The organism is Bacillus sp. FSL M8-0049, assembly GCF_038593355.1.
Lineage (GTDB): Bacteria > Bacillota > Bacilli > Bacillales > Bacillaceae > Bacillus > Bacillus safensis.
The window spans coordinates 115343-170770 of record NZ_CP151986.1; the positions used below are offsets into that span (position 1 = coordinate 115343).

Consider the following 55428-nt stretch of genomic DNA (forward strand, 5'->3'; position numbering starts at 1 on the left):
CAATTAAGCTACGGAGCAGAAATTGTTGAGTTGACAGAGTTGTTCTTTAAGGAGCAAATTGAGTATAATCAAGAGGCAAAGGAAGTTCTAGCAGAGGAGCAAGTACCAGAAGTGATGGCATCTTTTGCAGGTCAGCTTGAACAGCTTGAGTCTTTCACACCTGATGAAATCAAGGCTGCCATTAAAGCGGTACAAAAAGAAACAGGGCATAAAGGCAAGAAACTATTCATGCCGATTCGTGTGGCTGTCACAGGACAAACGCATGGCCCAGAACTTCCGCAAAGTATTGAATTACTAGGTAAAGAAACGGTATTAAACCGCATTAAACAAATATAAAGAAATCGTTGCGAGGGAGAAGTACAATGTACTCGTCCATCACAGAAAGAGTCTCCACCGGCTGAAAGAGACTTATGGGCAGACATTGGAAATGCACCCTCAAGACCCTTGAGGAACACGTACGTTAGTATGCAAGGGCGGTACCCTCCGTTATGGGATTAAGTTGAGAAGGCCTCAAGATAAGTGGCTTTCTAAACAGAGTGGAACCGCGTTTTCAAAACGTCTCTGTCATATGGCAGAGGCGTTTTTTATTTGTCCAAAAAAAGAGAGCAAGTCCTAAGAGAGATTGATGGGGAAGAACGGGGGGAGCATGTGTTTTTCAAAATGCTGAAAGAAGATATTGATACTGTGTTTGATCAAGATCCTGCTGCTAGAAGCTATATTGAAGTAGTGCTAACCTATTCAGGGCTTCATGCGATTTGGGCTCACCGTATTGCGCACGCATTTTATAAGCGGAAGCTGTATTTTATTGCGCGGATCATTTCTCAGGTCAGCCGTTTTTTCACAGGGGTGGAAATTCATCCGGCGGCAACCATTGGCAGGCGGTTCTTCATTGATCACGGCATGGGCGTCGTGATCGGGGAAACATGTGAAATTGGAGACAACGTCACTGTTTTCCAAGGCGTGACATTAGGGGGAACAGGGAAAGAAAAGGGAAAGCGGCATCCGACCATTTTAGACGATGCCCTCATTGCGACAGGTGCCAAGGTGCTAGGTTCCATTACAGTTGGAAAAGGAGCCAAGATTGGAGCAGGGTCAGTCGTGTTAAAGGACGTACCCGACCATTCCACCGTTGTCGGTATACCTGGGCGAGTCGTCGTTCAAAATGGAAAGAAAATCAATCGTGATCTCAATCATCAAGATTTGCCAGATCCAATTTCCGATCGTTTCAAAGAATTGGAACGAGAAATGGAAAAGCTAAAAGGTGAGCTGGCTTCATTGAGCAGAAAGGAAGAACAATCATGACAATCAATATTTATAATACATTGACACGTAAGAAGGAAGAATTTGTCCCGCTTGAGCCAGGAAAGGTCAAGATGTATGTGTGCGGACCAACCGTTTATAACTACATTCATATCGGGAATGCTAGACCTGCTATTGTTTATGACACTGTACGTAAGTATTTAGAATACAGCGGTTACGATGTGAACTTTGTATCAAACTTTACAGATGTGGATGATAAACTCATCAAAGCAGCCAACGAACTCGGAGAAGATGTGCCGACAATTGCTGACCGGTTTATCCAGGCCTACTTCGAAGACGTCAGTGCACTCGGCTGCAAAAAAGCAGACCTTCACCCGCGAGTGACGGAAAACATGGATGATATCATTGCGTTTATTGTGACATTGATTGAAAAAGGCTACGCCTATGAAGCAGATGGTGACGTGTATTACAGCACACGCTCATTTGAAGGTTATGGAAAGCTTTCTCACCAATCAATTGATGAACTGAAGACAGGTGCCCGTATTCGTGTAGGTGAAAAGAAACGAGATGCACTGGACTTTGCTCTTTGGAAGGCTGCAAAGGATCAGGAAATCTCTTGGGATAGCCCGTGGGGCGAAGGACGCCCAGGCTGGCACATTGAATGCTCGGCAATGGTCAAAAAATATTTAGGTGATACGATCGATATTCATGCTGGCGGACAGGATTTAACATTCCCTCACCATGAGAATGAAATTGCCCAATCTGAGGCTTTGACAGGGAAGCCTTTTGCGAAGTATTGGATGCATAACGGGTATATTAATATCGATAATGAAAAAATGTCAAAATCACTTGGCAACTTTGTGCTGGTGCATGACATTGTGAAAGAACAAGATCCTGATGTGCTTCGCTTCTTTATGTTGTCGGTTCACTATCGCCACCCAATTAATTACTCAATGGATTTATTAGAAAGTACAAAGAGTGCGTTTAACCGACTCAAAACATCGTATGCGAATTTACATCACCGTCTAGAGAGCAGCACAAATATCACGGAAGACAATGCTGAATGGCTGGCAAAAATTGAAGAGCAGCGTGCAACATTTATTTCCGAAATGAATGATGACTTCAATACGGCAAATGCGATCTCTGTTTTATTCGAATTAGCGAAACAGGCGAATTATTATATGGAAAATGATCATACTTCGGAGGAAGTGATCAAGGCATTTATCGGCTTGTTCCAAGAAATTACGTCTGTTCTCGGCTTCTCATTAGAAGAAAAGCACACGCTTGACGAAGAGGTAGAAGCGTTAATTGAAAAACGCAATGAAGCTAGAAGAAATCGTGACTTTGCCCTATCTGATCAAATTCGTGATCAATTAAAGAACATGAATATTGTGTTGGAGGACACTCCTCAAGGTACTCGCTGGAAAAGAGGAGAATAGGCAATGTTGAATTTTGAAAAGCTGAAAGACGGTAAACAGCTGAACGGACTTGCGCTGGCTTATATGGGTGATGCCATTTTTGAAGTATATGTGAGGCATCACCTCCTCCAAACGGGGGCGACAAAACCAAATGAGCTGCACAAACGAGCAAGCAACATTGTTTCAGCTAAATCACAGGCTGCTATTTTATTTACGCTTCAGCAGCAAGGCTTTTTCACTGAAGCAGAAGAAGCGGTGCTGAAAAGAGGAAGAAACGCAAAATCAGGCACAGTGCCTAAAAACACAGACGTTCAAACGTATCGTTATAGTACAGCGTTTGAAGCGCTCATGGGTTATTTATTTATCGAAAAGCAGGACGAACGCTTAGAAGAGCTGATTGGTCAGGCGATTGAAATCGGAACGTCAGGGAGGAAGACAAATGAGTCAGCAACATGATTATGTCATTGGGAAAAATGCAGTGATTGAGACACTGAAGTCAGATCGGGAGTTATACAAGCTCTGGATGGCAGAAAACACTGTAAAAGGACAAGCCCAGCAGGTCATTGAACTCGCTAAAAAGCAAAATATCACCATTCAGTATGTTCCGAGGAAAAAGCTTGATCAAATGGTTACAGGTCAGCACCAGGGAATCGTTGCACAAGTAGCAGCATATGAATATGCAGAATTGGACGACCTGTATCAAATCGCTGAAAAGCGGAATGAACAGCCTTTCTTTCTGATTTTAGATGAGATTGAAGACCCGCATAATTTAGGATCTATTATGAGAACGGCAGATGCTGTAGGTGCACACGGGATTGTCATTCCGAAAAGGAGAGCGGTCGGTCTAACAACAACAGTTGCTAAGGCATCCACTGGAGCAATTGAGCATATTCCTGTCGCAAAAGTGACTAATCTTTCAAGAGCTCTTGATGAAATGAAAGAAAGAGGAATCTGGGTTGCGGGAACAGATGCGTCTGCTAAACAGGATTACAGACAATTTGATGGCACGATGCCGCTGGCTCTTGTGATTGGCAGCGAGGGAAAAGGAATTGGCCGATTGATTAAGGAAAAGTGTGATTTTCTGATTAAACTGCCTATGGCCGGGAAGGTTACTTCGTTAAACGCATCAGTTGCCGCTGGTTTATTGATGTATGAAGTGTATCGAAAACGTTATCCGTTAGGAGAATAGAGATGGATATCCTCTTAGTCGATGGATACAACATGATAGGTGCATGGCCTCAGCTGCAGCACTTAAAGGAAAACAGCTTTGAAGAAGCCAGAGACGTACTGATTCAACATTTAGCAGAATATCAAGCATACACAGGGTATCGAGTCATTGTCGTATTCGATGCCCATATGGTCAAAGGAATTGAAAAGAAGCGGACCAACCACCGAGTAGAGGTCATCTTTACGAGAGAGAATGAAACGGCGGATGAGCGGATTGAAAAGCTGGCGCAGGATTTAAATAATATACGGACGCAAATTCATGTGGCAACCTCAGATTTTACGGAACAATGGGCTATTTTTGGACAAGGAGCTCTTCGGAAGTCGGCTCGTGAGCTTTTAAGAGAGATTGAAGTGATAGAACGAAAGATTGAAACGAGGGTCAAAAAGATTACTTCTGATAAACCAGCATCTAAGATTGAATTGTCAGAAGATGTATTGAAAACGTTTGAAAAATGGCGGCGCGGGAATCTGGAATAGCTTGACGATATTTCAACCATTAATGTATAATATTTCTATCTAGGTGCGGTCGGGGGGATCGAAGTGAATCTAAACAACAGCAAGGGTAAGTCCATCAGAGAGCAATTTTGCCAGTTGGAAGATGAACAAGTCATTGAAAGGGTTCATGTCGGAGATAGTGATGCGCTAGATTATTTAATAACGAAATACCGCAATTTTGTACGTGCGAAAGCAAGATCTTATTTCTTGATAGGAGCGGATCGAGAGGACATTGTCCAAGAGGGAATGATCGGACTTTATAAGTCTATCCGCGATTTCAGAGAGGACAAGCTTACTTCATTTAAGGCTTTTGCAGAATTATGTATTACCCGCCAAATTATCACCGCAATTAAAACAGCTACTCGCCAAAAACATATCCCGTTAAATTCCTATGTATCATTAGACAAGCCGATCTACGATGAAGAATCGGACAGAACATTATTGGATGTCATTTCCGGTGCTAAAGCGCTTAACCCAGAAGACTTAATTATTAGCAAAGAAGAATTTGATGATATCGAAATGAAGATGGGTGAACTGCTAAGCGAGCTGGAAAGAAAGGTACTTGTGCTTTATCTTGATGGCAGATCCTATCAAGAGATTTCTGAAGATTTAAATCGTCATGTGAAATCAATTGATAACGCACTCCAAAGAGTAAAGAGAAAATTAGAGAAATATTTAGAGCTTCGCGAGATTAGTCTCTAATCAAACCTATATTGACAGCTTTTTCGACACTGTGATAAGGTACTAATGAAATGATGTCGAGAAAATAGGTGTAAATATGAGGAAAAAGATTACTCTAGCCTGTAAAGACTGCGGAAGCCGCAATTATACGACAATGAAAAGTGTTGCTTCAGCAGCTGAAAGATTAGAAGTTAAGAAATATTGCAAGACTTGTAATTCACATAAAACACATTTAGAAACGAAGTAAGATTTGCGTTCTTTAATCTGTGGAGGTCTTTTACATGCGTATTATCAGTTTCTTAAAAAGTGTCGGAAAAGAAATGAAAAAGGTCAGCTGGCCAAAGAAGAACGAAATGGTCCGCTACACAATCACTGTTATTTTAACAGTCGTATTCTTTGCCATCTTTTTCTCTTTTCTTGATATAGGAATCTCACAATTAATCGAATTAATTCATTAATACTTGAATAATGGTCTGCTGAACGTGCTATAATAGATCATAATATGACTTGCCAAAAAACCCGTTTTACGGGTTTTTTCAATTGCTTGAAAATATTTACCGTTACTCGAGATTCGTCAAATAGACATTATGAAATGTGGGGAGGGAAGGACTAAATAGTCCTGAACGAAAATGGAAAAGAATTGGTATGTTGTGCATACGTACTCTGGCTATGAAAACAAAGTAAAAGCGAATTTGGAAAAGCGTGTTGAATCAATGGGCATGCAGGATAAAATCTTCCGCGTCGTCGTACCAGAAGAAGAAGAAACGGATATTAAAAATGGTAAGAAAAAAGTCGTCAAAAAGAAAGTATTCCCTGGCTATGTCCTAGTGGAAATCGTGATGACTGACGACTCTTGGTATGTTGTTCGTAATACACCAGGTGTCACTGGATTCGTTGGATCAGCTGGTTCAGGATCAAAGCCGACTGCGCTGCTGCCAGGCGAAGCTGAAACCATTCTGAAGAGAATGGGTCTTGAAGAACGCAAAACAGAAATCGACTTTGAACTGAAAGAAACAGTTAAGGTCATCGATGGACCATTTGCTAACTTCACTGGCTCTATTGAAGAAATTGACTACGATAAAAGCAAAGTCAAAGTATTCGTTAATATGTTTGGTAGAGAAACACCTGTTGAACTTGAGTTCACGCAGATCGATAAATTGTAATTTAAAAGAGCTTGAAATGAGTGTATAGAAGTGGTAATATAGCAAAGGTACGTCTTGAGTTCACTCAAGATCGCTAGCTAGTTATTTCGTCATTCATATAAAGAATGAAGTTGTTGAGTGGGAGGGGGATTCCCCTATTACCACATCACGGACTTTAAGGAGGTGTGTCTCGTGGCTAAAAAAGTAGTTAAAGTTGTTAAATTGCAAATTCCTGCTGGAAAAGCTAACCCAGCTCCACCAGTTGGACCTGCACTAGGTCAAGCCGGTGTTAATATCATGGGATTCTGTAAGGAGTTTAACGCTCGTACAGCTGACCAAGCTGGTCTTATCATTCCTGTTGAAATTTCGGTTTTTGAAGACCGTTCATTTACATTTATTACTAAAACTCCACCTGCTGCAGTTTTACTTAAAAAAGCAGCTGGTATTGAGTCTGGTTCTGGTGAACCTAACCGTAATAAAGTGGCAACTGTTAAGCGTGATAAAGTACGCGAAATCGCGGAAACAAAAATGCCTGACTTAAACGCTGCTAGCGTTGAATCAGCTATGCGCATGGTTGAAGGTACTGCACGCAGTATGGGTATTGTCATCGAAGATTAATTTTTTGTCTTGTTGGGTTGCGAGTTTGGTTTTGACAAGTTCGCAACCCTTATTCGTGGGAGGTTATTCCGCTAAAACCACATAAGGAGGATTTTTATAATGGCTAAAAAAGGTAAAAAGTATGTAGAAGCTGCTAAGCTGATCGATCGTACTAAAGCGTATGATGTAGCTGAAGCTGTTTCTCTTACAAAAAAAGCAAATACAGCTAAATTTGATGCGACTGTAGAAGTTGCTTTTCGTTTGGGCGTAGACCCTCGTAAAAACGATCAACAAATCCGCGGTGCAGTTGTACTTCCTAACGGAACTGGTAAAACTCAACGCGTTCTTGTGTTCGCTAAAGGCGAAAAAGCAAAAGAAGCAGAAGCTGCTGGAGCAGACTACGTTGGAGATTCTGATTACATCACTAAAATCCAACAAGGCTGGTTCGAATTCGATGTAATCGTTGCGACACCTGACATGATGGGTGAAGTTGGTAAGATCGGTCGTGTACTTGGACCAAAAGGTCTTATGCCAAACCCTAAAACAGGAACTGTAACGTTCGAAGTTGAAAAAGCAATCAATGAAATCAAAGCTGGTAAAGTAGAATACCGCGTTGATAAAGCTGGTAACATCCACGCGCCAATCGGAAAGGTTTCTTTCGAGGACGAAAAGCTTGTTGAGAACTTTGCAACAATCTATGACACAATCCTTAAAGCAAAACCTGCAGCGGCTAAAGGTGTATACGTGAAAAACGTTTCTGTTACATCTACTATGGGGCCTGGCGTGAAAGTGGATCCATCTTCTTTCTCTGCAAAATAATTCTTGACTTATGACAACCATTTTGATAATATCAAAATGTTGTAAAATAGAATAATGTCCATTTATACCGTAGACAGCAGGGGCCTTATGGCTTAATTAACCCGCCGAGGTGTATATGTCACAGTCTTACGTTAACGTATGCTTGTATATACAGCCTCCATGTCTTAGTGGAGGCTTTTTATATGGAGAACCGTTCGTTAGGAACGTGATGGCCTGATCGGTATAAGTGTTACACAAAGAATGTACAGGAGGTGTAACCATGAGCAATGCAATCGATACTAAAAAAGTTGTCGTTGATGAAATTACTTCTAAATTTAAAGATAGTATGTCTACTGTCATTGTAGATTACCGCGGTCTTTCAGTTTCTGAAGTGACTGAACTTCGTAAACAGCTTCGTGAAGCTGGCGTAGAATTCAAAGTTTACAAAAACACTTTGACTCGCCGTGCAGTTGAACAAGTTGAACTAACGGGTTTAAACGATTTCTTAACAGGTCCAAACGCTATCGCATTCAGTAACGAAGATGTTATCGCACCTGCGAAAATCATCAACGAATTTGCGAAAAGCCACGAAGCTTTAGAAATCAAAGCTGGTGTCATCGAAGGAAACGTAGCGACTGTAGAAGAAGTGAAGGCTCTTGCGGAACTTCCGTCTCGCGAAGGCTTACTTTCTATGTTGCTTAGCGTTCTTCAAGCTCCAGTTCGTAATCTTGCTCTTGCTACTAAAGCAGTTGCAGATCAAAAAGAAGAACAAGGCGCTTAATGCGTACTTTACGTTTACGTAAAAAAACTTAAAATGGAGGAATTACAAATGGCTTTAAATATCGAAGAAATCATTGCTTCAGTTAAAGAAGCAACTGTACTTGAGTTAAACGACTTAGTAAAAGCAATCGAAGAAGAATTCGGCGTAACTGCTGCTGCTCCTGTAGCTGTAGCTGCTGGTGGCGGTGCTGCTGCTGAAGAAAAAACTGATTTTGATCTAGTACTTGCTGGTGCTGGAGACCAAAAAATCAAAGTTATCAAAGTGGTTCGTGAAATCACTGGTCTTGGCTTGAAAGAAGCTAAAGAACTTGTTGACAACACTCCAAAACCACTTAAAGAAGGTATTGCTAAAGAAGAAGCTGAAGAACTTAAAGCTAAGCTTGAAGAAGTTGGCGCTTCTGTAGAAGTTAAGTAATCTTCGCCTAATCTTTTGGGAAAGCTCGCTTTTACTGGCGGGCTTTTTCTTTTCTAATCTCCTGAAACGATTGAATCCAGAGGAGGTCCATTCACCATGAGTGACCACTATTATACGGAAAAGCCATCAGTGAAAAGCAATAAACAGACATGGGACTTCACCTTGAGAAACCGTACCTTTACTTTTACAAGTGACAGTGGAGTGTTTTCTAAGAAAGAAGTCGACTTTGGTTCAAGGCTTTTAATTGAAGCTTTCGAAGAACCTGACTTGGATGGCGATGTCTTAGATGTCGGTTGCGGTTATGGACCGATCGGCTTATCGTTAGCAAACGAAATGACTAGCCGTACCATTCATATGATTGATGTGAACGAAAGAGCAGTCGAACTTTCAAAGGAAAACGCTAAACATAATCGCATTGATAATGTTCGCATCTATCAAAGTGATTTGTTCTCGAATGTTCATTCCTCAGCTGCTTTTGCCTCTATACTGACCAATCCCCCAATACGGGCAGGGAAGAAAGTTGTACATGCGATCTTTGAAAAAAGTGCTGATCATTTATTGCCGGAAGGTGAGTTGTGGGTGGTTATTCAGAAAAAGCAAGGTGGACCATCTGCGATTGAAAAATTAGAGCAGCTCTTTGGAGAAGTCGAGGTTGTGCTGAAAAAAAAGGGCTACTATATCATCAAAGCTAAAAAAGTTTGACGCAGTTTCCTAGCTGTGTTAACATTATAAAATGCCAATGTGTATATTTTGCTTGATAGGCTTAAAAAACAACTATTTTGTATAAATTATGCATACTTGGGAAAACTAATAAAATCGGTATTTGTTTTTGGATGTGGTTTTCTTATTTTAGAAACCCTTTTTTCTTTTGTCTTGTAAAAGTATTTCTTTACTGACATTTGAAAGACAGAAATACTTTTTACACATATAATACGCATGATTTGAGGGGTGAATCAGTTGACAGGTCAACTAGTTCAGTATGGACGACACCGCCAGCGCAGAAGCTACGCACGCATAAGCGAAGTGTTAGAATTACCAAATCTCATTGAAATTCAAACCTCTTCTTATCAGTGGTTTCTTGATGAGGGTCTTAGAGAGATGTTTCAAGATATATCCCCAATTGAGGATTTTACTGGTAACCTTTCTCTTGAATTCATTGATTACAGCCTAGGGGATCCTAAGTATCCTGTAGCAGAATCAAAAGAACGTGATGTAACTTACTCTGCTCCACTAAGAGTAAAAGTTCGTTTAATTAACAAAGAAACTGGAGAAGTAAAAGACCAAGATGTGTTCATGGGTGATTTCCCAATCATGACAGACACAGGTACTTTTATCATTAATGGTGCGGAACGTGTAATCGTTTCTCAGTTAGTGCGTTCTCCAAGTGTATATTTCAGTGGTAAAGTAGACAAAAACGGTAAAAAAGGTTTTACTGCGACTGTCATTCCAAACCGTGGCGCATGGTTAGAATACGAAACTGATGCGAAGGATGTAGTCTATGTACGCATCGATCGCACACGTAAGTTGCCGGTTACGGTTCTTTTGCGTGCTCTCGGCTTCAGCTCTGATCAAGAGATTCTTGACCTCATTGGCGAGAATGAATACTTACGCAACACACTGGAAAAAGACAATACAGAGAATGCGGATAAAGCACTTCTCGAAATCTACGAGCGCCTCCGTCCTGGAGAACCGCCAACTGTTGAAAATGCGAAAAGCTTGCTAGACTCTCGCTTCTTCGATCCGAAGAGATATGACCTAGCAAATGTTGGACGCTACAAGATTAATAAGAAGCTTCATATTAAAAATAGACTGTTCAATCAAAAATTGGCTGAAACGCTAGTTGATCCTGAAACAGGTGAAATTCTAGCAGAAAAAGGTCAAATTTTAGACAGAAGAGTTCTTGATAAAGTTCTTCCATACTTAGAAAACGGCATCGGATTTAGAAAGCTTTATCCTAATGGTGGCGTAGTAGAAGATGAAGTAGAACTTCAATCTATTAAGATTTATGCACCGACTGATCAAGAAGGCGAGCAAGTGATTAACGTGATTGGAAATGCATATGTAGAGGAAGCTGTGAAAAACATCACGCCTTCTGACATCATTGCATCAATCAGTTACTTCTTCAATCTTCTTCATGGTGTAGGTGACACAGATGATATCGACCACCTTGGTAACCGTCGTCTGCGTTCTGTAGGTGAACTTCTGCAAAACCAATTCCGTATTGGTTTAAGCAGAATGGAGCGTGTTGTTCGTGAAAGAATGTCGATTCAAGACACAAACACGATCACACCTCAACAGCTGATCAACATTCGTCCTGTGATCGCTTCTATCAAAGAGTTCTTTGGTAGCTCTCAGCTTTCTCAGTTCATGGATCAAACAAACCCGCTTGCTGAATTGACGCACAAACGTCGTCTGTCAGCGCTTGGACCGGGTGGTTTGACACGTGAGCGTGCAGGAATGGAAGTTCGTGACGTTCACTACTCTCACTATGGACGTATGTGTCCGATCGAAACACCAGAGGGTCCAAACATTGGTTTGATCAACTCTCTATCTTCATTTGCAAAAGTGAATCGCTTCGGATTTATCGAAACACCTTACCGCCGGGTTGATCCTGAGACTGGTAAAGTAACACCGAGAATCGATTATTTAACTGCTGATGAAGAGGATAACTACGTAGTAGCACAAGCGAACGCTCAGTTAGCTGATGATGGTTCGTTTATCGATGATAATATCATTGCTCGTTTCAGAGGGGAAAACACCGTTGTTCCTCGAAACCGCGTTGACTACATGGACGTTTCGCCAAAGCAGGTTGTTTCTGCAGCGACAGCATGTATCCCATTCTTAGAAAACGATGACTCTAACCGTGCTCTAATGGGAGCGAACATGCAGCGTCAGGCTGTGCCTTTGATGCAGCCAGAATCACCGATTGTTGGTACAGGGATGGAGTACGTATCAGGTAAAGACTCTGGTGCTGCTGTCATCTGCCGCTACCCAGGTGTTGTAGAACGTGTAGAAGCAAAAAATATTTGGGTTCGCCGTTATGAAGACGTTGACGGACAACAAGTCAAAGGAAACCTTGACAAATACAGCCTGCTGAAATTTGTCCGCTCTAACCAAGGGACTTGCTACAACCAGCGTCCTATCGTAAGTGTTGGAGATGAAGTCGTTAAAGGGGAAATCCTTGCAGACGGTCCTTCTATGGAAAAAGGTGAATTGGCTCTAGGACGTAACGTCATGGTCGGCTTCATGACTTGGGACGGTTACAACTACGAGGATGCGATCATCATGAGTGAGCGCCTTGTAAAAGATGACGTCTACACGTCTATTCATATTGAAGAATATGAATCAGAAGCTCGTGATACAAAGCTTGGACCTGAAGAAATCACTCGTGATATTCCAAACGTTGGGGAAGATGCTTTACGCAACCTTGACGAGCGCGGAATTATCCGTATTGGTGCAGAAGTAAAAGACGGAGACCTTCTTGTAGGTAAAGTAACGCCTAAAGGTGTAACTGAACTAACAGCTGAAGAACGTCTATTACATGCAATCTTCGGTGAAAAGGCTCGTGAAGTTCGTGATACGTCACTACGTGTTCCACACGGCGGCGGCGGAATTATCCACGATGTAAAAGTCTTCAACCGTGAAGATGGAGATGAATTACCTCCAGGTGTAAACCAATTAGTCCGCGTATACATCGTTCAGAAGCGTAAGATTTCTGAAGGTGACAAAATGGCCGGACGACATGGTAACAAAGGGGTTATCTCTAAAATCCTTCCAGAAGAAGATATGCCTTATCTTCCAGACGGAACACCGATCGATATCATGTTGAACCCTCTAGGGGTACCATCTCGTATGAACATCGGTCAGGTACTTGAGCTTCATATGGGTATGGCTGCACGTTACCTCGGCATCCACATTGCGTCACCAGTATTTGATGGTGCGCGCGAGGAAGATGTTTGGGAAACGCTTGAAGAAGCAGGTATGTCCCGTGATGCGAAAACAGTCCTTTATGACGGTCGAACTGGTGAACCATTCGACAACCGTGTATCTGTCGGAATCATGTACATGATCAAACTGGCTCACATGGTTGACGATAAACTTCACGCTCGTTCAACTGGACCATACTCACTTGTTACGCAGCAGCCACTTGGCGGTAAAGCACAGTTTGGTGGTCAGCGTTTCGGAGAGATGGAAGTATGGGCACTTGAAGCTTACGGTGCAGCATATACACTTCAAGAGATCTTAACAGTTAAATCGGATGACGTTGTGGGTCGTGTGAAAACATACGAAGCCATCGTCAAAGGGGATAACGTACCTGAACCAGGTGTCCCTGAATCATTCAAAGTGTTAATCAAAGAACTTCAAAGTTTAGGTATGGATGTGAAAATCCTATCTGGCGATGAAGAAGAGATAGAAATGAGAGATTTAGAAGACGATGAGGAAACGAAGAAAGCAGACGGATTAGCGTTATCTAATGACGAAGAAGCTGCAGACCTCGCACCTGTCGATCTTGAACGTGACGCAGTCACAAAAGAATAGCAGAAACGATTAGAGCAAGTGACTAGGGTATAACCCGAAGATTAAAAGGGAGGTAGGCCCCTTGCTAGATGTGAACAATTTTGAGTATATGAACATCGGTCTCGCATCACCTGATAAAATCCGTTCTTGGTCTTTTGGTGAAGTGAAAAAGCCTGAAACGATTAACTATCGTACACTGAAACCTGAAAAAGATGGTCTCTTTTGTGAACGTATCTTCGGACCGCAAAAAGACTGGGAATGTCATTGTGGGAAGTATAAACGCGTTCGGTATAAGGGTGTTGTATGTGACCGTTGTGGTGTAGAAGTAACACGGGCAAAAGTCCGTCGTGAGAGAATGGGGCATATCGAACTGGCTGCCCCAGTTTCCCACATTTGGTATTTCAAAGGTATCCCAAGCCGTATGGGTCTTGTTCTTGATATGTCACCACGTGCGTTAGAAGAAGTGATCTACTTCGCTTCTTACGTCGTGACAGATCCGGGCAACACACCGCTTGAGAAGAAACAACTTCTTTCTGAGAAAGAATTCCGTGCTTATTTAGATAAATACGGTAATACATTCCAAGCAGCTATGGGTGCAGAAGCAATCAACAAACTTCTTCAAGATATCGATCTTGTAAAAGAAGTAGATACACTGAAAGAAGAGCTGAAAACTGCTCAAGGACAGCGCCGTACACGTGCGATCAAACGCCTTGAAGTGTTAGAAGCCTTCCGTAACTCAGGAAATAAACCATCTTGGATGATTCTTGATGTACTTCCGGTTATTCCGCCAGAATTACGTCCAATGGTTCAGCTTGATGGTGGACGTTTTGCTACTTCTGACTTGAACGACCTTTATCGTCGTGTCATCAACCGTAACAATCGTCTGAAGCGTTTATTAGATCTTGGCGCGCCAAGCATCATCGTTCAGAACGAGAAGCGTATGCTTCAAGAAGCTGTCGATGCCTTGATTGATAATGGACGTAGAGGCCGACCAGTAACAGGACCAGGAAATCGACCATTGAAATCTCTTTCTCACATGCTGAAAGGGAAACAAGGACGTTTCCGTCAAAACTTGCTTGGTAAACGTGTTGACTATTCTGGACGTTCCGTTATCGTCGTAGGACCACATTTGAAAATGTATCAGTGTGGACTTCCGAAAGAAATGGCTCTTGAATTATTCAAACCATTCGTGATGAAGGAGCTTGTTGAAAAAGGATTAGCTCACAACATCAAGAGTGCGAAGCGTAAAATTGAACGCGTGCAGCCGGAAGTATGGGATGTTTTAGAATCAGTTATTCGTGAGCATCCAGTCTTACTAAACCGTGCACCGACTCTTCACAGACTTGGTATTCAAGCGTTTGAACCTACACTTGTGGAAGGACGCGCAATTCGTCTGCATCCACTTGTATGTACAGCCTACAACGCTGACTTTGACGGTGACCAAATGGCGGTTCACGTACCATTGTCTGCTGAAGCTCAAGCTGAAGCTCGTATCTTAATGCTTGCTGCTCAAAACATTTTGAACCCGAAAGATGGAAAACCAGTTGTTACGCCATCTCAGGATATGGTGCTTGGTAACTACTACCTTACACTTGAGCGCAAAGGTGCTATCGGAGAAGGTATGGTCTTCAAAGATACTGACGAAGCCCTTCTAGCTTATCAAAATGGTTATGTGCATCTTCATACACGTGTAGCTGTTGCAGCTAGCTCGTTGAAGAATGTGACATTCACTGATGAACAGCGTTCTAAATTGTTGATTACAACAGTTGGAAAACTGATCTTTAACGAAATCTTACCGGAATCATTCCCATACATGAATGAGCCGACAAAGAGCAATATTGAAGAAAAAACACCTGATCGTTTCTTCCTTGAAAAAGGTGAGGATGTAAAAGCTGCGATCGAGAAACAAGAAATCAATGCGCCGTTCAAAAAAGGTATTTTAGGTAAAATCATTGCAGAAATCTTTAAGAGATTCCATATCACTGAGACATCTAAAATGCTTGACCGCATGAAAAACCTTGGTTTCAGATATTCTACTAAAGCCGGTATTACGGTTGGTGTGTCTGATATCGTCGTATTAGATGATAAGCAGCAAATTCTTGAAGAAGCACAAGCAAAAGTAGATAACGTCATGAAGCAATTCAGACGTGGTTTGATTACTGAAGAAGAGCGTTATGAGAGAGTTATTTCAATCTGGAGTTCTTCTAAAGATGTGATCCAAGGTAAACTGATGAAGTCCCTTGATGAAGTCAACCCAATCTACATGATGAGTGACTCTGGAGCGCGTGGTAACGCATCTAACTTCACTCAGCTGGCTGGTATGCGTGGTCTGATGGCCAACCCGGCTGGACGTATCATCGAACTACCGATTAAATCTAGTTTCCGTGAAGGTTTAACCGTATTGGAATACTTTATTTCCACTCACGGTGCGCGTAAAGGTCTTGCCGATACAGCCCTTAAAACAGCTGACTCAGGTTACCTCACGCGTCGTCTCGTTGACGTTGCACAGGATGTCATCATCCGTGAAACAGATTGCGGTACAGACCGTGGAATCTTGGCGAAGTCTATTAAAGAAGGCAATGAAATTATTGAGAAACTTGAAGAACGTCTGATCGGACGTTTTGCAAGAAAACCAATTGTTCATCCTGAAACAGGCGAAGTCATTGTAGCCGAAAACGAACTAATTGATGAAGATAAAGCACTTGAAGTAGTTGAAGCAGGAATTGAGGAAGTATGGATCCGTTCTGCATTTACATGTAACACGCCTCATGGTGTATGTAAACGATGCTACGGCCGTAACCTTGCAACTGGTACTGACGTTGAAGTCGGTGAAGCAGTTGGAATCATCGCTGCACAATCAATCGGTGAGCCAGGAACACAGCTTACAATGCGTACGTTCCACACCGGTGGGGTAGCAGGAGACGATATCACTCAAGGTCTACCTCGTATCCAAGAGCTATTTGAAGCGCGTAATCCGAAAGGGCAAGCGACAATTTCTGAAATTGATGGTGTCGTTGCTGAAATTAACGATGTTCGTGACAAGCAGCAGGAAATTGTGGTTCAAGGCGAAGTTGAAACTCGCTCATACACAGCTCCTTACAATGCACGTCTAAAAGTTGTTGAAGGTGACACAGTTACTCGTGGTCAAGTACTGACAGAAGGTTCGATCGATCCGAAAGAACTTCTTAAAGTGACTGACATGACAGCTGTTCAAGAATATCTACTTCATGAAGTACAAAAAGTATACCGTATGCAAGGGGTAGAAATCGGAGATAAGCACGTAGAGGTAATGGTTCGCCAAATGCTTCGTAAAGTGCGTGTCGCTGATGCAGGGGATACAGACGTATTACCAGGCACACTTCTTGATGTACATCAATTCACTGAAGCGAACAAAAAAGTACTATTCGAAGGCAAACGTCCTGCAACAGGCCGTCCAGTTCTTCTTGGTATTACAAAAGCTTCGCTTGAAACAGACTCATTCTTGTCTGCGGCATCCTTCCAAGAAACGACTCGTGTCCTAACAGATGCGGCGATCAAAGGAAAACGTGATGAACTGCTTGGCTTGAAAGAGAATGTGATCATTGGTAAACTTGTTCCTGCTGGAACGGGAATGCCAAACTACCGTAAAGTTAAGCCGGTTTCGCAAGTGCAGCCGTCTGACGATATGATTCCTGTAGAGTAATCTTTCTCGTGAGATTCCTATAAAATCATCAAAAATGGTGAAGGATGTCAAGATAATCTGTCATACGATATTGACATCCTTCTGCCATGATGATAATATAACCAAGGTGCTCAAAATAAAACCTGTTACTTTGGAGGATATTCGATGTCTTATGATAAAGTATCACAGGCTCAATCCATTATTATCGGTACGAAGCAAACAGTAAAAGCTCTGAAACGAGATTCAGTAAAGGAAGTCGTCGTAGCGAAAGATGCTGATCCTGCTTTAACTGCTAGTGTATTGAAACTAGCACAAGAGAAGGGTGTAGACATTTTCGTGGTAGATTCCATGAAAAAGCTCGGCAAGGCCTGCGGAATTGAAGTTGGGGCAGCAGCTGTTGCCATTATGTTATAACGTACTTGTTTTGTTTTTGCATGCTTAAAATGCAAAAGCATTGTTTTTTGCCTTTTGATGAACCACCTGGGTATGTGGGTTATAAAAAAAGTAATGAAGGGAGGAATAACAACATGCCTACAATTAATCAGCTAGTACGCAAAGGACGCGTGAGTAAAGTTGAAAACTCAAAGTCACCTGCACTTAACAAAGGATACAACAGTTTCAAAAAAGAGCACACTAACGTAACATCTCCACAGAAGCGCGGGGTTTGTACTCGTGTCGGTACAATGACACCGAAAAAACCAAACTCAGCACTACGTAAATATGCTCGTGTACGTTTGTCTAACCTGATTGAGGTAACAGCTTACATTCCTGGTATCGGACATAACCTACAAGAGCACAGTGTAGTACTTATCCGTGGCGGACGTGTAAAAGACTTACCGGGTGTACGTTACCACATCGTTCGTGGTGCGCTTGATACTGCCGGAGTTGACGGTCGTATGCAAGGACGTTCTAAATACGGAACAAAACGCCCTAAACAAAGCAAATAATATAAACAAACATAAGGGTTTTTAGAAGTTGATAACAGATCAGTGGAGTCAGGAAGCTGACAATGATATTGAGATGAGAGACAGATAGAAATCCTTTTAAAAGAGAAGGGAGGCTATTCAGATGCCACGTAAAGGTCCTGTAGCAAAAAGAGACGTATTGCCAGATCCAATTTACAATTCTAAACTTGTATCTCGTTTGATCAACAAAATGATGATCGACGGTAAAAGAGGAAAGTCACAAACTATTCTCTACAAGTCATTTGATATCATCAAAGAACGTACTGGTAATGAAGCGATGGAGGTTTTCGAACAAGCCTTGAAAAACATCATGCCAGTTCTTGAAGTTAAAGCACGTCGTGTAGGTGGAGCTAACTACCAAGTTCCTGTAGAAGTTCGCCCAGACCGTCGTACTACTTTAGGTCTTCGCTGGTTAGTAAACTACGCTCGTCTTCGTGGAGAAAAAACGATGGAAGAGCGTCTTGCTAACGAAATCCTTGACGCAGCTAACAACACTGGTGCTGCTGTTAAGAAACGTGAAGACACACACAAAATGGCAGAAGCGAACAAAGCATTCGCTCACTACCGCTGGTAGGATTTATACCAAACTAAAAAAACTATTCCCTAATGAGGAAGGAGAAATTACCCAATGGCAAGAGAGTTCTCCTTAGACAAAACTCGTAATATTGGTATCATGGCTCACATCGATGCCGGTAAAACGACAACGACTGAGCGTATCTTGTACTACACTGGTCGTATCCATAAAATTGGTGAAACTCACGAAGGAGCTTCACAAATGGACTGGATGGAGCAGGAGCAAGAACGTGGTATTACAATCACTTCTGCTGCTACTACAGCACAATGGAAAGGTTACCGTGTAAACATCATCGATACACCAGGACACGTAGACTTCACTGTTGAAGTTGAACGTTCTTTACGTGTACTTGATGGTGCGGTTGCTGTCCTTGATGCACAATCAGGTGTAGAGCCACAAACTGAAACAGTTTGGCGCCAAGCAACAACTTACGGAGTACCTCGTATCGTATTCGTTAACAAAATGGATAAAACCGGTGCGGACTTCCTTTACTCTGTAAGCACATTAAGAGATCGTCTTCAAGCGAACGCTCATGCAATTCAATTGCCGATCGGCGCTGAAGATCAATTCGAAGGAATCATCGACCTTGTAGAAAACGTAGCATACTTCTACGAAGATGACCTTGGAACTCGCTCTGATGCACAAGAAATCCCTGCTGAGTATAAAGACAAAGCTGAAGAGCTTCGCAGCAGCCTAATTGAAGCTGTCGCTGAGCTTGATGAAGAGCTTATGGAAAAATACCTTGAGGGTGAAGAAATCACAATTCCTGAATTGAAAGCTGCAATCCGTAAAGGAACATTGAATGTTGAATTCTACCCAGTTCTTGTTGGATCTGCTTTCAAAAACAAAGGTGTTCAGCTTGTACTTGACGCTGTGCTTGACTACCTGCCTGCACCAACTGATGTTGCTGCAATTAAAGGTATCCTGCCAGATTCAAATGAAGAGGTTGTTCGTGAGTCTACTGATGACGCACCATTCGCAGCTCTTGCATTTAAAGTTATGACTGACCCTTATGTTGGGAAACTAACTTTCTTCCGCGTATACTCTGGAACACTTGATTCTGGTTCATACGTGAAGAACTCTTCTAAGAACAAGCGTGAACGTGTTGGACGTATCCTTCAAATGCACGCAAACAGCCGTGAAGAAATCTCTACTGTATATGCAGGGGATATCGCAGCAGCTGTAGGTCTTAAAGATACATCTACTGGTGATACTCTTTGTGACGAGAAAAATCTTGTTATCCTTGAGTCTATGGAATTCCCAGAGCCAGTTATCGATGTAGCTATCGAGCCTAAATCTAAGGCTGACCAAGATAAAATGAGTATCGCTTTAGCTAAACTAGCTGAAGAGGATCCAACATTCCGTACACAAACAAACCCTGAAACTGGTCAAACGATCATCTCTGGTATGGGTGAGCTTCACCTTGATATCATTGTTGACCGTATGAAGCGTGAGTTCAAGGTTGAAGCTAACGTAGGTGCTCCTCAAGTTGCGTACCGTGAAACATTCCGTTCTGGTGCAAAAGTTGAAGGTAAATTCGTACGTCAGTCTGGTGGACGCGGTCAGTTCGGACACGTTTGGATTGAATTCGAACCAAACGAAGAAGGCGCAGGATTCGAATTTGAAAATGCAATCGTCGGTGGGGTTGTTCCACGTGAATACATCCCAGCAATTCAAGCAGGTCTTGAAGATTCACTTGAAAATGGTGTATTAGCTGGATTCCCATTAATCGACATCAAAGCAAAATTATTTGATGGATCTTACCACGATGTTGACTCTAACGAAATGGCGTTCAAAATTGCTGCATCTATGGCATTGAAAAATGCTGTCAGCAAATGTAACCCAGTTCTACTTGAGCCAATGATGAAAGTGGAAGTTGTTATCCCTGAAGAATACATGGGAGACATCATGGGTGATATCACATCTCGTCGTGGACGTGTAGAAGGTATGGAAGCTCGCGGTAACGCTCAAGTTGTTCGCGCTATGGTTCCACTTTCTGAAATGTTCGGATATGCTACTGCACTCCGTTCTAACACACAAGGACGCGGTACTTTCACTATGCACATGGATCACTACGAAGAAGTGCCTAAGAGCATCAGTGAAGAAATCATCAAAAAAAATAAAGGTGAATAATTGATTTTGCCTTTAAACTAAAGTATAACTACTATTGAAGATCAGAAAGTGAGAGGTAACTCTTCACTTTCTATCACTCTATACCAAATACAATGAACCTTTAAGGAGGATTTTTAGAATGGCTAAAGAAAAATTCGACCGTTCCAAATCGCATGCTAACATTGGTACAATTGGACACGTTGACCATGGTAAAACAACTCTAACTGCTGCTATCTCAACAGTTCTTCATAAGAAATCTGGTAAAGGTACAGCTATGGCTTATGACCAAATCGATGGTGCTCCAGAAGAGCGCGAGCGTGGAATCACAATCTCAACTGCACACGTTGAGTATGAAACTGAAACTCGTCACTATGCACACGTAGACTGCCCAGGACACGCTGACTATGTTAAAAACATGATCACTGGTGCTGCTCAAATGGACGGCGCGATCTTAGTAGTATCTGCTGCTGATGGTCCAATGCCACAAACACGTGAGCACATCCTACTTTCTCGTAACGTAGGTGTACCATACATCGTAGTATTCCTTAACAAATGTGACATGGTAGACGATGAAGAGTTACTTGAACTTGTTGAAATGGAAGTTCGTGACCTTCTTTCTGACTATGACTTCCCTGGTGACGATGTACCAGTTATCAAAGGTTCTGCTCTTAAAGCTCTTGAAGGAGATGCTGATTACGAAGCAAAAATCTTTGAACTTATGGATGCGGTTGATGAGTACATCCCAACTCCAGAGCGTGACACTGAGAAGCCATTCATGATGCCAGTTGAGGACGTATTCTCAATCACTGGTCGTGGAACAGTTGCTACTGGTCGTGTTGAGCGTGGACAAGTTAAAGTCGGTGACGAAGTTGAAATCATCGGTCTTCAAGAAGAAAACGGTAAAACAACTGTTACAGGTGTTGAAATGTTCCGTAAACTTCTTGACTACGCTGAAGCTGGTGACAACATCGGTGCACTACTTCGTGGTGTATCTCGTGAAGATATCCAACGTGGTCAAGTACTTGCTAAACCAGGTACAATCACTCCACACAGCCGTTTCAAAGCTGAAGTTTATGTACTTTCTAAAGAAGAGGGTGGACGTCATACTCCATTCTTCGCTAACTACCGTCCGCAGTTCTACTTCCGTACAACTGACGTAACTGGTATCGTACATCTTCCAGAAGGTACTGAAATGGTAATGCCTGGCGATAACACTGAGATGGAAGTTGAACTTATCTCTACTATCGCTATCGAAGAAGGAACTCGTTTCTCTATCCGTGAGGGTGGACGTACTGTAGGTTCTGGTGTCGTTTCAACTATCATTAAGTAATAAACATACAAAAGAGACTCCTTGCAAAAGGGTCTCTTTTTTTGCTTTTCCAGATCAGAACGGCTACTATAAGCTATAGAATCTAAATGGAACCGAGAGGATCGCTGGAATGGTAAAGACATACTTGAATAAATGGTCGATCGGCGGGATTGACCAATGGATTATGATGAAAGAAGACCAGTCGAGTGAAACGAAGCCTGTACTTTTATTTTTGCACGGCGGGCCCGGCTCGGCTCAAATCAGTTATATTGATTCCTTTCACGGGGAACTTGATCAGGACTTTACAGTTGTCCATTGGGATCAGAGAGGTGCAGGACTTTCCTATCAAGAGAATCTTCCCGATGCATCGATGACCATTCAGCAATTTATTGAAGACACGATTGAACTGACAGAAAAGCTTCTAACTTATCTAGGTCATTCAAAATTGTATATCGCAGGATACTCGTGGGGATCATTAATTGCCATACAAGCAGTACATAAGCGTCCAGATCTTTATCATGCATATTACGGGATTAGTCAGGTAGTAGATGTGTTAAAGGAAGATATCGTATCGTACGAGCTCCTTTTGAAGAAATATCATCGCAATCGTCTGTTTACTGGGTGTCTGCGATTACTGACGCCTCCTCCATGGAAACGGACATCAGCTCATGCCTTGTTTTCTCTATATAAAGAGTTTGCGAGCGTAGGTCTCACACATAGATGGAAGCCGGTTTTTCAAATACTAAAAGGGTTTCTTTTTAGTAAGCAATATCAGCTGAAAGATAAATGGAAGTTCATAAAAGGACAGAAGTTTAGTCAAGACAAGTTATGGGATCAGCTAATGAATGAGAGTATTCAATACCGAGTTTCTACTATATTAATACCGTGCTACTTTCTCATTGGCGATCACGACATGATTACACCAGCTGCTGTATCAAAACCATATGTTGATCAATTAAAAGCACCAATCAAAGAATGGTTTACCTTTAAAGACTCTGCACATTCTCCGCATATCGAAGAGCCAGATGAATTTATACGTATCATAAGAAAGACTGCTATACATCATCTTCAGGGAAAGCTTGATTTATAGGCTGAATCCCTGTATAATATGAAAAGTGTGCAAATCATAAATTTATCCGATTTATTATTGCAACACGCAGGCCAATTTGGTACAATAGTGCATGTTGGTCTTTGACTGCGATGAAGTGAGAGGTTGCTGACACACCCGGCCGCTTTGCCATGGCGAGGTGATCAGGTTTTTCTCACGGAGAACTGTCTAACGTAAGTAGGCGAAAAGGAGGGAAAATAATGGCAAAACAAAAAATTCGTATTCGTTTAAAAGCATATGATCATAGAATTCTTGATCAATCTGCTGAGAAGATTGTTGAAACGGCTAAGCGTTCTGGTGCTAGTGTATCTGGTCCAATTCCGCTTCCAACTGAAAAATCAGTTTACACAATCCTTCGTGCGGTGCATAAGTACAAAGATTCTCGTGAGCAATTCGAGATGCGTACTCACAAACGTCTAATCGACATCGTGAATCCAACTCCGCAAACAGTTGATGCACTTATGCGTTTAGATTTACCATCTGGTGTAGATATCGAAATCAAACTTTAATTCAAATAGAAAACACATATTATAGGAGGTGTGACGAATGACCAAAGGAATCTTAGGTAGAAAAATTGGTATGACGCAAGTATTCGCAGAAAACGGTGATCTTATCCCTGTAACTGTTGTTGAGGCTGCTGCTAACGTTGTTCTTCAAAAGAAGACTGTTGACACGGATGGCTATGAAGCAATCCAAATCGGTTTTGATGACAAACGTGAAAAGCTTTCTAACAAACCAGAGAAAGGCCACGTTGCTAAAGCGGAAACTGCTCCTAAGCGCTTCGTAAAAGAATTACGCGGTGCGGAGTTAGATGCGTATGAAGTTGGTCAGGAAGTCAAAGTTGATATTTTCGCAAATGGAGATATCGTAGATGTAACAGGAACATCAAAAGGTAAAGGATTCCAAGGGGCTATCAAACGCCACGGACAATCACGCGGACCAATGACTCACGGTTCACGTTACCACCGTCGTCCTGGTTCAATGGGACCTGTTGATCCAAACCGTGTATTCAAAGGTAAACTTCTTCCAGGTCGTATGGGCGGAGAGCAAATCACTGTCCAAAACCTTGAGATCGTTAAAGTTGATGCAGAACGCAATCTTCTATTGATCAAAGGAAACGTACCAGGAGCTAAAAAATCTCTAGTAACTGTAAAGAGTGCAGTTAAATCTAAATAACTCTCTTAGGAAAGGAGGAAACAAGTCATGCCAAAAGTAGCATTATATAACCAAAACGGTTCTACTAACGGTGAAATCGAATTAAACGCTTCTGTGTTTGGAATCGAGCCAAACGAAAGCGTAGTATTCGATGCTATTCTTATGCAAAGAGCTTCCTTACGTCAAGGAACTCACAAAGTAAAAACTCGTTCTGAAGTACGTGGCGGAGGTCGTAAGCCTTGGAGACAGAAGGGTACAGGTCGTGCTCGTCAAGGTTCTATCCGTTCACCACAATGGCGCGGAGGCGGTATCGTATTCGGTCCAACACCACGCAGTTATTCTTATAAATTACCTAAAAAAGTTCGCCGCTTGGCTATCAAGTCAGTATTGTCTTCTAAAGTAATCGACAACAACATCATCGTTCTTGAAGATCTGACTCTTGATGCAGTGAAAACGAAAGAATTCGCAGGCATCCTTAAAGGATTATCTGTCGAGAAGAAAGCGTTGATCGTCACTGCGGATGCAAACGAAACAGTTGCTTTATCTGCTCGTAACATCCCTGGAGTAACAGTTGTTGAAGCTAACGGTATCAACGTTCTTGACGTTGTCAACCACGACAAACTTCTGATCACTAAAGCAGCGGTTGAAAAAGTAGAGGAGGGACTTGCATAATGAAAGATCCTCGTGATGTTCTAAAGCGCCCTATCATTACTGAACGTTCTGCTGATCTAATGACAGAGAAGAAGTACACGTTCGAAGTTGATGTCAGAGCTAACAAAACAGAAGTGAAAGACGCTGTTGAAGAAATCTTTGGAGTGAAAGTTGAGAAAGTCAACGTTCAAAACTACAAAGGAAAATCAAAACGCGTTGGACGCTACACTGGTATGACTAGCCGTCGCAGAAAAGCGATCGTGAAATTAACTGCTGACAGCAAAGAAATCGAAATTTTTGAAGCGTAAATCTTAAAAAGAAGGAGGGAAATTCAAAATGGCGATTAAAAAGTATAAACCAACCAGTAATGGTCGTCGTGGCATGACTACTTCAGATTTTGCTGAAATCACGACTGACAAACCAGAAAAATCGTTGCTTGCACCGCTACACAAAAAAGGCGGACGTAACAACCAAGGTAGATTGACTGTTCGTCATCAAGGTGGCGGTCACAAACGTCAATACCGTATCATCGACTTTAAGCGTGATAAAGACGGTATACCTGGACGCGTTGCTACAATCGAGTATGATCCAAACCGTTCAGCTAACATCGCTCTTGTAAACTATGCAGATGGTGAGAAACGTTACATTCTTGCTCCGAAAGGAATCCAAGTTGGTACTGAAGTTACTTCTGGACCAGAAGCTGACATCAAACCAGGTAATGCTCTTCCACTTATCAACATCCCAGTTGGTACAGTTGTGCATAACATTGAATTAAAACCAGGTAAAGGTGGACAATTAGTTCGTTCTGCTGGTACTTCTGCTCAAGTTCTTGGTAAAGAAGGTAAATACGTTCTTGTACGTTTGAACTCAGGAGAAGTTCGCATGATTCTTTCTGCTTGCCGTGCGACTATCGGTCAAGTTGGAAACGAGCAACACGAATTAATCAACATCGGTAAAGCTGGACGTTCTCGCTGGAAAGGCGTACGCCCAACAGTTCGTGGTTCTGTAATGAACCCTAACGATCACCCACACGGTGGTGGTGAAGGACGCGCTCCAATCGGACGTAAATCACCAATGTCTCCATGGGGTAAACCGACTCTTGGATTCAAGACTCGTAAGAAAACCAACAAGTCTGATAAATTCATTGTACGTCGTCGTAAAAACAAGTAACGGGGTTGTCTACGGTTCATTTAGGACCGTAGTTCAATCACGAAGGGAGGTTCCACAATGGCTCGCAGCTTAAAAAAAGGACCATTTGTTGATGATCATTTGATGGCTAAAGTCGAGAAATTGAATGAAACTGACAAAAAGCAAGTCGTAAAAACTTGGTCTCGTCGTTCTACAATTTTCCCACAATTCATCGGTCACACAATCGCTGTCTATGATGGACGCAAACATGTACCTGTTTTCATTTCTGAAGATATGGTAGGTCACAAATTGGGCGAATTCGCACCAAGCCGTACTTACAAAGGTCATGCTAGTGACGATAAAAAAACAAGACGCTAATGAGAGGAGGCTTTTAAATGCAAGCTAAAGCTGTCGCAAGAACAGTCCGTATTGCTCCTCGTAAAGCACGTCTAGTAATGGACCTGATCCGAGGTAAGCAAGTAGGAGAAGCAGTTTCTATCTTAAACCTTACACCTAAGGCTGCTTCACCAATTATTGAAAAAGTATTAAAATCTGCTATCGCAAACGCTGAGCACAACTACGAGTTGGACGCTAACAGCCTAGTGATTACTCAAGCATTCGTTGACGAAGGTCCAACACTTAAGAGATTCCGTCCACGTGCTATGGGTCGTGCGAGCGCAATTAACAAACGTACTAGCCACATTACAATCGTTGTATCAGAAAAGAAGGAGGGATAATCCGTGGGTCAAAAGGTAAATCCAGTAGGTCTTCGTATTGGCGTCATTCGTGATTGGGAATCTAAATGGTTCGCAGGAAAAGATTACGCTGACTTCTTACATGAAGACTTGAAAATCCGTGAATTCATCAGCAAGCGTTTGTCTGACGCGTCTGTTTCTAAAGTAGAAATCGAACGTGCTGCAAACCGCGTAAATATCACAATCCACACGGCTAAACCAGGTATGGTAATTGGTAAAGGCGGATCTGAAGTTGAAGCACTTCGTAAAGCTCTTAACAGCCTAACTGGCAAACGTGTACACATCAACATTCTTGAAATCAAGAGAGCAGATCTTGATGCTCAGCTAGTTGCTGAAAACATCGCTCGTCAACTTGAAAACCGTATTTCATTCCGTCGTGCACAAAAACAAACAATCCAACGCACAATGCGTGCTGGAGCACAAGGAATCAAAACAATGGTTTCTGGTCGTCTTGGCGGTGCAGATATTGCTCGTTCTGAATATTACAGTGAAGGTACTGTTCCATTGCACACACTTCGTGCTGACATCGACTATGCTACTGCTGAAGCTGACACTACTTATGGTAAGCTTGGCGTAAAAGTATGGATCTATCGTGGAGAAGTCCTTCCAACTAAGAAGAATACTGCGGAAGGAGGAAAATAATATGTTATTGCCAAAACGCGTGAAGTATCGCAGAGAACATCGTGGAAAAATGCGTGGTCGTGCAAAAGGCGGTACTGAAGTACATTTCGGTGAGTACGGTATCCAGGCTCTTGAAGCTTCTTGGATCACAAACCGTCAAATCGAAGCTGCTCGTATTGCTATGACTCGTTACATGAAACGTGGCGGTAAAGTTTGGATTAAAATTTTCCCTTCTAAGCCATACACAGCTAAACCTCTAGAGGTCCGCATGGGTTCCGGTAAAGGTGCTCCAGAAGGATGGGTAGCTGTAGTGAAACCGGGCAAAGTTTTATTTGAAATTTCTGGTGTGTCTGAAGAAGTTGCTCGTGAAGCTCTTCGTCTTGCATCTCACAAATTGCCAATTAAAACGAAGTTCGTAAAACGTGAAGAAATTGGTGGTGAATCAAATGAAAGCTAATGAAATTCGTGACCTTACCACTGCTGAAATTGAACAAAAAGTAAAGTCTCTTAAAGAAGAACTTTTCAATCTTCGTTTCCAATTAGCGACTGGGCAGCTTGAAAATACTGCTCGCATTCGTGAAGTGCGTAAATCAATCGCACGCATGAAAACTGTGATTCGTCAAAGAGAAATCGCTGCTAATAAATAATAATTAGAGGGGAGGCCCCGCAAACATGAGCGAACGTAACCAACGTAAAGTGTATCAAGGTCGTGTTGTTTCTGACAAAATGGATAAAACCATCACTGTTGTAGTTGAAACATACAAAAAGCATTCACTTTATGGCAAACGTGTAAGATACTCTAAGAAGTTCAAAGCACATGATGAAAACAACCAAGCAAAAATCGGAGACATCGTAAAGGTCATGGAAACTCGTCCTTTATCTGCGACTAAACGCTTTCGTCTAGTTGAAGTTGTCGAAGAAGCCGTTATTATCTAATAAAGTTCGGATTTCTTTTTCCGAAAGGAGGTAACATTAATGATTCAACAGGAGACTCGTTTAAAAGTAGCTGACAACTCTGGCGCACGCGAAGTACTAACGATTAAAGTTCTTGGTGGCTCTGGACGTAAAACGGCTAACATCGGTGATGTCATTGTTTGTACGGTTAAACAAGCAACACCTGGAGGCGTTGTCAAAAAAGGTGAAGTTGTGAAAGCAGTTATCGTTCGTACTAAGAGCGGAGCTCGCAGAAACGATGGATCTTACATCAGTTTCGACGAAAATGCATGTGTCATCATTCGTGACGACAAGAGCCCACGTGGAACTCGTATCTTCGGACCAGTAGCACGTGAACTTCGTGAAAACAACTATATGAAAATTGTTTCTCTAGCACCAGAAGTACTTTAATGAATACAATCCGCGACTCAAGGAGGTGCGATTAAATGCATGTTAAAAAGGGCGATAAAGTAGTGGTTATCTCTGGTAAAGATAAAGGTAAACAAGGTGTCATCCTTGCTGCTTTCCCTAAAAAGGAACGTGTTTTAGTAGAAGGTATTAACCTTGTGAAAAAACACTCTAAACCAACCCAAGCTAACCCTCAAGGCGGAATTTCTGAACAAGAAGCGCCGATCCACGTATCAAACGTAATGCCGCTTGATCCTAAAACGGGTGAAGTGACACGTGTTGGGTATAAAGTTGAGGACGGAAAGAAAGTCCGTGTAGCGAAAAAATCTGGGCAAGTTCTAGATAAATAGTAAATAAGGAAGGGAGGTCTTTCTCATGAACCGCCTTAAAGAAAAGTATGTAAAAGAAATTACACCTGCATTAGTTTCTAAGTTTGAATACAAATCAGTAATGCAAGTGCCAAAAATCGAAAAAATCGTGATCAACATGGGTGTTGGTGACGCTGTTCAAAACGCTAAAGCAATCGATACTGCTGTTGAAGAATTAACGTTTATCGCTGGTCAAAAACCTGTCGTTACTCGTGCGAAGAAGTCTATTGCTGGATTCCGTCTACGTGAAGGAATGCCAATCGGTGCGAAAGTAACACTTCGCGGAGAGCGCATGTATGATTTCCTTGATAAACTTATTTCTGTGTCTTTACCACGTGTACGTGACTTCCGCGGGATTTCTAAGAAATCTTTCGACGGTCGTGGAAACTACACGCTTGGTATTAAAGAACAGTTAATCTTCCCAGAAATTGATTACGATAAAGTAACAAAGGTCCGCGGTATGGATATCGTTATCGTTACTACTGCCAATACGGACGAAGAAGCACGTGAGTTATTAACTCAAGTAGGTATGCCGTTCCAGAAATAATCAATGAAAGGGAGGCGAAATCGTGGCTAAAAAGTCTATGATTGCGAAACAACAACGCAAACAAAAGTTTAAAGTTCAAGAGTATACGCGCTGCGAACGATGTGGTCGTCCACATTCAGTTATTCGTAAGTTTAAACTTTGCCGTATTTGTTTCCGCGAACTTGCATATAAAGGACAAATTCCTGGCGTTAAAAAAGCCAGCTGGTAATCCCCATAAATGGGAAGGAGGTTATTAAATAATGGTTATGACAGATCCGATTGCAGATTTGCTGACTCGTATTCGCAATGCGAACATGGTACGTCATGAGAAGCTAGAAGTACCGGCTTCAAAAATCAAAAGAGAAATTGCTGAAATCTTAAAGCGTGAAGGTTTTATCCGTGACGTTGAGTACGTCGAAGACAGCAAACAAGGAATTATCCGTTTGTTCCTTAAATACGGCCAAAACAACGAACGTGTTATCACTGGTCTTAAAAGAATCAGTAAACCTGGTTTACGCGTATATGCGAAATCAAATGAAGTACCACGTGTACTTAACGGACTTGGAATCGCAATTATTTCTACATCACAAGGTGTTTTATCGGACAAAGAAGCCCGTGCTAAACAAGCTGGTGGAGAAGTACTTGCTTACGTATGGTAAAAAAAGTTTAAGATGAATGGAGGTGCTTGGTATGTCTCGTATAGGTAAAAAACTAATCGAGATCCCTTCAGGAGTTACTGTGACAAACAACGATAACACAGTGACAGTAAAGGGACCAAAAGGTGAACTAACTCGTGCATTTCACCCTGATATGGAAATTAAAATTGAGGACAACGTCTTAACTGTAAGCCGTCCGTCTGAAAATAAAGAACACCGTGCATTACATGGTACAACACGCAGCTTGATTGCAAACATGGTTGAAGGTGTATCTAAAGGTTTCGAAAGAGGTTTAGAACTTATCGGTGTCGGTTACCGTGCAGCTAAATCTGGAAACAAACTTGTTCTTAACGTTGGATACTCTCATCCAGTTGAAATCGTTCCTGAGGCTGGAGTTGAAATCGAAGTTCCATCTCAAACGAAAGTAATCATTAAAGGTATCGATAAAGAGCGTGTAGGAGCCCTAGCTTCTAACATCCGCGCTGTCCGTGCTCCAGAGCCTTACAAAGGTAAAGGAATTCGTTACGAAGGTGAATTCGTTCGCCGTAAAGAAGGAAAAACTGGTAAGTAAGATCGCTTAATGTGAAGAAAGGAGTGACTCGGATGATTACGAAAACTAGCAAAAACGCTACTCGTCTTAAAAGACATGCTCGTGTTCGTGCGAAACTTTCAGGTACTGCTGAAAGACCTCGCCTTAACGTTTTCCGTTCTAACAAGAATATCTACGCTCAAGTAATTGATGATGTTAACGGTGTAACACTTGTAAGTGCTTCTACTCTTGATAAAGAGTTAAAGATCGAGAATAGTTCTGACACTGCAGCTGCTACGAAAGTTGGCGAACTTGTTGCAAAACGTGCTGTTGAAAAAGGAATCTCTAACGTGGTATTTGACCGCGGAGGATACCTATATCATGGACGTGTAAAAGCTCTAGCTGAAGCTGCTCGTGAGGCTGGACTTAAATTTTAATAAAAGAAGGAGGGACACATCCGAATGAGTCGTATTGACCCAAGCAAATTAGAGTTAGAAGAACGCTTAGTTACGGTTAACCGCGTAGCGAAAGTTGTTAAAGGTGGACGTCGTTTCCGTTTTGCAGCTTTAGTTGTTGTCGGTGACAAAAACGGTCATGTAGGTTTCGGTACTGGTAAAGCACAAGAAGTACCAGAAGCGATCCGCAAAGCTGTTGAAGATGCGAAAAAGAATTTAATTGAAGTACCAATGGTTGGAACTACAATTCCACATGAAATCATCGGTCGATTCGGTGCAGGAAACGTTCTATTGAAGCCTGCTTCAGAAGGTACAGGAGTTATCGCTGGAGGCCCAGTTCGTGCGGTACTTGAGCTTGCTGGTCTAGCTGATATCCTTTCTAAATCTCTAGGTTCTAATACACCGATCAACATGATCCGCGCAACACTTCAAGGTTTAAGTGAGCTTAAACGTGCTGAAGATGTAGCGAAGCTTCGTGGAAAATCTGTAGAAGACCTGTTAGGATAAGGAGGGAACAATAATGGCAAATAAATTAGAAATTACCCTCAAACGCAGTGTAATCGGTCGCCCTGAAGATCAGCGTGTCACTGTTCGTACTCTTGGTCTTAAGAAAACAAACCAAACAGTCGTACATGAAGACAATGCAGCGATCCGCGGCATGATTAACAAGGTGTCTCATTTAGTTTCTGTTAAAGAACAATAAAACATTTTTAATCGATAAGGAGGTGCCCAAATGAAACTTCATGAATTGAAGCCTTCAGAAGGTTCACGTAAAGTACGCAACCGTGTTGGTCGTGGTATTGGATCAGGTAACGGTAAAACTTCTGGTAAAGGTCATAAAGGTCAAAACGCTCGTTCTGGCGGCGGTGTACGCCCTGGTTTCGAAGGTGGTCAGATGCCTTTATTCCAACGCCTTCCAAAACGTGGTTTTACAAACATTAACCGTAAAGATTACGCGGTAATCAACTTAGACAGATTAAACAGTTTTGACGAAGGAACGGAAGTAACTCCTGAACTTCTTCTAGAGACTGGTGCAATAAGCAAGTTAAAAGCAGGAGTAAAAATTCTTGGCAACGGTAAATTAGAAAAAAAATTAACTGTAAAAGCCAATAAATTCTCTGCTTCTGCGAAAGAAGCGATTGAAGCTGCTGGCGGTACAGCCGAGGTGATCTAACTTGTTTAAGACAATCTCCAATTTTATGCGCGTGAAAGATATACGGAATAAGATTATATTCACACTTTTAATGTTAGTCGTCTTTCGTATAGGTGCTTTCATCCCTGTGCCTAATGTGAACGCCGAAGTTCTCCAGGCACAGGATCAAATGAGTGTTTTCGGAATCCTCAACACGTTTGGGGGCGGGGCACTTTTCCAATTCTCCATTCTTGCAATGGGGATTATGCCGTATATCACTGCTTCGATCATCATTCAGCTCTTGCAGATGGATGTTGTTCCGAAGTTTACTGAGTGGTCAAAGCAAGGAGAGGTTGGCCGCCGAAAATTAGCACAATTCACAAGGTATTTTACAATTGTTCTAGGATTTATCCAGGCGCTAGGAATGTCATATGGATTTAACAATATGGCAGGAGGCATGCTGATTGAAAACCCTGGTGTTTCAACGTATCTCTTAATTGCGGTCGTACTCACTGCGGGAACAGCATTTTTAATGTGGCTGGGTGAGCAGATTACTGCTCACGGTGTTGGTAACGGTATTTCGATTATTATCTTTGCCGGTATCATCGCTGGTATCCCTCAAACATTAAAACAAGTGTACGCTCAACAATTTGTAGGTGGAGATGGACAGCTGTTCATGCAAATCCTTAAAATTGCCCTTATTGTCATTGCCATTCTTGTCATTGTTATCGGTGTTATTTACATTCAAATGGCAGTGAGAAAGATTGCAATTCAATATTCAAAGGGAACTGGCCGTGCACAAATGTCTGCTAGTCAAGCAACGCACCTTCCATTAAAAGTGAATCCAGCAGGGGTGATTCCAGTCATCTTTGCCGTTTCTTTCATTATTACTCCGCAGACGATCGCATCGTTCTTCGGAACCAATAATGTGACAACTTGGATAACCAACAACTTTGACTATACTAAGCCAATCGGTATGACGATTTATGTAGCACTGATTGTTGCTTTCACATATTTTTATGCCTTTGTCCAAGTCAATCCTGAACAAATGGCTGAAAATCTGCAAAAGCAGGGTGGCTATATCCCGGGAGTTCGTCCAGGGAAAATGACTCAAGATAGAATTACGAGCATTTTGTACCGACTCACGTTTGTGGGCGCCATTTTCTTAGCCGTGATTTCAATACTTCCTATCTTTTTCATTCAATTCGCTGGATTACCTTCCGCTGCACAAATTGGCGGCACAAGTCTTCTCATTGTTGTAGGTGTTGCACTTGAAACAATGAAACAGCTTGAAAGCCAATTAGTGAAACGAAATTACCGTGGATTTATGAAATAAAACAGAGGGCTGGGCAGCTGCCCAACCTCTCTAAGTAAGGAAGGGGAAATCCGAAATGAACTTAGTCTTAATGGGGCTTCCGGGTGCTGGTAAAGGCACTCAGGCAGAACGAATTGTTGATGATTATGGGATCCCTCATATCTCAACAGGAGATATGTTCCGCGCTGCTATGAAAGAGGAGACACAACTTGGGCTCGAAGCAAAATCCTTTATCGATAAAGGAGAGCTTGTTCCTGATGAGGTCACAATCGGTATTGTTAGAGAAAGACTTGGCAAAAATGATTGTGAACAAGGTTTTCTTCTGGACGGATTTCCGCGAACAGTCGCTCAGGCTGAAGCTTTAGAAGAAATTCTAAAGGACCTTGGCAGAACGATTGATTATGTCATTAATATTAAAGTCGATAAAGATGCTTTGATGGAGCGTCTGACTGGCCGAAGAATTTGCAAAAATTGCGGAGCAACATATCATTTAGTATTCAATCCACCTGCGAAAGAAAATGTTTGCGACAAGTGTGGGGGCGAGCTTTATCAACGTGCAGATGATAATGCAGAAACCGTATCGACTAGACTTGAAGTAAACTTAAAGCAGACTGAACCTTTACTGAACTTCTATTCAGAAAAAGGATATCTTGTAAACATTGATGGTGCGAAGCACATTAACGATGTGTATGCAGATATCAAGGACCTGCTTGGAGGATTAAATAAATGATTATCTGTAAAACTCCTCGCGAGCTTGAGATTATGAGAGAAGCTGGACGTATTGTCGCACTGACTCATGAAGAGCTGAAGAAACATATAAAACCAGGTATTTCGACAAAAGAATTGGATCAAATTGCCGAACGTTTTATTACAAAGCAGGGTGCAATCCCATCTTTTAAAGGGTATAATGGTTTTCGCGGGAGCATTTGCGTTTCGGTGAATGAAGAACTCGTTCACGGTATTCCTGGTAAACGGGTTTTACGTGATGGTGACATCATTAGTATCGATATTGGCGCAAAGTTAAATGGCTATCATGGTGACTCTGCTTGGACTTATCCAGTTGGGGTAATCAGTGATGAAGACCGCAAACTACTGGAAGTCACAGAGGAATCTCTATATAAAGGCTTACAGGAAGCAAAGCCAGGCGAACGTCTGTCGAACATTTCCCATGCCATACAAACGTATGTTGAAAATGAAAATTTTTCAGTTGTTAGAGAATATGTTGGACATGGGGTCGGACAGGATCTTCATGAGGACCCTCAAATTCCTCATTATGGTCCGCCCAACAAAGGCCCGCGGCTAAAACCTGGGATGGTGTTGGCCATCGAACCGATGGTGAACGCAGGCAGCCGATATGTGAAAACATTGGCTGATAACTGGACGGTTGTAACGGTTGATGGGAAAAAGTGTGCTCATTTTGAGCATACGATTGCGATTACAGATACAGGTTTTGATATACTGACTAAGATTTAGGTCTTCACTGAAGCCTTTCAGGCCCAAATCGGGCAGGTTGTCTGTATAGTCCAAAGAAAGAACAAGATCAGTATACAGGTGTCAGCGGCATTTTCGTTGGCTGCCATGTACTAATCGCAGACGGAGAAAAGCGTAAATTTCATTCTCCTAAGAAAAAATATCAATCATATAACCTTTTATGATTGCGTATCTCCGGAAGTTCAGAACAGTATATTCAAAACAGGTCGGGTGATAGATGGACAATTGAGAGATTCTCATTTGGACATTTGTCAGAGAGCAAGTTACTGATTTGAAGAAGGGAGAACACTTGAATGGCGAAAGACGATGTAATTGAAGTGGAAGGTACTGTAGCAGAAACTTTGCCAAACGCAATGTTCAAAGTTGAACTAGAGAATGGTCATACAGTTTTGGCTCATGTATCAGGAAAAATCCGTATGCACTTCATTCGCATTTTACCTGGAGACAAAGTTACGGTAGAATTATCTCCATATGACTTAACTCGTGGTAGAATTACGTACCGTTACAAATAAAGCAACTCCGGAAGAAGGAGGTTGGAAACACATGAAAGTGAGACCATCTGTTAAACCTATCTGTGAAAAATGTAAAGTGATTCGCAGAAAAGGAAAAGTAATGGTGATCTGTGAAAACCCAAAACATAAACAAAAACAAGGCTAATAACAAGGAGGTGCCCAAATCATGGCTCGTATTGCTGGTGTAGATATTCCACGTGATAAGCGTGTTGTCATTTCTTTAACATATGTTTTTGGAATTGGTCGTACGACTGCGCAACAAGTCCTTAAAGAAGCAGGTGTTTCTGAAGACACTCGCGTTCGCGATCTAACTGAAGACGAACTTGGTAAAATCCGTGATATCATTGACAAACTTAAAGTAGAAGGTGACCTTCGTCGTGAAGTTTCACTTAACATTAAGCGTCTTATTGAAATCGGAAGCTACCGCGGAATCCGTCATCGTAGAGGACTTCCTGTTCGTGGACAAAACACAAAAAACAACGCGCGTACTCGTAAAGGTCCGCGTCGTACTGTAGCTAACAAGAAAAAATAAGTAAAGGAGGTAGTTAAAGAATGGCTGCTGCTCGTAAACAAAATACGCGTAAACGTCGCGTGAAAAAGAATATTGAAGCTGGAATCGCTCATATCCGTTCCACTTTCAACAACACGATTGTAACGATTACTGATGTTCATGGAAACGCAATTTCTTGGTCAAGTGCTGGTGCATTAGGATTCAGAGGTTCTCGTAAATCTACTCCTTTCGCTGCACAAATGGCTGCTGAAACTGCTGCTAAAGGTTCTATCGAACATGGTCTTAAAACACTTGAAGTAACTGTTAAAGGTCCTGGTTCTGGTCGTGAAGCTGCAATTCGTGCACTTCAAGCTGCAGGTCTTGAAGTTACTGCAATTAGAGACGTAACTCCAGTTCCTCATAACGGATGCCGTCCACCAAAACGTCGCCGCGTGTAATTTGTTTGTATAGATTTTGTGTCCCTGTCAATAATGGGTTATGATACAGTTATTTATGAGACGAATACACGACTCGTTGCCTGAGCACATACGGGACTAAACAATGAGGAATTTCGGATGGAATCTCATATGATTCTATTCGAGGTTTCGACGTTTTGAAGGAGGGTTTTATTAGATGATCGAAATTGAAAAACCAAAAATCGAAACGGTTGAAATCAGCGACGATGCCAAGTATGGCAAGTTTGTCGTAGAGCCACTTGAGCGTGGATATGGTACCACTTTAGGGAACTCCCTTCGTCGTATCCTTTTATCCTCACTTCCTGGTGCAGCTGTAACATCGATCCAGATAGATGGTGTCTTACACGAATTCTCAACGATCGAAGGCGTGGTTGAAGATGTTACAACGATTATCTTAAACATTAAAAAGCTTGCACTCAAAATCTACTCTGAAGAAGAGAAGACGCTTGAAATTGATGTACAAGATGAAGGTACTGTAACAGCTGCTGATATTACACACGACAGCGATATTGAAATCTTAAATCCAGATCTTCACATCGCAACTCTTGGCAAGAATGCGAGCTTCCGTGTTCGCTTAACTGCACAAAGAGGTCGCGGGTATAATCCTGCTGATGCAAACAAAAGAGACGATCAGCCAATCGGTGTGATTCCGATCGACTCAATCTATACACCTGTATCTCGTGTGACTTATCAAGTGGAGAACACCCGTGTTGGGCAAATCACAAACTATGATAAATTAACACTAGATGTATGGACTGATGGAAGCACAGGACCGAAAGAAGCGATCGCTCTAGGTTCTAAGATTTTAACTGAACACCTGAATATTTTCGTTGGGTTAACTGACGAAGCTCAGCATGCTGAAATCATGGTTGAGAAAGAAGAAGACCAAAAAGAAAAAGTGCTTGAAATGACAATTGAAGAGCTTGATCTTTCTGTTCGTTCTTACAACTGTTTGAAGCGTGCGGGTATTAACACTGTTCAAGAGCTTGCTAACAAGACAGAAGAGGATATGATGAAAGTTCGTAACCTTGGACGTAAATCTCTTGAAGAAGTGAAAGCGAAACTAGAAGAACTTGGACTGGGTCTTCGTAAAGACGATTGACTAGTTTCATTGTGAACTAGGATTTTCGTGTGTTTTTTATTCATACAGCATCTCTAATTAAGGAGGGGACATCACATGGCATACAGAAAGCTAGGACGCACTAGTGCACAACGTAAAGCAATGCTTCGTGACCTAACGACTGATTTGATCATCAACGAACGCATCGAAACAACTGAAACACGTGCGAAAGAACTTCGCTCTGTAGTTGAAAAAATGATCACTCTTGGCAAACGCGGAGATCTTCATGCTCGCCGTCAAGCTGCAGCTTACATTCGTAATGAAGTAGCTAACGCTGAAACAAACCAAGATGCACTTCAAAAATTATTCGCTGACGTTGCAACTCGCTACGAAGATCGCCAAGGTGGATACACTCGTATCATGAAGCTTGGACCTCGTCGCGGCGATGGCGCACCAATGGCTGTCATTGAATTAGTTTAATCACATATCGTGTATCTAAGAAAGGGCGGGACAGTTCATAACTGGATCTATGCCCTTTTTTAGGTACTACGGCTTTTTTAGGAATAAGCAAAGAAGAGGTTGAGCTGAGAGGAGGTCCGGTAGAGATGGGGAAGACATTAATTGACGTAAAGGACATTGTATTTCGTTATCACAAGGATGCGGACAAGCCCGCTTTAGATCAAGTGTCACTGCATGTGAATCAAAATGAATGGCTCGCCATTGTTGGTCATAACGGTTCAGGTAAATCCACACTTGCCCGTGTGCTGAATGGGCTCATTTTACCGGATGCTGGTACGGTCAAGGTTGGAGAGATTGAGCTCAAAGAAGAAAGTGTTTGGGATATTCGCCAAAAGGTCGGAATGGTCTTTCAAAACCCAGATAACCAATTTGTGGGCTCAACAGTTCGTGATGATGTGGCTTTTGGTTTAGAAAATAACGGGGTTGAGCGGGAATTGATGATAGAACGTGTAGATTGGGCTGTCAAACAGGTCAATATGCAGGAGTTTCTTGATCAAGAGCCGCACCATCTATCAGGCGGGCAGAAGCAGAGAGTCGCCATTGCAGGTGTGCTTGCCGCAAGCCCTGACATCATGATCTTGGATGAAGCAACATCAATGCTTGATCCGATTGGCCGTGAAGAAGTGTTAGAGACTGTTAGACTACTGAAGGAACAAGGAACGGTCACAGTCATTTCCATCACACATGATTTAGACGAGGCTGCCAAAGCAGACCGCGTCATTGTGATGAATGGCGGGAAGAAATTTGCCGAGGGAACGCCAGAGGAAGTATTTGAACTAGATGAACAGCTGGTTCAGATTGGACTTGATCTGCCATTTTCCTATCGATTGAGCAAGCAATTGAAGCAGCAAGGTGTGCCGCTTGCAAATGCCCATTTGACACAAGAAGGATTGGTGAAAGAGCTATGGACATTACGATCAAAGAATTAGAGCATCGTTATCAAATGAAAACGCCGTTTGAGCGTCTCGCTTTGTATGATGTCAATGCTTCCATCAAAGAGGGCAGCTATGTCGCTGTCATTGGTCATACGGGCTCTGGTAAGTCTACATTGCTGCAGCATTTAAATGGATTGCTCAAACCAACGAAGGGGAGCATTGCGCTTGGAAAGACAGTTTTACAAGCCAATAAAAAGCAGAAGGATATGAAACCCCTCCGGAAAAAGGTAGGCATCGTGTTTCAGTTTCCTGAGCATCAGCTCTTTGAGGAAACCATCCTCAAGGATATCTGCTTTGGCCCGATGAACTTCGGCGTTCCTCAAGAGAAGGCAGAAGCGAAGGCGAAGGAGATGCTGAAACTGGTTGGTCTTCCTGAGTCCCTATTATCTCGATCTCCCTTTGAACTAAGCGGCGGTCAAATGAGACGTGTGGCGATTGCAGGCGTTTTAGCGATGGAGCCAGAGGTGCTTGTGCTTGATGAGCCGACTGCTGGGCTGGATCCACGCGGGCGGAAGGAAATCATGGACATGTTCTATGACCTTCATCAAAAGGCAAACCTCACCACGATTCTGGTCACACACAGTATGGAAGATGCCGCTCATTATGCGGATCAAATGATTGTGATGCATAAAGGGACAGTGAAGGCGACAGGCACGCCGAGAGAGTTGTTTGCCAATCGTACAGACATGTCTTCGTTTGGTCTCGACCTCCCAGAAACGATTAAATTCCAGCAGACTGTAGAAGAAAAGCTTGGTATTACGTTTCCAAGGCCGCTTCTGACCATGGATGAAATGGCAGAAGCCTTAACAGCTCTTTATCAGGAGGACACGACATCATGATGGATAGTATGATTATCGGCAAATATGTGCCAGGTTCATCCTTTGTCCATCGTCTTGATCCAAGGACAAAGCTGTTATCAATTTTCTTTTTTGTCTTTATTGTTTTTTTTGCTAATAATTACATCACTTACGGGCTTTTAGGTGTCTTTACCATCCTTGTGGTGATGGTTTCTCAGGTGCCGCTATACTTTATTCTCAAGGGAATGAAGCCGATCCTATGGATTGTCCTGTTTACCTTTATTCTGCATATTTTCATGACAAAGGATGGCGCCTTGCTATTCCACTTTGGTTTTCTGAATATTTATGAAGAAGGTTTAAAGCAAGGAATATTCATTTCACTCCGTTTTGTCTATCTCATTATGATGACGACACTTCTTACGTTAACCACAACGCCTATAGAAGTGACAGACGGGATGGAGAAGCTTCTGCACCCATTCCGTAAAATCAAACTGCCTGTTCATGAGCTTGCTCTCATGATGTCCATCTCTCTTCGGTTTATTCCGACGTTATTAGAAGAGACGGATAAAATCATGAAGGCACAAATGGCACGAGGTGTTGATTTTACAAGCGGGCCTTTAAAGGATCGCATGAAAGCCATCGTTCCTTTGCTTGTTCCGCTTTTCGTCAGTGCGTTTAAGCGTGCAGAAGAACTGGCGACCGCGATGGAAGCGAGAGGCTACCGCGGGGGAGAAGGACGGACGAAGTACCGTCAGCTTGTCTGGGGCATGAAGGACACGTTCACGCTGCTTTTATTCATCTTGTTAACAGCACTCCTTGTGCTGCTTAGAAATTAGGTGATTCCTAGATGAAGGTCAAATGTACCGTATCCTACGATGGGACACATTTTAAAGGCTATCAGGTGCAGCCAGGGCAGCGAACCGTTCAGACGGAGATAGAGTCAGCCCTTGCAAGAATGCACAAACAGGATGAACTGATTCCGATTGTGGCTTCCGGCCGGACGGACAGCGGTGTCCATGCAAAGGGACAGGTCATCCATTTTGACACCCCGCTCTCGATCCCGATGGAGAGATGGCCTTTTGCCCTTAACAGCTTGCTGCCGGATGATATCCGTGTTCTAAAGGCTGAGGAGGTCGATGACTCGTTTCATGCCAGATTTGGTGTTGTTTCGAAGGAGTACCGTTATAAGGTCTCAACGGAAACACACCAAAATGTGTTCACGAGACAGTATGCCTGCCACTATCCTTACCGGCTGGATATCGATAAAATGAGAGAAGCCGCTGAGCACCTGATTGGGACGCATGACTTTACAAGCTTCTGTGCGGCCAATACGGAGGTTCAGGACAAGGTGAGGGTTATTTATGCCCTTGAGTGGAAAAACGTCTCAGACGGGCTTGAAATGCGTGTGAGAGGGAATGGCTTTTTATACAACATGGTGCGGATTATCGCTGGAACGTTGCTTGAAATCGGTTCTGGTAAATTTCACCCTGAGGAGATAAAAGCTATGCTTGCCGCCCGAAATCGCGAAGCGGCAGGCAAGACTGCGCCTAGTCACGGACTGTATTTATGGGAAGTTTTCTATGACAACTAAACCAGGTGTAACATGTTCTTGACACAGGAAGCAGAAAGTTATAAGATATCATATGGTATGTATTTCAACCCCACAAATAAGCCCCGGAAGACTTATCTTGTGTTTTGAAATAGAACGTAGCATTTGATTCAAGGAAAATTCATTGATTTATTTAGGAGGGAAACTCATGCGTACAACACCAATGGCGAACGCAAGCACAATTGAGCGCAAATGGCTAGTTGTTGATGCGGCAGGCAAGACTCTAGGTCGTCTTTCTACTGAAGTAGCATCACTTTTGCGCGGTAAGCACAAACCAACTTATACACCACACGTTGATACAGGTGATCACGTCATCATCATCAATGCTGAGAAAATTGAATTAACAGGTAAGAAATTGACGGACAAAATTTACTACCGTCACACGATGCACCCAGGCGGTTTGAAACAAAGAACTGCTCTTGAGATGCGTACAAACTACCCTGAGAAAATGCTGGAGCTTGCTATCAAAGGTATGCTTCCAAAGGGTCCACTAGGTCGTCAAATGTTCAAAAAATTAAATGTGTACCGTGGTTCTGAGCATCCACATCAAGCACAACAACCTGAAGTTTACGAACTTCGCGGTTAATTATAAGGGAGGTTAACAATTTGGCACAGGTTCAATATTACGGTACAGGTCGTCGTAAAAGTTCTGTAGCGCGCGTTCGCTTAGTTCCAGGTGAAGGCCGTATCGTCGTTAATAATCGTGAAATTACTGAATACATTCCATTCGCTGCTTTAATCGAAGACGTGAAACAGCCTTTGAACATCACAGAAACAGCTAACAGCTACGATGTTCTTGTAAATGTTCACGGTGGTGGATTCTCTGGTCAAGCTGGAGCAATTCGTCACGGTATCTCTCGTGCTCTTCTAGAAGTAGATCCTGAGTACCGTACATCACTTAAACGTGCTGGACTTCTTACTCGTGACCCTCGTATGAAAGAGCGTAAGAAATACGGTCTTAAAGGCGCACGTCGCGCACCTCAGTTCTCAAAACGTTAATCAATTTTATATTGTATGGACGTTTTACAAAGGTTTGTTACAGACAAACCATATATGAAAAGCATCAGCATCCTGCTGGTGCTTTTTTTGTGCTAATTATATTATAGGATTTTTATGGATGTTCTCTACCTTTACCTTTTATCAGAATCTCAAATTGTATGTGAAGAATTAATTATAAAAATTCTCTAACATTGTTAAATAAAAATGGTGTAAGAATTGAAATTTGAAAATCTATAACTATGGGAAATGAACTATTTAGCATTTAGCTAATCAAATGAAATTTTCTTAATTTGAATTAGATTAAGTTATATTAAGTGTGAAAAAATACCTTAGATTAAAATGGACAGATTGTGTTCATGGGTGTAAAATAATGTAATATGAAAATTAGATGATTTATTCAATAAAGTATAAAAAAATAAGGAGTTGGTAATAAGGTTGGAAACTAAATTTAATTTTACTAACCTTCTCGGAGTTTATTTGGAAGGGATAGAATCAGAAGATAAAATGACTGCTTTTGAGATCAATATTAATAATGGTAGATTTGTTTTTATGATGTTTCTGTCGGAAGAGGATAAAGCCAGAAGAGATGAACTTTACATACATATGAGACGCACTAACAAAATTATCAAACTTAAAACATATGGAAATCATTCGAAGGGGAATTTTGAAGTTTGGATAAAGAAGAAAGAAAAAGAGGATATCATTTCTGAGCTAGATCTACAAAAGAAGGGTACTATTTTTAACTTCGAATTATTTCTTAAGCAGCTTAATGATAAGATCCCTAATTCAATTCCTAAAGATGAGAAAATAGCAACGATTAGAGCTAACAAAGGTGTAATTGGTGAATTAGGTATTGATGAGAATGATAAGGTGATACTCATTGGAACAAGACGTTTAACAATTGGCACACCACAAGATAAAACATTGCGAAAGCTCTATGTTTATACAGACAGTGAGCCGAGGGTAGTTGAGGAGTTTATAAAACGTTTAAAGGAAACTAACAGTACAGTTGCATGGACAACTGAAGATAATAGAAAGGACGCTCCTACTATAAGAAATTTAATAAATGGCTTGTAGCTTTGAAAAAATCATTAATTAGTTTAGGGGTATAATAGATGAAAATAAGTGAATACTTTAATCTGAAAAGAAAACAAAATGAATTAGATTTTGTAGATATTGATTTTGAAAATGATATGCCACTTTTTTTAGATCCATATTTTCTATCTATTAGAAATGACAGATGGTCTCAACAAGCAAATGCTACTCTTGAGAATTTTTTTCAATATACCTTAGCGCAGTTTAAAAATGGCAGAGTTGACGAAGTGCGAAATAATTTTAGATTTACAGAGCCCTCTGAAACGTGTCTAGGGTTATCCAAGAAAGGGGTGCAAGGAAAAAGTATTGGAGATGAAGATGCTACTAAACTATATCAACATATTCTAGATAGTAACGCACTTAACGATGGTTTGATTTCTAGTGTTAATGAAATAAAAATATTTGTTGAGAATATTTCTCATGACAAAATATCTGATCTATGCACAAATGTAATCCGAAAACATCTTATCCAGTATACTAAAAGCCAGTGTGAGTTATATGGAATAAAGTTGGAGAAAGAAATTGCGACTAGAGAGTACTGGGACTCAGAAAATTTAGAATGGAAATCAAGCTATGAAGAAATGCTTGTTATAAATGATAAGCCAATACTTCTAGTGCCTAAGTCTATTGTGTGTAGAAAAAAAGGTTTTTTTTATGACTCTGAGAAGTATGCACGTCATTTTGTTTTAAATTTTTTAGTAAGTGAAGAGTTACGATTAAACACAAGCTTAGTTAAAAGAAAAAAGTTAAAGAGTGGAGAAATTAAGAAATCTATTGTCAAAGAAGATGTTGCTAAAAAGCATAATGCTTATAGTAAGAGCTTTTTAAGAACATTCACTAAAAGACACCCCGATTATTTCGATTCATTTAAGGCAACTGCGAAGAACAATTTATCATCATTATCAAATGAAGATATACTTGAGGATTATAGCGATGAATATTACTTGGATATAATTAGAAATCTCATTCAGGGCTTTTCTGATATCCGCCCTGGAACAACGGAGGCAAACAAATTTCATGAACACATTATTGCTTGTATGAATTTTCTTTTTTATCCAAGTCTTACAAATCCAGTAAAGGAAAAAGAGATAAATCAAGGTAGAAAGAGAATAGATCTATCCTATAACAATGCTGCTGAAGAAGGGTTCTTTTTTAATTTGCAAACTGTTAAAGATATTCCTTCAGCATACATTTTTGTAGAGTGTAAAAACTATACGAAGGACGTTGCTAATCCTGAACTGGATCAATTAAACGGAAGGTTTTCACCAAATCGTGGAAAGGTTGGTTTTTTGGTATTCCGTACTAGTCGTAACAAGGAAGTACTTTTTCAGAGATGCGCCGACTATTATGCAGATAACAAAAACTTAATATTACCGATGCAGGATGAAGATTTTATTTCTATTTTGTCTAAAATGAAAGAAAATTCATTTGAAAGGACAAACAGACCACAAGAGGATTTTTTAAATGAACTAGCCCAAAAAATTATCTTAGCTTAATAATTAGTTTGTTTCTAGAAAATAAATTTTATTAAGCTACATCCATCGTTTAGGTTCAAATGATACTATTTTTAAAAACTCATCATATATCGTATTCATCTGATTTTTTAAAATTAATGTATTGAAGCTTTTGATTTTTCAAGTGTACATAATAAAATTCTCAGTTTAAGCTCAGCATTAATTAATTTTATGAATGTTTTTCAGACAAACAGTAACAAAAGCATCAGCTTTATCGGTGCTTTTTTATTTTTCTTATTTCTATGAACTCCAGTAAACTTATTAAGATAAATAATTTTTTATCATTCCAAATATCCCTTCTCTTTCGAATAAGCAGAAGAGGGGCATGGCCATGAGGATCTTTGATGCACATTTCGAGGAAACCAAGAGTACACTCGCTGAGTTATGTGGTGGATGACAGCTGTTTGATGAAAATGAAGCTGATCAAATCTTATATAAGAACGCTCTCAATTGGTATTTTGGCAAGTGAAGACAATTTCCATCCATCCTAGGAGGTGCTTTCATTGAATCTAAATCAATTGACATTTAGAGAAGCCGTGCAAGAAGATCTCGACAGGATCATTTTCATGCTTTCAGATGATAAGTTAGGTCAAAAGAGAGAGCGTTACACTCGCCCGTTATTAGAAAGCTATATCAAAGCCTTTCATTCAATCGATGCTGATCCAAATATTGAACTCATTGTTGCGTGTGACCAGGAAGAAGTAGTTGGTGTTCTTCAGTTAACCATGACGCCATTTCTTACACATCAAGGAGGATGGAGAGCATCCATCGAAGGAGTTCGGACGGCTTCGACCCATAGAGGAAAAGGAGTCGGCTCGCTGCTTATAAAGTGGGCCATTCAACGCGCAAGCGACCGCGGATGTCATATGGTCCAGCTGACAACAGACAAACAGAGGCCAGAAGCACGCCATTTTTATGAGAAATTAGGGTTTGAAGCCACGCATGAAGGAATGAAGCTACATCTGCCCCATGAATAAGGACATCAAGAAGCGGAGGATTCACGAACCTCTGCTTTTTTGTGCCTTTATTTGAAATATTTGTTATATTAAACATGTAAATCCTCTGTTATTTGGAAAGGAGAAACATGTTGCAGAAAATCGGTTTAAAGGAAGCGATGGAAGACCTTTTGACATTTGTAACAAAGAACAAAAAGGAAGTATCAGTGACAATCATTGAAAATGAAGATGTGGTGTTAGAGTGGAATGCTGATCAAAAAACGCCACTTGCAAGTACGGTGAAATTAGTGGTTTTATTTCATTTTGTTAAAGCTGTATCCAGCAGTGGCATCAAGCTAGAGGAAAAAGTGGCATTGTCTGATATAGAACGGTATTATATTGATGGAACAGACGGTGGTTCACACAAGTACTGGCTGGAGGTCAATAATTTTTCTGAGCATGCGACTTTATTAGATGTTGCCAAAGGGATGATGCAATTCAGTTCGAATGCTTGTACGGATTATTTGATTGACCGGCTGGGCTTAGAAAAGATCAATGATCGGATGAAAGAAGCTGGTCTTATAGAACATGATGAACTCATGCCGCTGACGCCAAAGTTGTTGTGGCCCGCTTATGTATCTGATCATGAGCAGGATGCATTAAAGCAAATGAGCGGTGTATCTCATGAGCAATATAAATCTCTAATGAGTGAGATTTTTAATATCATGAAAAATGACCCAGAGCATAAAAAGGTGTTAGAAGAAAAAATGATGAAAAATGACTTATTAAGCTTTCATATTCAATCATTACTGACGCAAAAGTTGACAAAGTCTACAACCAATCAATATGCACATTTTATGAAACGTCTCCAGGATGAGCTGTTAACAATAGAAGAAAAGAGTCTTTTTAGCCAAATCGTACTGGGAGAAACATTGAAAAAGGAAACAGATCAATATCTTTGGTATAAAGGCGGAGCAACATTGTTCGTTTTCACAGGTGCTTTATATCGAAGAACAGATACATCCTCTATATCCATTTCTCTTTTTATCAATGATCTGAAAGCGAACAATTCTCACTGGATTGGGGAAGTATTCAACGAATTTATGCTTACTACAGCAGTGGATCAAAACTTTCGCCAACGATTGATTCAGGCTTTTACTAAATAATCATCAAAAAAACAGAGGGGAGTCTCCCTCTGTTTTATTATTTCTCCATGGGAAACGTTTTGTATACATCTTGGCGTTTCTCTTTTGACTTCACAACTCCATCAACCAGTTCCTTTTGCCAAAGTGTTGTATCGTCTTTGTACTTTTTAAAAGGATGAGGGAGTTTTTTTTCTATCTGTTTTCTTTTAAACGTGACGGACGGCTCGTCTTTCGAGCTCATGTTAAGTGTCACTTGCTCTACGTTATCGACAAGAATAAAAAGTGCGATGGCGTTGTATAAATACGTTTTTTCGATCGTATCCTTTTGATCAAACCAGAAGGCGTCAAACTGTTCTTCTGTATAGCCGGCATTTTCTTTTATCCCATACGTGACGTCTAATGCTTTCCCATCGATGATTTCAAATTCACGAATGACGCCTCCAGGAAGATCTGATAAGATTTCACGAATGGCTGAATTGTCACCGAGATACGTGTTTTTGTGTGTTGAAAGTTGTTTTAAGGATATGTCTGCTATTCCTTTCATATCGCTCTTTTTCTCTGTGGCTTGACTGCTGCATGCAGATAGGACGACTGTTAATAGCAGCAGGATATACATCCATTTCTGCATTGATTTTGCCCCTTTATCATTCTTTCTATATGTAAATGTCTATTTTATCACAATTTTCCATTTCGATCGTTCACAGGCCGTCATTTCCATTTACTGAACTGCATGTTTTGTTCAAACCAACGAACAATACAAAGAAAAAAGGAGTTCAGTCCATGGCAGAAGTGCTTTCATTTTATCAACTGAAAACAAAACGAGATGTCACGCTTGAAAAGAAGCTTTTGCGTACATTGTCTCTTCAACAAGTAACGGCTGCTTCCGAGAAATTCACAAAGAAGCTGTTTCCATTTGCAGATGATCCAGCGGGTATTATGAGTGATGGCTGCATCGATTTCGCCATTGAAGCTTTCTTAGCAGGCGGAAGATACGGTGAGTCGAGTAAATACGGCGAGTCGTTTGACGATATCAAGAAGCGATCCTCCCAGGAGGAAGCTGAGCTGATTGAAGAGCTCGCAGGGTGGTTGCAATCGTGGGGGAATATGTTCCGTATGGAGCGGAAGATGTCATGTTTATATCCATTTGCGAAAGATTTTTTAAGCATGTGGTGGCAGGAAGGCTTTCGTGAATCAGAAAAAAGACACAAGCTTCGGCTGCACTAAGCATATTTCCAGCCCTTGTCCCATATCTATAAAATAATGGTGTATGGGAGGGACAGGGATGAAAAGAAAGCTGAAGTGGACAGGGTTTTTAATTGGGTTTATTGTCCTCTTATTCTTATTCAGGTTTCAATTTCTAAATGATGATTCGTGGAAATCGTGGAATTTGCCTCTAAGCGGGAAGATCATCTATTTAGATCCGGGTCATGGCGGTCCAGATGGCGGGGCTGTAGGAGGAGAGCTGCTTGAGAAAGAGATTGCACTGGATGTTTCCATGAAGATACGGGACTATTTGCAGGAGCAGGGCGCGCTTGTTCTCATGACCCGAGAGGATGATTCTGATTTATCATCAAAGAATACAAGGGGATATGCCCGAAAGAAAGCGGAGGATTTAAGGAACCGCGTAAAAGTCATCAATGAGTCTGAAGCAGACCTCTATTTAAGCATTCATTTAAATGCGATACCATCAAACAAATGGAGCGGGGCGCAGACGTTTTTTTATGGAAAGTATGAAGAGAATGAAAAGGCAGCGAAGTTTATTCAAGATGAATTACGCAGAAATCTTGAAAACACAGATCGAAAGGCGAAGCGGATCAACGGCATTTATTTAATGCAAAATGTCACAAAGCCAGGAGCTCTTGTGGAAATTGGATTTCTCTCCAACCCGAAAGAGGCTGGCCAGCTGGCAACACCTAAATATCAGGATCAAATTGCTGCCTCTATTTATAAAGGGATTTTAAGATATTTAACAGAGCAAAAAGAGCCGCCTGAATAAGGGGCTTTTTCCTTTTGATCGCAGGCAAACAGGACAGACATTGTAAGGATATGTATGATATACTTGGATTGTAAACGAATTCAATAAAGGGTGAGGTTCTGCTATGATCGGACAAGATGATGTGAGAAAATTAGTTGGGAAGATGGACGAACCTTTCCTTCATATACCGCTTGGTGAGCTGGATGCCATCAAGGAAATCAGCCTAAAGCCTGAGAAAGAGCATGTGAGCCTAAAGGTGGCTATTGCCAAAACAGGCACTGCTGAGCAGATGAAGCTGCAGCAAGACATCGTACAAGCTTTGAAAGCAGCAGGCGCTAACACAGTAGGACTTCGTTTTGAGGAACTGCCTCAGGAAACACTTGAAAAGTTTATGCCATCACAAGATGAGGAAGAAACCCTGCTTAACTCTAAAAATCCGCCTGAGTTCTTAGCGATTGCGAGTGGAAAGGGCGGCGTTGGTAAATCGACTGTTTCTGTTAACCTTGCTGTAGCGCTGGCTCGTCTAGGGAAAAAAGTCGGGCTGATTGATGCTGATATTTATGGCTTTAGTGTACCGGATATGATGGGAATCACTGTCAGACCAACAGTTAAAGGGGAAAAAATTATTCCTGTGGAGCGCTTTGGTGTCAAAGTGATTTCAATGGGCTTTTTTGTTGAAGAAAATGCACCGGTTATTTGGAGAGGACCGATGCTTGGAAAAATGTTAAATAACTTCTTCCATGAAGTTGAGTGGGGAGAATTAGATTACTTACTATTAGACCTTCCGCCTGGAACGGGAGATGTGGCGCTTGATATTCATACAATGCTGCCTAGCTGTAAAGAAATCATTGTCACTACACCGCATCCGACAGCTGCCTTCGTTGCAGCAAGAGCAGGCGCAATGGCACTGCAAACAGATCATGAGGTGCTCGGGGTCGTTGAGAATATGAGCTATTATGAAAGCAAAAAAACAGGTGAAAAGGAATACGTCTTTGGAAAAGGCGGCGGGGACAAGCTGGCTGAAGAGCTGCGTGTATCAGTCCTTGGCCAAATTCCTTTAAGACAGCCTGATTGGAATGAGGACGATTTTGCGCCTTCTGTCTATGATGCAAGTCATCCGACAGGAGAAGTGTATCAACACATTGCGAATAAAGTCATTGAACAATTAGCAGTGAAAGCATAATGAAAGCCCGAGTGGATGAATGCCACTCGGGTGATGTTTAACTGTCGCTTCCTTGTGATCCGGATTCACTGCTGCTTTCGGATGCTGCCTTTTTGAGCTCATCTTCGAATTTCTTCTTATAAAGAGGGCTGCTTAATGTTTCCGTAATGACTTTTTCTAAGTGTTTTCTAAACTCTTTGCTTTTTACCAGTTCACCGTATTTCTTTTCCATCTCAGGATCCTTGAGAATATCCATCATCAGCTGTTGATAGTCAGGATCCTTCATTAATTGTTTTAACATTCTTTCATGCTGTTGCTGCATGGATTTTGCGAAAGTCTCGGCAAATTTAGAATCCTCAAAGACCTTCTTCCAGAACTCTTTGCCTTTATCAGAAGTCAGTGTTTTCTCTATCGTTTTTTTCACAGTTTGTTCATCCATTACCAAAGCTTCATTCATTGCCTCGTCATTTAATAACTGTTGAATGGCCTTTTTACCGTCATCTGTCTTTAATATATCGACGACCATTTTTTTTGTTTCGTCATAGTCCATATTAGATGAGGATTGGGTTTTGGGAGCACAAGCTGTTAGAGATAAAAGAAGAAAACAGCTCATTATACGCAAGATGCCTTTTGACATACTGTGGCTCCTTTCGTTACATGTCTTACTTTTAATATGAATGTTTCACGTAAATTTATACATAACAAAAATAGGGGTTGGATCAATTCAATGAAAAGTCGGGATTTAGTTCGTTTTTTCTTCTCTGTGCTAGCTGTTGGAGCGGTCATTACAAGCGTGGTAGGCTTTGCGCTGGAGTGGGGGAAATATCAGAAGCTTTTTATATCGTTTGAAATTCTAGAGATCGCATCTGTGTTGTTTTGGTTCATTGGTGTAGGGATGATCTTTAGTGTCATTAGCCAGATGGGGTTTGTTGTCTTCTTGACGGTGCACCGGTTTGCGTTAGAGATTTTCCGGTCACATTCTTTATGGAATACCATTCAGCTGTTTCTTGTGATTTTTGTGCTGTTTGATTTAGCTTACTTGCGATTTTTGTTTTTCGGGGAGAATGATTCATTTCTTCCATACTTGTGGCTGCCTGTTTTTATCGGTGTGTTTGCATTGATCGTGGCTTATTTTAAACAGCAGCAGTCCTCTAAGAAAACATTTGTTTCTGCAATGTTTCTCATGGTCGTCATCACGTCGTTAGAATGGTTCCCGGCGCTCAGAGTCAATGAAGAGGACTGGCTGTATTTAATGCTGTTCCCGCTATTAGGCTGTAATGCGTTTCAGCTGTTAGCGATGCCGCGGTTTTCAAAAGCGAAAGCTACTTAACTTCTGATGACTTTGTTTTCGTGTTGGAGATCAGTTCGCCAACTGTCACATTTTTTAAATGCTTTTCTTTTATTTGTTTCAAAATAGCGGGTAAGGCTTGAGCGGTTTGGGTTGCTGAATCTGAGGCGTGAAGGAGAACAATGTCTCCGCTTTTCATTCGATCATTTACATTTTGAACAATTTGGTCGACACCCGGATTCAGCCAATCCTGTGAATTGATGCTGTAATGAACAACGGTATAACCGTACTGTGTGGCAATTTTCAGTGCTGTTTCGTTAAACTGTCCAGTTGGCGGTCTTAATAGTTGAATGTCATCTAGTCCAAGCTTTTGAAATGTATTTTGTGCACGGACAAGATCTTGCTTGATTTCACTATCTTCAAGCTGGCTATAATTTTTATAAGCATAGCCGAGGCTTCCAATTTGATGGCCGTCCTCCCTAATTTGTTTCACGATATCAGGATGACGCTCAGCCCAAGAAGCAGACAGAAAGAAAGTGGCGTTCTTTATACCGTACTCTCGAAGGACATTTAAAATAGGAACAGCCTTCTCATCCCCCCAGCCAATATTAAAAGTGAGAGAGACATGTTTTGATGAAGTCTCTCCTTTATAAATGGCTCGGGGTCCATGTTCAGTTTTAAATACCGACAGCGGCGGTGCCTTTTGTACATAAAAAAAGGTTGCGGCTGCAAGGGCTGCTACAAGAATAATGACAACTTGCTTCAGCCGTTTAATAGGCAACACATATAATCGACTCAATTCAAACACTCCTGCCTTGTCCAAGATTGTTACTTGATTGTATGCAGAACAAGGGTTTAAGATGCTTAATAAAACTATTTCAAAAAAAGTTTCGAAAAGGCGTTGACCGAGAGAATGTTTTCGTGATATATTATTAATCGTCGCTGACACACAGTGACAAACACAAAACGCTTCGGGAAATAAACTTGAAAAAAGTTGTTGACATAAGATGAAGCGAAATGTTATATTATTAAAGCCGCTAAGAACGGCGGAGATGATCTTTGAAAACTAAACAAGACAAAACGTACCTGTTAATTCGAGTTTTTATAAAAAAATCCTATGAAATTTCATAGGTAGTCAGTCAAACTGGCGAAAAGCAAAACTTCGGTTTTGTATTTTTTCGGAGAGTTTGATCCTGGCTCAGGACGAACGCTGGCGGCGTGCCTAATACATGCAAGTCGAGCGGACAGAAGGGAGCTTGCTCCCGGATGTTAGCGGCGGACGGGTGAGTAACACGTGGGTAACCTGCCTGTAAGACTGGGATAACTCCGGGAAACCGGAGCTAATACCGGATAGTTCCTTGAACCGCATGGTTCAAGGATGAAAGACGGTTTCGGCTGTCACTTACAGATGGACCCGCGGCGCATTAGCTAGTTGGTGGGGTAATGGCTCACCAAGGCGACGATGCGTAGCCGACCTGAGAGGGTGATCGGCCACACTGGGACTGAGACACGGCCCAGACTCCTACGGGAGGCAGCAGTAGGGAATCTTCCGCAATGGACGAAAGTCTGACGGAGCAACGCCGCGTGAGTGATGAAGGTTTTCGGATCGTAAAGCTCTGTTGTTAGGGAAGAACAAGTGCGAGAGTAACTGCTCGCACCTTGACGGTACCTAACCAGAAAGCCACGGCTAACTACGTGCCAGCAGCCGCGGTAATACGTAGGTGGCAAGCGTTGTCCGGAATTATTGGGCGTAAAGGGCTCGCAGGCGGTTTCTTAAGTCTGATGTGAAAGCCCCCGGCTCAACCGGGGAGGGTCATTGGAAACTGGGAAACTTGAGTGCAGAAGAGGAGAGTGGAATTCCACGTGTAGCGGTGAAATGCGTAGAGATGTGGAGGAACACCAGTGGCGAAGGCGACTCTCTGGTCTGTAACTGACGCTGAGGAGCGAAAGCGTGGGGAGCGAACAGGATTAGATACCCTGGTAGTCCACGCCGTAAACGATGAGTGCTAAGTGTTAGGGGGTTTCCGCCCCTTAGTGCTGCAGCTAACGCATTAAGCACTCCGCCTGGGGAGTACGGTCGCAAGACTGAAACTCAAAGGAATTGACGGGGGCCCGCACAAGCGGTGGAGCATGTGGTTTAATTCGAAGCAACGCGAAGAACCTTACCAGGTCTTGACATCCTCTGACAACCCTAGAGATAGGGCTTTCCCTTCGGGGACAGAGTGACAGGTGGTGCATGGTTGTCGTCAGCTCGTGTCGTGAGATGTTGGGTTAAGTCCCGCAACGAGCGCAACCCTTGATCTTAGTTGCCAGCATTCAGTTGGGCACTCTAAGGTGACTGCCGGTGACAAACCGGAGGAAGGTGGGGATGACGTCAAATCATCATGCCCCTTATGACCTGGGCTACACACGTGCTACAATGGACAGAACAAAGGGCTGCAAGACCGCAAGGTTTAGCCAATCCCATAAATCTGTTCTCAGTTCGGATCGCAGTCTGCAACTCGACTGCGTGAAGCTGGAATCGCTAGTAATCGCGGATCAGCATGCCGCGGTGAATACGTTCCCGGGCCTTGTACACACCGCCCGTCACACCACGAGAGTTTGCAACACCCGAAGTCGGTGAGGTAACCTTTATGGAGCCAGCCGCCGAAGGTGGGGCAGATGATTGGGGTGAAGTCGTAACAAGGTAGCCGTATCGGAAGGTGCGGCTGGATCACCTCCTTTCTAAGGATATATGGAGCAGCGTACGTTTTCGTCTTGTTTAGTTTTGAAGGATCATTCCTTCAAAACATGTCTCTAGCGAGACAGGATTGTTCTTTGAAAACTAGATAACAATAAGTAATACATTCACATTGAATGCAATGCAAAGTTCATCACACATAGTGATTCTTTCTAAAGTAAGAAATGGTTAAGTTAGAAAGGGCGCACGGTGGATGCCTTGGCACTAGGAGCCGATGAAGGACGGGACGAACACCGATATGCTTCGGGGAGCTGTAAGCAAGCTTTGATCCGGAGATTTCCGAATGGGGAAACCCACTGCTCGTAATGGAGTAGTATCCATACTTGAATACATAGAGTATGAGAAGGCATACCCGGGGAACTGAAACATCTAAGTACCCGGAGGAAGAGAAAGCAAATGCGATTCCCTGAGTAGCGGCGAGCGAAACGGGAACAGCCCAAACCAAGAGGCTTGCCTCTTGGGGTTGTAGGACACTCTATACGGAGTTACAAAGGAACGATATAAGCGAAGAGGTCTGGAAAGGCCCGCCAAAGAAGGTAACAGCCCTGTAACTGAAATGTTGTTCTCTCCAGAGTGGATCCTGAGTACGGCGGAACACGTGAAATTCCGTCGGAATCCGGGAGGACCATCTCCCAAGGCTAAATACTCCCTAGTGACCGATAGTGAACCAGTACCGTGAGGGAAAGGTGAAAAGCACCCCGGAAGGGGAGTGAAATAGATCCTGAAACCGTGTGCCTACAAGTAGTCAGAGCCCGTTAACGGGTGATGGCGTGCCTTTTGTAGAATGAACCGGCGAGTTACGATCCCGTGCAAGGTTAAGCAGAAGATGCGGAGCCGCAGCGAAAGCGAGTCTGAATAGGGCGCATGAGTACGTGGTCGTAGACCCGAAACCAGGTGATCTACCCATGTCCAGGGTGAAGTTCAGGTAACACTGAATGGAGGCCCGAACCCACGCACGTTGAAAAGTGCGGGGATGAGGTGTGGGTAGGGGTGA

At 42.0% G+C, this 55428-nt stretch carries 70 protein-coding genes, 2 rRNA genes, 1 pseudogene and 2 other annotated features (2 of these 75 only partly in view); of the genes and pseudogenes, 70 read left to right on the forward strand and 3 right to left on the reverse strand.

The window, feature by feature from the left end:
* From gltX to NSU13_RS00930, 64 genes and pseudogenes are all read left to right on the forward strand, one after another.
* Window positions 1–336, forward strand: partial view of a glutamate--tRNA ligase gene (gltX, locus tag NSU13_RS00615; RefSeq protein ID WP_046314367.1) — the end only. The gene continues 1116 nt to the left of window position 1, outside the view; the window shows 336 of its 1452 coding nt (coding positions 1117–1452); its start codon lies beyond the left edge, outside the window; the stop codon is at window positions 334–336.
* Window positions 336–566 (forward strand) — a binding site (T-box leader). Its footprint overlaps the gene before it by 1 nt.
* An 82-nt stretch (window positions 567–648) precedes the next feature.
* Window positions 649–1302: a serine O-acetyltransferase gene (gene cysE / locus NSU13_RS00620; RefSeq protein ID WP_034283914.1), complete on the forward strand. Its 654-nt coding sequence runs from the start codon at window positions 649–651 to the stop codon at window positions 1300–1302.
* Window positions 1299–2699, forward strand: a complete 1401-nt coding sequence (gene cysS, locus NSU13_RS00625) for a cysteine--tRNA ligase (protein WP_342489749.1) — start codon at window positions 1299–1301, stop codon at window positions 2697–2699. Before cysE ends, cysS begins: the two co-directional genes overlap by 4 nt.
* A 3-nt stretch (window positions 2700–2702) precedes the next feature.
* Window positions 2703–3134, forward strand: a complete 432-nt coding sequence (locus NSU13_RS00630; protein WP_046314371.1) for a Mini-ribonuclease 3 — start codon at window positions 2703–2705, stop codon at window positions 3132–3134.
* Window positions 3118–3867 (forward strand): 23S rRNA (guanosine(2251)-2'-O)-methyltransferase RlmB, encoded by a 750-nt coding sequence (gene rlmB / locus NSU13_RS00635; RefSeq protein WP_024425588.1) that lies wholly within the window; start codon window positions 3118–3120, stop codon window positions 3865–3867. Before NSU13_RS00630 ends, rlmB begins: the two co-directional genes overlap by 17 nt.
* 2 nt (window positions 3868–3869) lie before the next feature.
* Window positions 3870–4382 (forward strand): ribosome-dependent mRNA decay endonuclease Rae1/YacP, encoded by a 513-nt coding sequence (gene rae1, locus NSU13_RS00640; RefSeq protein ID WP_024425589.1) that lies wholly within the window; start codon window positions 3870–3872, stop codon window positions 4380–4382.
* Between the two features lie 63 nt (window positions 4383–4445).
* A complete protein-coding gene (gene sigH, locus NSU13_RS00645) occupies window positions 4446–5102 on the forward strand; it encodes an RNA polymerase sporulation sigma factor SigH (protein ID WP_008345424.1) in 657 nt (218 codons plus the stop codon).
* 76 nt (window positions 5103–5178) lie between these two features.
* The gene (gene rpmG, locus NSU13_RS00650) at window positions 5179–5328 is read left to right on the forward strand and encodes a 50S ribosomal protein L33 (RefSeq protein WP_008356502.1); all 150 of its coding nucleotides are present in this window, start codon (window positions 5179–5181) and stop codon (window positions 5326–5328) included.
* 34 nt (window positions 5329–5362) lie between these two features.
* Window positions 5363–5539: a preprotein translocase subunit SecE gene (secE, locus tag NSU13_RS00655; RefSeq protein WP_008345422.1), complete on the forward strand. Its 177-nt coding sequence runs from the start codon at window positions 5363–5365 to the stop codon at window positions 5537–5539.
* A gap of 171 nt (window positions 5540–5710) precedes the next feature.
* Window positions 5711–6244, forward strand: coding sequence for a transcription termination/antitermination protein NusG (gene nusG, locus NSU13_RS00660; RefSeq protein ID WP_003217197.1), 534 nt, complete (start codon window positions 5711–5713; stop codon window positions 6242–6244).
* Between the two features lie 171 nt (window positions 6245–6415).
* Window positions 6416–6841, forward strand: a complete 426-nt coding sequence (gene rplK / locus NSU13_RS00665; protein WP_003216956.1) for a 50S ribosomal protein L11 — start codon at window positions 6416–6418, stop codon at window positions 6839–6841.
* A gap of 99 nt (window positions 6842–6940) precedes the next feature.
* The gene (rplA, locus tag NSU13_RS00670; RefSeq protein ID WP_017359164.1) at window positions 6941–7639 is read left to right on the forward strand and encodes a 50S ribosomal protein L1; all 699 of its coding nucleotides are present in this window, start codon (window positions 6941–6943) and stop codon (window positions 7637–7639) included.
* 49 nt (window positions 7640–7688) lie between these two features.
* Window positions 7689–7829 (forward strand) — a sequence feature (ribosomal protein L10 leader region).
* A 69-nt stretch (window positions 7830–7898) separates the two neighbouring features.
* Window positions 7899–8399 carry a 50S ribosomal protein L10 gene (gene rplJ / locus NSU13_RS00675; RefSeq protein WP_024425590.1) on the forward strand — a complete coding sequence of 167 codons (501 nt, stop codon included), beginning with the start codon at window positions 7899–7901 and terminating at the stop codon, window positions 8397–8399.
* 48 nt (window positions 8400–8447) lie between these two features.
* Complete coding sequence (gene rplL, locus NSU13_RS00680; RefSeq protein WP_008345418.1) at window positions 8448–8813, forward strand: 50S ribosomal protein L7/L12; 366 nt, start codon at window positions 8448–8450, stop codon at window positions 8811–8813.
* A 96-nt stretch (window positions 8814–8909) separates the two neighbouring features.
* Window positions 8910–9515: a class I SAM-dependent methyltransferase gene (locus tag NSU13_RS00685; RefSeq protein WP_024425591.1), complete on the forward strand. Its 606-nt coding sequence runs from the start codon at window positions 8910–8912 to the stop codon at window positions 9513–9515.
* A 255-nt stretch (window positions 9516–9770) separates the two neighbouring features.
* Window positions 9771–13352 carry a DNA-directed RNA polymerase subunit beta gene (rpoB, locus tag NSU13_RS00690; RefSeq protein ID WP_076839362.1) on the forward strand — a complete coding sequence of 1194 codons (3582 nt, stop codon included), beginning with the start codon at window positions 9771–9773 and terminating at the stop codon, window positions 13350–13352.
* 61 nt (window positions 13353–13413) lie between these two features.
* The gene (rpoC, locus tag NSU13_RS00695) at window positions 13414–17013 is read left to right on the forward strand and encodes a DNA-directed RNA polymerase subunit beta' (RefSeq protein WP_342489750.1); all 3600 of its coding nucleotides are present in this window, start codon (window positions 13414–13416) and stop codon (window positions 17011–17013) included.
* Between the two features lie 144 nt (window positions 17014–17157).
* A complete protein-coding gene (locus NSU13_RS00700) occupies window positions 17158–17406 on the forward strand; it encodes a 50S ribosomal protein L7ae-like protein (protein WP_342489751.1) in 249 nt (82 codons plus the stop codon).
* Window positions 17407–17519: 113 nt separating this feature from the next.
* A complete protein-coding gene (gene rpsL / locus NSU13_RS00705) occupies window positions 17520–17939 on the forward strand; it encodes a 30S ribosomal protein S12 (protein WP_008356518.1) in 420 nt (139 codons plus the stop codon).
* A gap of 121 nt (window positions 17940–18060) precedes the next feature.
* Window positions 18061–18531 (forward strand): 30S ribosomal protein S7, encoded by a 471-nt coding sequence (gene rpsG, locus NSU13_RS00710; RefSeq protein ID WP_003216884.1) that lies wholly within the window; start codon window positions 18061–18063, stop codon window positions 18529–18531.
* Between the two features lie 54 nt (window positions 18532–18585).
* The gene (gene fusA, locus NSU13_RS00715; RefSeq protein WP_326136009.1) at window positions 18586–20664 is read left to right on the forward strand and encodes an elongation factor G; all 2079 of its coding nucleotides are present in this window, start codon (window positions 18586–18588) and stop codon (window positions 20662–20664) included.
* A 118-nt stretch (window positions 20665–20782) separates the two neighbouring features.
* Window positions 20783–21973 carry an elongation factor Tu gene (gene tuf, locus NSU13_RS00720; protein WP_034283892.1) on the forward strand — a complete coding sequence of 397 codons (1191 nt, stop codon included), beginning with the start codon at window positions 20783–20785 and terminating at the stop codon, window positions 21971–21973.
* 109 nt (window positions 21974–22082) lie between these two features.
* Window positions 22083–23042, forward strand: coding sequence for an alpha/beta hydrolase (locus NSU13_RS00725; protein ID WP_041115158.1), 960 nt, complete (start codon window positions 22083–22085; stop codon window positions 23040–23042).
* 218 nt (window positions 23043–23260) lie between these two features.
* Window positions 23261–23569, forward strand: coding sequence for a 30S ribosomal protein S10 (rpsJ, locus tag NSU13_RS00730; protein WP_003156464.1), 309 nt, complete (start codon window positions 23261–23263; stop codon window positions 23567–23569).
* A gap of 37 nt (window positions 23570–23606) precedes the next feature.
* On the forward strand, window positions 23607–24236 hold the full coding sequence (rplC, locus tag NSU13_RS00735) for a 50S ribosomal protein L3 (protein ID WP_024425597.1): 630 nt from the start codon (window positions 23607–23609) through the stop codon (window positions 24234–24236).
* Window positions 24237–24263: 27 nt separating this feature from the next.
* Window positions 24264–24887 carry a 50S ribosomal protein L4 gene (gene rplD / locus NSU13_RS00740; RefSeq protein ID WP_024425598.1) on the forward strand — a complete coding sequence of 208 codons (624 nt, stop codon included), beginning with the start codon at window positions 24264–24266 and terminating at the stop codon, window positions 24885–24887.
* Window positions 24887–25174: a 50S ribosomal protein L23 gene (gene rplW / locus NSU13_RS00745; protein WP_003217016.1), complete on the forward strand. Its 288-nt coding sequence runs from the start codon at window positions 24887–24889 to the stop codon at window positions 25172–25174. Before rplD ends, rplW begins: the two co-directional genes overlap by 1 nt.
* 28 nt (window positions 25175–25202) lie before the next feature.
* Window positions 25203–26036 (forward strand): 50S ribosomal protein L2, encoded by an 834-nt coding sequence (rplB, locus tag NSU13_RS00750; protein WP_024425599.1) that lies wholly within the window; start codon window positions 25203–25205, stop codon window positions 26034–26036.
* A 57-nt stretch (window positions 26037–26093) separates the two neighbouring features.
* Entirely contained in the window at window positions 26094–26372 is a 279-nt protein-coding gene (rpsS, locus tag NSU13_RS00755; RefSeq protein ID WP_003216920.1) for a 30S ribosomal protein S19, read from the forward strand.
* A gap of 17 nt (window positions 26373–26389) precedes the next feature.
* Complete coding sequence (gene rplV, locus NSU13_RS00760; protein ID WP_007496316.1) at window positions 26390–26731, forward strand: 50S ribosomal protein L22; 342 nt, start codon at window positions 26390–26392, stop codon at window positions 26729–26731.
* Between the two features lie 3 nt (window positions 26732–26734).
* A complete protein-coding gene (gene rpsC / locus NSU13_RS00765) occupies window positions 26735–27391 on the forward strand; it encodes a 30S ribosomal protein S3 (protein WP_003217241.1) in 657 nt (218 codons plus the stop codon).
* Between the two features lies 1 nt (window position 27392).
* A complete protein-coding gene (rplP, locus tag NSU13_RS00770; protein ID WP_003156478.1) occupies window positions 27393–27827 on the forward strand; it encodes a 50S ribosomal protein L16 in 435 nt (144 codons plus the stop codon).
* Entirely contained in the window at window positions 27817–28017 is a 201-nt protein-coding gene (rpmC, locus tag NSU13_RS00775) for a 50S ribosomal protein L29 (protein WP_003217155.1), read from the forward strand. The genes rplP and rpmC overlap by 11 nt, the downstream gene beginning before the upstream one ends.
* 25 nt (window positions 28018–28042) lie before the next feature.
* The gene (rpsQ, locus tag NSU13_RS00780; protein WP_003216906.1) at window positions 28043–28306 is read left to right on the forward strand and encodes a 30S ribosomal protein S17; all 264 of its coding nucleotides are present in this window, start codon (window positions 28043–28045) and stop codon (window positions 28304–28306) included.
* Window positions 28307–28345: 39 nt separating this feature from the next.
* Window positions 28346–28714 (forward strand): 50S ribosomal protein L14, encoded by a 369-nt coding sequence (gene rplN / locus NSU13_RS00785; RefSeq protein ID WP_003216882.1) that lies wholly within the window; start codon window positions 28346–28348, stop codon window positions 28712–28714.
* Window positions 28715–28749: 35 nt separating this feature from the next.
* Window positions 28750–29061, forward strand: coding sequence for a 50S ribosomal protein L24 (gene rplX, locus NSU13_RS00790; protein ID WP_008356538.1), 312 nt, complete (start codon window positions 28750–28752; stop codon window positions 29059–29061).
* Between the two features lie 25 nt (window positions 29062–29086).
* Window positions 29087–29626 (forward strand): 50S ribosomal protein L5, encoded by a 540-nt coding sequence (gene rplE, locus NSU13_RS00795; RefSeq protein ID WP_003217159.1) that lies wholly within the window; start codon window positions 29087–29089, stop codon window positions 29624–29626.
* Between the two features lie 22 nt (window positions 29627–29648).
* Window positions 29649–29834 carry a 30S ribosomal protein S14 gene (rpsN, locus tag NSU13_RS00800; RefSeq protein ID WP_008356542.1) on the forward strand — a complete coding sequence of 62 codons (186 nt, stop codon included), beginning with the start codon at window positions 29649–29651 and terminating at the stop codon, window positions 29832–29834.
* A gap of 31 nt (window positions 29835–29865) precedes the next feature.
* Entirely contained in the window at window positions 29866–30264 is a 399-nt protein-coding gene (gene rpsH, locus NSU13_RS00805) for a 30S ribosomal protein S8 (RefSeq protein ID WP_007496327.1), read from the forward strand.
* 31 nt (window positions 30265–30295) lie between these two features.
* Entirely contained in the window at window positions 30296–30832 is a 537-nt protein-coding gene (gene rplF, locus NSU13_RS00810; protein ID WP_024425602.1) for a 50S ribosomal protein L6, read from the forward strand.
* Window positions 30833–30864: 32 nt separating this feature from the next.
* Window positions 30865–31227, forward strand: coding sequence for a 50S ribosomal protein L18 (rplR, locus tag NSU13_RS00815; protein ID WP_008356544.1), 363 nt, complete (start codon window positions 30865–30867; stop codon window positions 31225–31227).
* A 24-nt stretch (window positions 31228–31251) separates the two neighbouring features.
* Window positions 31252–31752: a 30S ribosomal protein S5 gene (gene rpsE / locus NSU13_RS00820; RefSeq protein ID WP_007496332.1), complete on the forward strand. Its 501-nt coding sequence runs from the start codon at window positions 31252–31254 to the stop codon at window positions 31750–31752.
* Between the two features lie 13 nt (window positions 31753–31765).
* A complete protein-coding gene (gene rpmD, locus NSU13_RS00825; protein WP_003217067.1) occupies window positions 31766–31948 on the forward strand; it encodes a 50S ribosomal protein L30 in 183 nt (60 codons plus the stop codon).
* Window positions 31949–31978: 30 nt separating this feature from the next.
* On the forward strand, window positions 31979–32419 hold the full coding sequence (gene rplO / locus NSU13_RS00830; RefSeq protein ID WP_003216888.1) for a 50S ribosomal protein L15: 441 nt from the start codon (window positions 31979–31981) through the stop codon (window positions 32417–32419).
* Between the two features lies 1 nt (window position 32420).
* The gene (secY, locus tag NSU13_RS00835; RefSeq protein WP_007496334.1) at window positions 32421–33713 is read left to right on the forward strand and encodes a preprotein translocase subunit SecY; all 1293 of its coding nucleotides are present in this window, start codon (window positions 32421–32423) and stop codon (window positions 33711–33713) included.
* 55 nt (window positions 33714–33768) lie between these two features.
* Entirely contained in the window at window positions 33769–34422 is a 654-nt protein-coding gene (locus tag NSU13_RS00840; protein ID WP_034283883.1) for an adenylate kinase, read from the forward strand.
* The gene (map, locus tag NSU13_RS00845; RefSeq protein WP_003217210.1) at window positions 34419–35165 is read left to right on the forward strand and encodes a type I methionyl aminopeptidase; all 747 of its coding nucleotides are present in this window, start codon (window positions 34419–34421) and stop codon (window positions 35163–35165) included. The genes NSU13_RS00840 and map overlap by 4 nt, the downstream gene beginning before the upstream one ends.
* A gap of 45 nt (window positions 35166–35210) precedes the next feature.
* Window positions 35211–35499, forward strand: a pseudogene (locus NSU13_RS00850) (RNA-binding protein).
* Entirely contained in the window at window positions 35477–35695 is a 219-nt protein-coding gene (gene infA / locus NSU13_RS00855) for a translation initiation factor IF-1 (protein WP_003217190.1), read from the forward strand. Before NSU13_RS00850 ends, infA begins: the two are co-directional and overlap by 23 nt.
* 31 nt (window positions 35696–35726) lie before the next feature.
* Window positions 35727–35840: a 50S ribosomal protein L36 gene (gene rpmJ, locus NSU13_RS00860; RefSeq protein WP_003156543.1), complete on the forward strand. Its 114-nt coding sequence runs from the start codon at window positions 35727–35729 to the stop codon at window positions 35838–35840.
* A 21-nt stretch (window positions 35841–35861) separates the two neighbouring features.
* Window positions 35862–36227, forward strand: coding sequence for a 30S ribosomal protein S13 (gene rpsM, locus NSU13_RS00865; protein ID WP_003217023.1), 366 nt, complete (start codon window positions 35862–35864; stop codon window positions 36225–36227).
* Between the two features lie 20 nt (window positions 36228–36247).
* Window positions 36248–36643, forward strand: a complete 396-nt coding sequence (gene rpsK, locus NSU13_RS00870; RefSeq protein WP_003217231.1) for a 30S ribosomal protein S11 — start codon at window positions 36248–36250, stop codon at window positions 36641–36643.
* Window positions 36644–36818: 175 nt separating this feature from the next.
* Window positions 36819–37763: a DNA-directed RNA polymerase subunit alpha gene (locus tag NSU13_RS00875; protein WP_003217009.1), complete on the forward strand. Its 945-nt coding sequence runs from the start codon at window positions 36819–36821 to the stop codon at window positions 37761–37763.
* 75 nt (window positions 37764–37838) lie between these two features.
* The gene (rplQ, locus tag NSU13_RS00880) at window positions 37839–38201 is read left to right on the forward strand and encodes a 50S ribosomal protein L17 (RefSeq protein ID WP_003216944.1); all 363 of its coding nucleotides are present in this window, start codon (window positions 37839–37841) and stop codon (window positions 38199–38201) included.
* Between the two features lie 125 nt (window positions 38202–38326).
* Entirely contained in the window at window positions 38327–39169 is an 843-nt protein-coding gene (locus NSU13_RS00885) for an energy-coupling factor ABC transporter ATP-binding protein (RefSeq protein WP_046314383.1), read from the forward strand.
* Window positions 39145–40014: an energy-coupling factor ABC transporter ATP-binding protein gene (locus tag NSU13_RS00890; protein ID WP_046314386.1), complete on the forward strand. Its 870-nt coding sequence runs from the start codon at window positions 39145–39147 to the stop codon at window positions 40012–40014. The genes NSU13_RS00885 and NSU13_RS00890 overlap by 25 nt, the downstream gene beginning before the upstream one ends.
* Window positions 40011–40808 (forward strand): energy-coupling factor transporter transmembrane protein EcfT, encoded by a 798-nt coding sequence (locus tag NSU13_RS00895; RefSeq protein WP_034283880.1) that lies wholly within the window; start codon window positions 40011–40013, stop codon window positions 40806–40808. Before NSU13_RS00890 ends, NSU13_RS00895 begins: the two co-directional genes overlap by 4 nt.
* A gap of 11 nt (window positions 40809–40819) precedes the next feature.
* Window positions 40820–41563: a tRNA pseudouridine(38-40) synthase TruA gene (gene truA / locus NSU13_RS00900; RefSeq protein WP_034283879.1), complete on the forward strand. Its 744-nt coding sequence runs from the start codon at window positions 40820–40822 to the stop codon at window positions 41561–41563.
* 166 nt (window positions 41564–41729) lie between these two features.
* Entirely contained in the window at window positions 41730–42167 is a 438-nt protein-coding gene (gene rplM / locus NSU13_RS00905) for a 50S ribosomal protein L13 (RefSeq protein WP_003217042.1), read from the forward strand.
* 20 nt (window positions 42168–42187) lie between these two features.
* On the forward strand, window positions 42188–42580 hold the full coding sequence (gene rpsI / locus NSU13_RS00910) for a 30S ribosomal protein S9 (RefSeq protein ID WP_039175996.1): 393 nt from the start codon (window positions 42188–42190) through the stop codon (window positions 42578–42580).
* Between the two features lie 435 nt (window positions 42581–43015).
* Window positions 43016–43657 (forward strand): hypothetical protein, encoded by a 642-nt coding sequence (locus NSU13_RS00915; RefSeq protein ID WP_211044112.1) that lies wholly within the window; start codon window positions 43016–43018, stop codon window positions 43655–43657.
* 38 nt (window positions 43658–43695) lie between these two features.
* Complete coding sequence (locus NSU13_RS00920) at window positions 43696–45171, forward strand: hypothetical protein (protein WP_211044113.1); 1476 nt, start codon at window positions 43696–43698, stop codon at window positions 45169–45171.
* 521 nt (window positions 45172–45692) lie between these two features.
* Window positions 45693–46166, forward strand: coding sequence for a GNAT family N-acetyltransferase (locus tag NSU13_RS00925; RefSeq protein WP_142946775.1), 474 nt, complete (start codon window positions 45693–45695; stop codon window positions 46164–46166).
* Between the two features lie 107 nt (window positions 46167–46273).
* Window positions 46274–47290 (forward strand): serine hydrolase, encoded by a 1017-nt coding sequence (locus tag NSU13_RS00930; protein ID WP_342489752.1) that lies wholly within the window; start codon window positions 46274–46276, stop codon window positions 47288–47290.
* A gap of 37 nt (window positions 47291–47327) precedes the next feature.
* Here NSU13_RS00930 and NSU13_RS00935 read toward each other — a convergent pair whose 3' ends face one another.
* Window positions 47328–47897, reverse strand: coding sequence for a DUF4825 domain-containing protein (locus tag NSU13_RS00935; protein WP_342489753.1), 570 nt, complete (start codon window positions 47895–47897; stop codon window positions 47328–47330).
* Between the two features lie 152 nt (window positions 47898–48049).
* Here NSU13_RS00935 and NSU13_RS00940 point away from each other — a divergent pair, with 152 nt between their 5' ends.
* The 3 genes from NSU13_RS00940 (at window position 48050) to NSU13_RS00950 (ending at window position 50427) form a co-directional block, all read left to right on the forward strand.
* The gene (locus tag NSU13_RS00940; protein WP_211044115.1) at window positions 48050–48493 is read left to right on the forward strand and encodes a DUF2521 family protein; all 444 of its coding nucleotides are present in this window, start codon (window positions 48050–48052) and stop codon (window positions 48491–48493) included.
* Window positions 48494–48551: 58 nt separating this feature from the next.
* A complete protein-coding gene (gene cwlD / locus NSU13_RS00945) occupies window positions 48552–49265 on the forward strand; it encodes an N-acetylmuramoyl-L-alanine amidase CwlD (RefSeq protein ID WP_034283867.1) in 714 nt (237 codons plus the stop codon).
* A 103-nt stretch (window positions 49266–49368) separates the two neighbouring features.
* The gene (locus NSU13_RS00950; protein ID WP_024425873.1) at window positions 49369–50427 is read left to right on the forward strand and encodes an Mrp/NBP35 family ATP-binding protein; all 1059 of its coding nucleotides are present in this window, start codon (window positions 49369–49371) and stop codon (window positions 50425–50427) included.
* A 37-nt stretch (window positions 50428–50464) separates the two neighbouring features.
* Here NSU13_RS00950 and gerD read toward each other — a convergent pair whose 3' ends face one another.
* On the reverse strand, window positions 50465–51043 hold the full coding sequence (gene gerD / locus NSU13_RS00955) for a spore germination lipoprotein GerD (protein ID WP_065215438.1): 579 nt from the start codon (window positions 51041–51043) through the stop codon (window positions 50465–50467).
* Between the two features lie 90 nt (window positions 51044–51133).
* Here gerD and NSU13_RS00960 point away from each other — a divergent pair, with 90 nt between their 5' ends.
* On the forward strand, window positions 51134–51736 hold the full coding sequence (locus NSU13_RS00960; RefSeq protein WP_034283864.1) for a KinB-signaling pathway activation protein: 603 nt from the start codon (window positions 51134–51136) through the stop codon (window positions 51734–51736).
* On the opposite strand, the gene pdaB is transcribed toward NSU13_RS00960, so the two are convergent.
* Window positions 51729–52493, reverse strand: coding sequence for a polysaccharide deacetylase family sporulation protein PdaB (pdaB, locus tag NSU13_RS00965; protein ID WP_024425619.1), 765 nt, complete (start codon window positions 52491–52493; stop codon window positions 51729–51731). The two genes, NSU13_RS00960 and pdaB, sit on opposite strands and share 8 nt — an antisense overlap.
* Window positions 52494–52869: 376 nt before the next feature.
* Here pdaB and NSU13_RS00970 point away from each other — a divergent pair.
* Window positions 52870–54418, forward strand: a 16S ribosomal RNA gene (locus tag NSU13_RS00970).
* A 182-nt stretch (window positions 54419–54600) separates the two neighbouring features.
* Window positions 54601–55428, forward strand: a 23S ribosomal RNA gene (locus NSU13_RS00975); it runs 2103 nt beyond the window's last position.
* The 16S and 23S rRNA genes sit together here, the layout of an rRNA operon.

Excerpts from the sequence above, each read along its gene's own strand:
- cysS (WP_342489749.1), top strand. The coding sequence starts at position 1,299 with ATGACAATCAATATTTATAATACATTGACACGTAAGAAGGAAGAATTT.
- rpsG (WP_003216884.1), top strand. The coding sequence starts at position 18,061 with ATGCCACGTAAAGGTCCTGTAGCAAAAAGAGACGTATTGCCAGATCCA.
- rplX (WP_008356538.1), top strand. The coding sequence starts at position 28,750 with ATGCATGTTAAAAAGGGCGATAAAGTAGTGGTTATCTCTGGTAAAGAT.
- rpmJ (WP_003156543.1), top strand. The coding sequence starts at position 35,727 with ATGAAAGTGAGACCATCTGTTAAACCTATCTGTGAAAAATGTAAAGTG.
- rpmC (WP_003217155.1), top strand. The coding sequence starts at position 27,817 with ATGAAAGCTAATGAAATTCGTGACCTTACCACTGCTGAAATTGAACAA.
- rpmD (WP_003217067.1), top strand. The coding sequence starts at position 31,766 with ATGGCAAATAAATTAGAAATTACCCTCAAACGCAGTGTAATCGGTCGC.
- rpsQ (WP_003216906.1), top strand. The coding sequence starts at position 28,043 with ATGAGCGAACGTAACCAACGTAAAGTGTATCAAGGTCGTGTTGTTTCT.
- infA (WP_003217190.1), top strand. The coding sequence starts at position 35,477 with ATGGCGAAAGACGATGTAATTGAAGTGGAAGGTACTGTAGCAGAAACT.
- rpsL (WP_008356518.1), top strand. The coding sequence starts at position 17,520 with ATGCCTACAATTAATCAGCTAGTACGCAAAGGACGCGTGAGTAAAGTT.
- rplW (WP_003217016.1), top strand. The coding sequence starts at position 24,887 with ATGAAAGATCCTCGTGATGTTCTAAAGCGCCCTATCATTACTGAACGT.
- rplL (WP_008345418.1), top strand. The coding sequence starts at position 8,448 with ATGGCTTTAAATATCGAAGAAATCATTGCTTCAGTTAAAGAAGCAACT.
- NSU13_RS00840 (WP_034283883.1), top strand. The coding sequence starts at position 33,769 with ATGAACTTAGTCTTAATGGGGCTTCCGGGTGCTGGTAAAGGCACTCAG.
- NSU13_RS00950 (WP_024425873.1), top strand. The coding sequence starts at position 49,369 with ATGATCGGACAAGATGATGTGAGAAAATTAGTTGGGAAGATGGACGAA.
- NSU13_RS00930 (WP_342489752.1), top strand. The coding sequence starts at position 46,274 with ATGTTGCAGAAAATCGGTTTAAAGGAAGCGATGGAAGACCTTTTGACA.
- rpmG (WP_008356502.1), top strand. The coding sequence starts at position 5,179 with ATGAGGAAAAAGATTACTCTAGCCTGTAAAGACTGCGGAAGCCGCAAT.
- rpsJ (WP_003156464.1), top strand. The coding sequence starts at position 23,261 with ATGGCAAAACAAAAAATTCGTATTCGTTTAAAAGCATATGATCATAGA.
- NSU13_RS00940 (WP_211044115.1), top strand. The coding sequence starts at position 48,050 with ATGGCAGAAGTGCTTTCATTTTATCAACTGAAAACAAAACGAGATGTC.
- rpsS (WP_003216920.1), top strand. The coding sequence starts at position 26,094 with ATGGCTCGCAGCTTAAAAAAAGGACCATTTGTTGATGATCATTTGATG.
- NSU13_RS00725 (WP_041115158.1), top strand. The coding sequence starts at position 22,083 with ATGGTAAAGACATACTTGAATAAATGGTCGATCGGCGGGATTGACCAA.
- NSU13_RS00630 (WP_046314371.1), top strand. The coding sequence starts at position 2,703 with ATGTTGAATTTTGAAAAGCTGAAAGACGGTAAACAGCTGAACGGACTT.
- nusG (WP_003217197.1), top strand. The coding sequence starts at position 5,711 with ATGGAAAAGAATTGGTATGTTGTGCATACGTACTCTGGCTATGAAAAC.
- NSU13_RS00700 (WP_342489751.1), top strand. The coding sequence starts at position 17,158 with ATGTCTTATGATAAAGTATCACAGGCTCAATCCATTATTATCGGTACG.
- rplV (WP_007496316.1), top strand. The coding sequence starts at position 26,390 with ATGCAAGCTAAAGCTGTCGCAAGAACAGTCCGTATTGCTCCTCGTAAA.
- NSU13_RS00875 (WP_003217009.1), top strand. The coding sequence starts at position 36,819 with ATGATCGAAATTGAAAAACCAAAAATCGAAACGGTTGAAATCAGCGAC.
- rplM (WP_003217042.1), top strand. The coding sequence starts at position 41,730 with ATGCGTACAACACCAATGGCGAACGCAAGCACAATTGAGCGCAAATGG.
- gerD (WP_065215438.1), bottom strand. The coding sequence starts at position 51,043 with ATGTCAAAAGGCATCTTGCGTATAATGAGCTGTTTTCTTCTTTTATCT.
- NSU13_RS00920 (WP_211044113.1), top strand. The coding sequence starts at position 43,696 with ATGAAAATAAGTGAATACTTTAATCTGAAAAGAAAACAAAATGAATTA.
- rplO (WP_003216888.1), top strand. The coding sequence starts at position 31,979 with ATGAAACTTCATGAATTGAAGCCTTCAGAAGGTTCACGTAAAGTACGC.
- truA (WP_034283879.1), top strand. The coding sequence starts at position 40,820 with ATGAAGGTCAAATGTACCGTATCCTACGATGGGACACATTTTAAAGGC.
- rplF (WP_024425602.1), top strand. The coding sequence starts at position 30,296 with ATGTCTCGTATAGGTAAAAAACTAATCGAGATCCCTTCAGGAGTTACT.
- secE (WP_008345422.1), top strand. The coding sequence starts at position 5,363 with ATGCGTATTATCAGTTTCTTAAAAAGTGTCGGAAAAGAAATGAAAAAG.
- NSU13_RS00890 (WP_046314386.1), top strand. The coding sequence starts at position 39,145 with ATGGACATTACGATCAAAGAATTAGAGCATCGTTATCAAATGAAAACG.
- NSU13_RS00935 (WP_342489753.1), bottom strand. The coding sequence starts at position 47,897 with ATGCAGAAATGGATGTATATCCTGCTGCTATTAACAGTCGTCCTATCT.
- rplC (WP_024425597.1), top strand. The coding sequence starts at position 23,607 with ATGACCAAAGGAATCTTAGGTAGAAAAATTGGTATGACGCAAGTATTC.
- rae1 (WP_024425589.1), top strand. The coding sequence starts at position 3,870 with ATGGATATCCTCTTAGTCGATGGATACAACATGATAGGTGCATGGCCT.
- fusA (WP_326136009.1), top strand. The coding sequence starts at position 18,586 with ATGGCAAGAGAGTTCTCCTTAGACAAAACTCGTAATATTGGTATCATG.
- cwlD (WP_034283867.1), top strand. The coding sequence starts at position 48,552 with ATGAAAAGAAAGCTGAAGTGGACAGGGTTTTTAATTGGGTTTATTGTC.
- map (WP_003217210.1), top strand. The coding sequence starts at position 34,419 with ATGATTATCTGTAAAACTCCTCGCGAGCTTGAGATTATGAGAGAAGCT.
- NSU13_RS00960 (WP_034283864.1), top strand. The coding sequence starts at position 51,134 with ATGAAAAGTCGGGATTTAGTTCGTTTTTTCTTCTCTGTGCTAGCTGTT.
- NSU13_RS00685 (WP_024425591.1), top strand. The coding sequence starts at position 8,910 with ATGAGTGACCACTATTATACGGAAAAGCCATCAGTGAAAAGCAATAAA.
- tuf (WP_034283892.1), top strand. The coding sequence starts at position 20,783 with ATGGCTAAAGAAAAATTCGACCGTTCCAAATCGCATGCTAACATTGGT.
- NSU13_RS00895 (WP_034283880.1), top strand. The coding sequence starts at position 40,011 with ATGATGGATAGTATGATTATCGGCAAATATGTGCCAGGTTCATCCTTT.
- rplP (WP_003156478.1), top strand. The coding sequence starts at position 27,393 with ATGTTATTGCCAAAACGCGTGAAGTATCGCAGAGAACATCGTGGAAAA.
- rplD (WP_024425598.1), top strand. The coding sequence starts at position 24,264 with ATGCCAAAAGTAGCATTATATAACCAAAACGGTTCTACTAACGGTGAA.
- rplE (WP_003217159.1), top strand. The coding sequence starts at position 29,087 with ATGAACCGCCTTAAAGAAAAGTATGTAAAAGAAATTACACCTGCATTA.
- rplR (WP_008356544.1), top strand. The coding sequence starts at position 30,865 with ATGATTACGAAAACTAGCAAAAACGCTACTCGTCTTAAAAGACATGCT.
- rpsM (WP_003217023.1), top strand. The coding sequence starts at position 35,862 with ATGGCTCGTATTGCTGGTGTAGATATTCCACGTGATAAGCGTGTTGTC.
- rpsK (WP_003217231.1), top strand. The coding sequence starts at position 36,248 with ATGGCTGCTGCTCGTAAACAAAATACGCGTAAACGTCGCGTGAAAAAG.
- rplQ (WP_003216944.1), top strand. The coding sequence starts at position 37,839 with ATGGCATACAGAAAGCTAGGACGCACTAGTGCACAACGTAAAGCAATG.
- rplN (WP_003216882.1), top strand. The coding sequence starts at position 28,346 with ATGATTCAACAGGAGACTCGTTTAAAAGTAGCTGACAACTCTGGCGCA.
- NSU13_RS00885 (WP_046314383.1), top strand. The coding sequence starts at position 38,327 with ATGGGGAAGACATTAATTGACGTAAAGGACATTGTATTTCGTTATCAC.
- rplA (WP_017359164.1), top strand. The coding sequence starts at position 6,941 with ATGGCTAAAAAAGGTAAAAAGTATGTAGAAGCTGCTAAGCTGATCGAT.
- rpsH (WP_007496327.1), top strand. The coding sequence starts at position 29,866 with ATGGTTATGACAGATCCGATTGCAGATTTGCTGACTCGTATTCGCAAT.
- rplJ (WP_024425590.1), top strand. The coding sequence starts at position 7,899 with ATGAGCAATGCAATCGATACTAAAAAAGTTGTCGTTGATGAAATTACT.
- rplB (WP_024425599.1), top strand. The coding sequence starts at position 25,203 with ATGGCGATTAAAAAGTATAAACCAACCAGTAATGGTCGTCGTGGCATG.
- rlmB (WP_024425588.1), top strand. The coding sequence starts at position 3,118 with ATGAGTCAGCAACATGATTATGTCATTGGGAAAAATGCAGTGATTGAG.
- rpsE (WP_007496332.1), top strand. The coding sequence starts at position 31,252 with ATGAGTCGTATTGACCCAAGCAAATTAGAGTTAGAAGAACGCTTAGTT.